Annotated in this window: 52 protein-coding genes, 2 tRNA genes and 2 pseudogenes (1 of these 56 only partly in view); 20 read left to right on the top strand and 36 right to left on the bottom strand. The window is 61.3% G+C overall.

Annotated features, from left to right (window positions below; genetic code table 11):
* Positions 1–269: 269 nt before the first annotated feature.
* From M5C01_RS07520 to M5C01_RS07505, 4 genes are all read right to left on the bottom strand, one after another.
* Positions 270–884 (bottom strand): Fic family protein, encoded by a 615-nt coding sequence (locus M5C01_RS07520; protein WP_152737815.1) that lies wholly within the window; start codon positions 882–884, stop codon positions 270–272.
* Entirely contained in the window at positions 881–1,048 is a 168-nt protein-coding gene (locus M5C01_RS07515; RefSeq protein ID WP_090234743.1) for a YhfG family protein, read from the bottom strand. Before M5C01_RS07515 ends, M5C01_RS07520 begins: the two co-directional genes overlap by 4 nt.
* 168 nt (positions 1,049–1,216) lie before the next feature.
* A tRNA-Thr gene (locus M5C01_RS07510) sits at positions 1,217–1,292 on the bottom strand.
* A 56-nt stretch (positions 1,293–1,348) separates the two neighbouring features.
* The gene (locus M5C01_RS07505) at positions 1,349–2,815 is read right to left on the bottom strand and encodes a PLP-dependent aminotransferase family protein (RefSeq protein ID WP_152737814.1); all 1,467 of its coding nucleotides are present in this window, start codon (positions 2,813–2,815) and stop codon (positions 1,349–1,351) included.
* 166 nt (positions 2,816–2,981) lie between these two features.
* On the opposite strand from M5C01_RS07505, the gene M5C01_RS07500 reads away from it, so the two are divergent.
* The 3 genes from M5C01_RS07500 to M5C01_RS07490 are packed head-to-tail and all read left to right on the top strand — an operon-like array spanning position 2,982 to position 4,553.
* Positions 2,982–3,458, top strand: coding sequence for a carboxymuconolactone decarboxylase family protein (locus tag M5C01_RS07500; protein WP_152737813.1), 477 nt, complete (start codon positions 2,982–2,984; stop codon positions 3,456–3,458).
* Positions 3,448–3,900, top strand: coding sequence for a GNAT family N-acetyltransferase (locus tag M5C01_RS07495; RefSeq protein WP_152737812.1), 453 nt, complete (start codon positions 3,448–3,450; stop codon positions 3,898–3,900). The genes M5C01_RS07500 and M5C01_RS07495 overlap by 11 nt, the downstream gene beginning before the upstream one ends.
* On the top strand, positions 3,897–4,553 hold the full coding sequence (locus M5C01_RS07490; RefSeq protein WP_152737811.1) for an NAD(P)H-dependent oxidoreductase: 657 nt from the start codon (positions 3,897–3,899) through the stop codon (positions 4,551–4,553). The genes M5C01_RS07495 and M5C01_RS07490 overlap by 4 nt, the downstream gene beginning before the upstream one ends.
* 302 nt (positions 4,554–4,855) lie before the next feature.
* Here M5C01_RS07490 and M5C01_RS07485 read toward each other — a convergent pair whose 3' ends face one another.
* The 5 genes from M5C01_RS07485 to M5C01_RS07465 form a co-directional block, all read right to left on the bottom strand.
* Positions 4,856–6,067, bottom strand: a complete 1,212-nt coding sequence (locus tag M5C01_RS07485; protein WP_152737810.1) for a methyltransferase — start codon at positions 6,065–6,067, stop codon at positions 4,856–4,858.
* Between the two features lie 279 nt (positions 6,068–6,346).
* Complete coding sequence (locus tag M5C01_RS07480) at positions 6,347–7,036, bottom strand: ABC transporter permease (RefSeq protein ID WP_103498929.1); 690 nt, start codon at positions 7,034–7,036, stop codon at positions 6,347–6,349.
* Entirely contained in the window at positions 7,036–7,728 is a 693-nt protein-coding gene (locus M5C01_RS07475; protein ID WP_152737809.1) for an ABC transporter permease subunit, read from the bottom strand. Before M5C01_RS07475 ends, M5C01_RS07480 begins: the two co-directional genes overlap by 1 nt.
* A gap of 66 nt (positions 7,729–7,794) precedes the next feature.
* Entirely contained in the window at positions 7,795–8,550 is a 756-nt protein-coding gene (locus M5C01_RS07470) for an ABC transporter substrate-binding protein (protein WP_103498927.1), read from the bottom strand.
* A 13-nt stretch (positions 8,551–8,563) separates the two neighbouring features.
* Positions 8,564–9,337, bottom strand: a complete 774-nt coding sequence (locus M5C01_RS07465) for an ABC transporter ATP-binding protein (protein ID WP_103498926.1) — start codon at positions 9,335–9,337, stop codon at positions 8,564–8,566.
* Between the two features lie 527 nt (positions 9,338–9,864).
* On the opposite strand from M5C01_RS07465, the gene gabP reads away from it, so the two are divergent.
* Positions 9,865–11,256, top strand: a complete 1,392-nt coding sequence (gene gabP / locus M5C01_RS07460) for a GABA permease (protein WP_152737808.1) — start codon at positions 9,865–9,867, stop codon at positions 11,254–11,256.
* Between the two features lie 13 nt (positions 11,257–11,269).
* Here gabP and M5C01_RS07455 read toward each other — a convergent pair whose 3' ends face one another.
* Both M5C01_RS07455 and M5C01_RS07450 read right to left on the bottom strand, forming a co-directional pair.
* Positions 11,270–11,677 carry a hypothetical protein gene (locus M5C01_RS07455; RefSeq protein WP_152737807.1) on the bottom strand — a complete coding sequence of 136 codons (408 nt, stop codon included), beginning with the start codon at positions 11,675–11,677 and terminating at the stop codon, positions 11,270–11,272.
* 36 nt (positions 11,678–11,713) lie between these two features.
* Complete coding sequence (locus M5C01_RS07450; protein ID WP_103498924.1) at positions 11,714–12,667, bottom strand: alpha/beta fold hydrolase; 954 nt, start codon at positions 12,665–12,667, stop codon at positions 11,714–11,716.
* Between the two features lie 157 nt (positions 12,668–12,824).
* On the opposite strand from M5C01_RS07450, the gene M5C01_RS07445 reads away from it, so the two are divergent.
* A complete protein-coding gene (locus M5C01_RS07445) occupies positions 12,825–14,246 on the top strand; it encodes a PLP-dependent aminotransferase family protein (protein ID WP_152737806.1) in 1,422 nt (473 codons plus the stop codon).
* A gap of 17 nt (positions 14,247–14,263) precedes the next feature.
* Here the strand turns inward: M5C01_RS07445 and M5C01_RS07440 are convergent, their stop codons facing one another.
* The 10 genes and pseudogenes from M5C01_RS07440 to M5C01_RS07395 all read right to left on the bottom strand — a co-directional run bounded on the left by M5C01_RS07440 (position 14,264) and on the right by M5C01_RS07395 (position 23,047).
* Complete coding sequence (locus M5C01_RS07440; protein WP_152737805.1) at positions 14,264–14,635, bottom strand: hypothetical protein; 372 nt, start codon at positions 14,633–14,635, stop codon at positions 14,264–14,266.
* A 13-nt stretch (positions 14,636–14,648) separates the two neighbouring features.
* Entirely contained in the window at positions 14,649–15,428 is a 780-nt protein-coding gene (locus M5C01_RS07435; protein WP_152737804.1) for a class I SAM-dependent methyltransferase, read from the bottom strand.
* Between the two features lie 50 nt (positions 15,429–15,478).
* Positions 15,479–16,378 (bottom strand): DMT family transporter, encoded by a 900-nt coding sequence (locus tag M5C01_RS07430; protein WP_152737803.1) that lies wholly within the window; start codon positions 16,376–16,378, stop codon positions 15,479–15,481.
* Positions 16,379–16,534: 156 nt separating this feature from the next.
* Positions 16,535–17,380 (bottom strand): annotated as a pseudogene (locus M5C01_RS07425) (AMP-binding protein); the annotation flags it as partial.
* Positions 17,381–17,653: 273 nt separating this feature from the next.
* Positions 17,654–18,445, bottom strand: a pseudogene (locus M5C01_RS07420) (PDDEXK nuclease domain-containing protein); the annotation flags it as partial.
* A gap of 393 nt (positions 18,446–18,838) precedes the next feature.
* Positions 18,839–18,914 (bottom strand) — tRNA-Phe (locus tag M5C01_RS07415).
* Between the two features lie 103 nt (positions 18,915–19,017).
* Positions 19,018–19,290, bottom strand: a complete 273-nt coding sequence (locus M5C01_RS07410) for an oxidative damage protection protein (protein WP_100940325.1) — start codon at positions 19,288–19,290, stop codon at positions 19,018–19,020.
* Positions 19,287–20,354 (bottom strand): A/G-specific adenine glycosylase, encoded by a 1,068-nt coding sequence (gene mutY, locus M5C01_RS07405; protein WP_152737801.1) that lies wholly within the window; start codon positions 20,352–20,354, stop codon positions 19,287–19,289. Before mutY ends, M5C01_RS07410 begins: the two co-directional genes overlap by 4 nt.
* Positions 20,351–22,564, bottom strand: a complete 2,214-nt coding sequence (locus M5C01_RS07400; RefSeq protein WP_152737800.1) for an AsmA family protein — start codon at positions 22,562–22,564, stop codon at positions 20,351–20,353. Before M5C01_RS07400 ends, mutY begins: the two co-directional genes overlap by 4 nt.
* An 84-nt stretch (positions 22,565–22,648) precedes the next feature.
* Positions 22,649–23,047 carry an acetyl-CoA sensor PanZ family protein gene (locus tag M5C01_RS07395; protein WP_152737799.1) on the bottom strand — a complete coding sequence of 133 codons (399 nt, stop codon included), beginning with the start codon at positions 23,045–23,047 and terminating at the stop codon, positions 22,649–22,651.
* Between the two features lie 341 nt (positions 23,048–23,388).
* Here M5C01_RS07395 and M5C01_RS07390 point away from each other — a divergent pair, with 341 nt between their 5' ends.
* From M5C01_RS07390 to M5C01_RS07360, 7 genes are all read left to right on the top strand, one after another.
* A complete protein-coding gene (locus tag M5C01_RS07390; protein WP_152737798.1) occupies positions 23,389–25,050 on the top strand; it encodes an OFA family MFS transporter in 1,662 nt (553 codons plus the stop codon).
* Positions 25,051–25,241: 191 nt separating this feature from the next.
* The gene (gene hisB / locus M5C01_RS07385; protein ID WP_100940330.1) at positions 25,242–25,835 is read left to right on the top strand and encodes an imidazoleglycerol-phosphate dehydratase HisB; all 594 of its coding nucleotides are present in this window, start codon (positions 25,242–25,244) and stop codon (positions 25,833–25,835) included.
* Positions 25,835–26,473, top strand: coding sequence for an imidazole glycerol phosphate synthase subunit HisH (gene hisH, locus M5C01_RS07380; RefSeq protein WP_103496799.1), 639 nt, complete (start codon positions 25,835–25,837; stop codon positions 26,471–26,473). Before hisB ends, hisH begins: the two co-directional genes overlap by 1 nt.
* Entirely contained in the window at positions 26,474–26,734 is a 261-nt protein-coding gene (locus M5C01_RS07375; RefSeq protein WP_100940332.1) for a DUF2164 domain-containing protein, read from the top strand.
* A gap of 41 nt (positions 26,735–26,775) precedes the next feature.
* Positions 26,776–27,513: a 1-(5-phosphoribosyl)-5-[(5-phosphoribosylamino)methylideneamino]imidazole-4-carboxamide isomerase gene (gene hisA, locus M5C01_RS07370; RefSeq protein ID WP_008041005.1), complete on the top strand. Its 738-nt coding sequence runs from the start codon at positions 26,776–26,778 to the stop codon at positions 27,511–27,513.
* A gap of 9 nt (positions 27,514–27,522) precedes the next feature.
* A complete protein-coding gene (gene hisF, locus M5C01_RS07365; RefSeq protein WP_100940334.1) occupies positions 27,523–28,293 on the top strand; it encodes an imidazole glycerol phosphate synthase subunit HisF in 771 nt (256 codons plus the stop codon).
* 73 nt (positions 28,294–28,366) lie between these two features.
* Entirely contained in the window at positions 28,367–29,122 is a 756-nt protein-coding gene (locus M5C01_RS07360) for an ABC transporter substrate-binding protein (RefSeq protein WP_103496801.1), read from the top strand.
* A gap of 13 nt (positions 29,123–29,135) precedes the next feature.
* Here M5C01_RS07360 and M5C01_RS07355 read toward each other — a convergent pair whose 3' ends face one another.
* From M5C01_RS07355 to gpmI, 4 genes are all read right to left on the bottom strand, one after another.
* On the bottom strand, positions 29,136–29,912 hold the full coding sequence (locus tag M5C01_RS07355; protein ID WP_103496802.1) for a divergent polysaccharide deacetylase family protein: 777 nt from the start codon (positions 29,910–29,912) through the stop codon (positions 29,136–29,138).
* A 1-nt stretch (position 29,913) separates the two neighbouring features.
* Positions 29,914–31,236 (bottom strand): S41 family peptidase, encoded by a 1,323-nt coding sequence (locus M5C01_RS07350; RefSeq protein ID WP_103496803.1) that lies wholly within the window; start codon positions 31,234–31,236, stop codon positions 29,914–29,916.
* 30 nt (positions 31,237–31,266) lie between these two features.
* Entirely contained in the window at positions 31,267–32,553 is a 1,287-nt protein-coding gene (locus M5C01_RS07345) for a murein hydrolase activator EnvC (RefSeq protein ID WP_152737797.1), read from the bottom strand.
* A 139-nt stretch (positions 32,554–32,692) separates the two neighbouring features.
* Positions 32,693–34,228 (bottom strand): 2,3-bisphosphoglycerate-independent phosphoglycerate mutase, encoded by a 1,536-nt coding sequence (gene gpmI, locus M5C01_RS07340; protein WP_152737796.1) that lies wholly within the window; start codon positions 34,226–34,228, stop codon positions 32,693–32,695.
* A 148-nt stretch (positions 34,229–34,376) separates the two neighbouring features.
* Here gpmI and M5C01_RS07335 point away from each other — a divergent pair, with 148 nt between their 5' ends.
* The 3 genes from M5C01_RS07335 to secB are packed head-to-tail and all read left to right on the top strand — an operon-like array spanning position 34,377 to position 35,576.
* A complete protein-coding gene (locus M5C01_RS07335; protein WP_100940340.1) occupies positions 34,377–34,790 on the top strand; it encodes a rhodanese-like domain-containing protein in 414 nt (137 codons plus the stop codon).
* Between the two features lies 1 nt (position 34,791).
* A complete protein-coding gene (grxC, locus tag M5C01_RS07330; RefSeq protein ID WP_103496806.1) occupies positions 34,792–35,046 on the top strand; it encodes a glutaredoxin 3 in 255 nt (84 codons plus the stop codon).
* 47 nt (positions 35,047–35,093) lie between these two features.
* Positions 35,094–35,576 (top strand): protein-export chaperone SecB, encoded by a 483-nt coding sequence (gene secB / locus M5C01_RS07325; RefSeq protein ID WP_103496807.1) that lies wholly within the window; start codon positions 35,094–35,096, stop codon positions 35,574–35,576.
* 48 nt (positions 35,577–35,624) lie between these two features.
* On the opposite strand, the gene M5C01_RS07320 is transcribed toward secB, so the two are convergent.
* Positions 35,625–36,080, bottom strand: a complete 456-nt coding sequence (locus M5C01_RS07320) for a tRNA (cytidine(34)-2'-O)-methyltransferase (RefSeq protein WP_100940343.1) — start codon at positions 36,078–36,080, stop codon at positions 35,625–35,627.
* Here M5C01_RS07320 and M5C01_RS07315 point away from each other — a divergent pair.
* The gene (locus M5C01_RS07315; protein ID WP_152737795.1) at positions 36,079–36,519 is read left to right on the top strand and encodes a hypothetical protein; all 441 of its coding nucleotides are present in this window, start codon (positions 36,079–36,081) and stop codon (positions 36,517–36,519) included. The two genes, M5C01_RS07320 and M5C01_RS07315, sit on opposite strands and share 2 nt — an antisense overlap.
* Before the next feature lie 820 nt (positions 36,520–37,339).
* On the opposite strand, the gene ntrC is transcribed toward M5C01_RS07315, so the two are convergent.
* The 7 genes from ntrC to glnA all read right to left on the bottom strand — a co-directional run bounded on the left by ntrC (position 37,340) and on the right by glnA (position 44,231).
* Positions 37,340–38,776, bottom strand: coding sequence for a nitrogen regulation protein NR(I) (gene ntrC / locus M5C01_RS07310; protein ID WP_100940345.1), 1,437 nt, complete (start codon positions 38,774–38,776; stop codon positions 37,340–37,342).
* On the bottom strand, positions 38,773–39,858 hold the full coding sequence (glnL, locus tag M5C01_RS07305; protein WP_040063506.1) for a nitrogen regulation protein NR(II): 1,086 nt from the start codon (positions 39,856–39,858) through the stop codon (positions 38,773–38,775). The genes ntrC and glnL overlap by 4 nt, the downstream gene beginning before the upstream one ends.
* A gap of 251 nt (positions 39,859–40,109) precedes the next feature.
* Positions 40,110–40,745: a DUF4124 domain-containing protein gene (locus tag M5C01_RS07300; protein WP_103499147.1), complete on the bottom strand. Its 636-nt coding sequence runs from the start codon at positions 40,743–40,745 to the stop codon at positions 40,110–40,112.
* Between the two features lie 7 nt (positions 40,746–40,752).
* On the bottom strand, positions 40,753–41,292 hold the full coding sequence (locus tag M5C01_RS07295; RefSeq protein WP_152737794.1) for a DUF4124 domain-containing protein: 540 nt from the start codon (positions 41,290–41,292) through the stop codon (positions 40,753–40,755).
* Between the two features lie 83 nt (positions 41,293–41,375).
* A complete protein-coding gene (locus M5C01_RS07290; RefSeq protein ID WP_103499149.1) occupies positions 41,376–41,945 on the bottom strand; it encodes a chorismate mutase in 570 nt (189 codons plus the stop codon).
* 287 nt (positions 41,946–42,232) lie between these two features.
* Positions 42,233–42,619 (bottom strand): cupin domain-containing protein, encoded by a 387-nt coding sequence (locus M5C01_RS07285; protein ID WP_152737793.1) that lies wholly within the window; start codon positions 42,617–42,619, stop codon positions 42,233–42,235.
* Positions 42,620–42,824: 205 nt separating this feature from the next.
* Positions 42,825–44,231, bottom strand: coding sequence for a type I glutamate--ammonia ligase (gene glnA, locus M5C01_RS07280; protein WP_100940351.1), 1,407 nt, complete (start codon positions 44,229–44,231; stop codon positions 42,825–42,827).
* A gap of 331 nt (positions 44,232–44,562) precedes the next feature.
* Between glnA and thiI the strand changes: the two genes are divergently transcribed.
* Entirely contained in the window at positions 44,563–46,017 is a 1,455-nt protein-coding gene (thiI, locus tag M5C01_RS07275) for a tRNA uracil 4-sulfurtransferase ThiI (RefSeq protein ID WP_103495504.1), read from the top strand.
* A 139-nt stretch (positions 46,018–46,156) separates the two neighbouring features.
* Entirely contained in the window at positions 46,157–47,977 is a 1,821-nt protein-coding gene (gene typA, locus M5C01_RS07270) for a translational GTPase TypA (protein WP_103495503.1), read from the top strand.
* Positions 47,978–48,051: 74 nt separating this feature from the next.
* Here the strand turns inward: typA and M5C01_RS07265 are convergent, their stop codons facing one another.
* The 3 genes from M5C01_RS07265 to M5C01_RS07255 all read right to left on the bottom strand — a co-directional run bounded on the left by M5C01_RS07265 (position 48,052) and on the right by M5C01_RS07255 (position 50,207).
* Complete coding sequence (locus tag M5C01_RS07265) at positions 48,052–49,380, bottom strand: type II toxin-antitoxin system HipA family toxin (protein ID WP_152737791.1); 1,329 nt, start codon at positions 49,378–49,380, stop codon at positions 48,052–48,054.
* A complete protein-coding gene (locus M5C01_RS07260) occupies positions 49,377–49,631 on the bottom strand; it encodes a helix-turn-helix transcriptional regulator (protein WP_152737790.1) in 255 nt (84 codons plus the stop codon). The genes M5C01_RS07265 and M5C01_RS07260 overlap by 4 nt, the downstream gene beginning before the upstream one ends.
* A gap of 141 nt (positions 49,632–49,772) precedes the next feature.
* On the bottom strand, positions 49,773–50,207 hold the full coding sequence (locus tag M5C01_RS07255; RefSeq protein WP_152737789.1) for a YkgJ family cysteine cluster protein: 435 nt from the start codon (positions 50,205–50,207) through the stop codon (positions 49,773–49,775).
* 265 nt (positions 50,208–50,472) lie between these two features.
* On the opposite strand from M5C01_RS07255, the gene M5C01_RS07250 reads away from it, so the two are divergent.
* Together M5C01_RS07250 and M5C01_RS07245 are read left to right on the top strand one after the other, a co-directional pair.
* Positions 50,473–52,923, top strand: coding sequence for a glycogen/starch/alpha-glucan phosphorylase (locus M5C01_RS07250; RefSeq protein WP_152737788.1), 2,451 nt, complete (start codon positions 50,473–50,475; stop codon positions 52,921–52,923).
* A 96-nt stretch (positions 52,924–53,019) separates the two neighbouring features.
* Positions 53,020–55,404, top strand: partial view of a DUF2339 domain-containing protein gene (locus tag M5C01_RS07245; protein WP_152737787.1) — the 5' portion only. Its footprint extends 1,257 nt past the window's final position; the window shows 2,385 of its 3,642 coding nt (coding positions 1–2,385); it begins with the start codon at positions 53,020–53,022; the stop codon falls past the right edge of the window.

Here is a 55,404-nt window from a genome sequence, read left to right as displayed (position 1 = left end):
CTTTTTGAGCAGCTTTTTAAGGTGCTTGCCGAGAGAGTACGGCGAGCAATTTTGAAACGTAGGTCAGTGCGTCCTGAGCGTGGACACCTGGCTGGATGGCAAAAATCGTAGGTCTGAACGGGTCATCGTAATCGATGGTTTTAGAGAGGGTTAGACCGAGGGTATCGAGCAGGCGGGCCGCATCCGGTCGCGTGGATTTCACAGGAGCGTTGGAAGCGGGAGGTGGGGAGGCCGGCCAGATGATTCTCAGATTTATTTTTTCGGTGTGTTTAGGAGTACGTGTCTTCCATGATCGGCAGACCAATACAGCGGTCAAATATCTGGATCAGTTGGTCATCATCACCATGAAATGACTGATGATTCGCTTCAATCCATTCTTGTTTGTCGACTTCCCACCAATTGATCTCGTAGCCCGCGTTGACGATGATCCATTCGAACAGCATTCGCTGGGCTCGCCCGTTACCTTCTCGGAAAGGGTGTGCGACGTTCAACGTACCGTAGGACTCGGCGACGGCTGTGACCAGCAAGTCGCGTGAATAGCCTTCAAACCAGCCGTTGGACTCGATTTTTCGGAATTCTCTGGCGGCTTCCGGCTCTATGCGATCAGGGACGCAGAACTGATTTCCACCTTTGCTGATCTTCACCGTCCGGATCTCGCCGGCCCAACTATAGATAGATGAGAATAGGGTGCGATGAATTTGTTTCAGAGTATCCAGGCTGTAGGGTGGCTCTATGAACTCAAGCCGCTCTGCGGCAGTTTCAGTGAGATAGCGTTCGGCCTCGTTGAGGTCGTCCTCTTCATGCAAATCAAGTAGATTTTTGAGGATGCCTGTTCCCGGGTAACAGTAGGGGTCCTGATCGACCCCGTATTTGTCGTTACTCAAGCTTTGATTTGCCGAACGGCCATGAGCGCAGCTTCGCGAGTGGGAAGCTTGTGATCGTCATTCGGGGAGGTCGTAAACCCCTCGAGGCGCAAGCTGGCCGCGAAGTTGGATTTACGGTGTTTGGCGAAGTAGGCTTTTTTGGCTTGAAAACTCAGCTTTTCCACGTCTGCTCTCCACGGATGGGTGCCCGAGAGTATAGCTTATTCAACTACCTGTTTGGCTCCGCATCAGCGGCACTCGTCGCCTTGGGAGGCGTGCCCCCCGAAAGCCAAGCTGGCAGGACATTTCGTCAGGCAAAAAAAAGCCTCGCATCGCTGCGAGGCTTTTTAATATGGTGCCGGCACCAGGAGTCGAACCCGGGACCTACTGATTACAAGTCAGTTGCTCTACCAACTGAGCTATACCGGCGTGTTAGGGCGACGATTATAGCGATTGGCGAGGTTCTGTAAACCCCTGATATCTGACTATTTTTGCGAAGGTGGCGTTCTTGTGATCCGCCCATGCCGGCAACCCTGGGCTTTGTCCTGATCCGCCGACCGCGCCGCCTCGATCGCCATCAGCAACCGGTCGGCTATTTCAACCGCCTGCTCGGCCGATGCCACGTTGGTAAAGGTCATCAACAACCCGCCTTCCTGCCCAGAAACCACCTGCCAGCGCGATAGAGGCTCAATCGATAATCCCGCCGCCCGCGCCTGCTTGGCTATGCGGACATCCGGCACATCAATCAACACCCGCACCAGCAGATTAATGCCCCCAGCCTGCGGGTCGACCTTCAATATCCCGCTGCCCACCTCTTCCAACGCCTTGACCAGCAATGCCCGACGCATGCTGTACAGCTGGCGCATCTTCTTCAGGTGCCGGGTGAAGTGACCCTGACTCAGAAAGTCGCTGACCGTCGCCTGCAACAGTTCCGGGCAGCGATTGCGCCACAGCCGGGCGACCTGTTCAAAACGCCCGACCTGTTCCCTCGGAACCACCAGATACGCCAACCGCAACCCCGGAAACAGCATCTTGCTGAAGGTCCCGGCGTATAACACGCGATCATGCACATCCTGGCTCTTCAGCGCGGGAAGCGGGCGGCCTCGATAGCGAAACTCGCTGTCATAGTCGTCTTCCAGTACCCAGCTCGACTGCACCTGCGCCCAATCCAGCAGCGCCTTGCGCCGCTCCGGACTCAACGCCACGCCCAACGGGCTCTGATGGGCCGGGGTGACCACTGCCAGTCGCGCCGTCGGATTCAGGCGGATACCGTGCTCCACCCGCAGACCGTCGGCATCCACCGGCACCGGCACCAGTTGCACACCGCGATTGAGCAACATCTGCCGCGCATGCACATAACCAGGTTCCTCAAACCAGCAACCCTGGCCCGCCATCTCCAGGCTTTCGCAAACCAGTTCGAGCACGGCGTTGTAACCGGTGCAGATAAACACCTGGTCCGGCGTGCACTGCACGCCTCGATACAACCCCAGGTACGTGGCAATGGCCGAGCGCAGCGGCGCGTAGCCTCTCGGGTCGCTGAAGCCCAGACCGGCAATATCGGTTTGCCGGGCACGCTGGGTGATCAGTCGGCTCCAGAGTTTTCGCGGAAAAGCATCCAGTGCCGGAAGCCCCATTTGCAGGGGCAGCGGTTGATCCTGTTCGGGCGATTCGACGGTTTCCGTTGCTGGGCTCGGGACCGCTGTCACCGGCAGATCGAGGGCAATGACCGTCCCGGCCTGACCACGCGCCGTCAGGTAACCCTCGCTGATCAGCAGCTCATAAGCCGCCTCGACGGTGCCCCGCGCCAGATTGAGTTCTGCCGCCAGGCCGCGCACCGAAGGCACGCGATCACCGGGCCGCAATTGACCTTCATCGATAGCGCTACGAATGCGTCGATAGACCACCAGGTATTTGGGCAACCCCGGTTCAGTGGCGGCTTTGGAAATGGGCATGGGGTTTCCGTGGTCATGCAGAACGGACGCAGTTTAACCCCATGGCTGGCCCGATTCAGTAGCGCTCATGTCCCAAACGGCTTGCGCGATCTTGGCCCTGTCGGCCGGTTTCAACGCACCGCAGACTGCAACCCATGATTTCACCCATCTCAAACGGGAGCCAACCATGACTCAACGTCTCAATTACCTCGACGCCGCACCCCTGGGCTACAAAGCGCTGTTCGGCGTTAAAAGCTATCTGCAAAGCTGCGGGCTTGAACCGCACCTGATTGACCTGGTGTACCTGCGGGTTTCGCAGATCAATGGCTGCGCCTTCTGCATCAGCCAGCATTCCCGGGATCTGATCAAGCTGGGCGTGAGCCTCGACAAGGTATTGCTGGTGCCGGTCTGGCGCGAAGGCGGTGCGTTGTTCGACCGCCGTGAATGCGCCGCCCTGGCCTGGGCCGAAAGTGTGACCCGGGTGCACGCAACCGACGTGCCGGACGAAGACTTCCAGGCCGTTTCCGCTGTGTTCGGCGAAAAGGAAGTGGCCGACCTGACCCTGGCAATCGCCCTGATGAACGCCCTTAACCGCGTCGGCGTCAGTTTTCGCTTGGTGCCGGCCAGCGTGCGCCAGCATGGGGAAACGTCCCATGGGCAATGATCTCGAATACGCGCTGGTCGAAAACAAATCCCAGTGCCGCGAATGTTTTGCGGTGATGCAGGAGCTGCGGCCGCATCTGACCGATGCGGATTCCTTTGTTGAGCAGGTTTTCCGTCAGGGCGAGCAGGGCTTTCGCCTGTTGGCGCTGCGCGAGCACGGGCAGGTGATCGGCCTGGCCGGCTTTCGGGTGGCGGAGAACACCCTGTATGGGCGCTTCGTCTATGTCGATGATCTGGTGGTGACGGCTTCGCAACAGCGTCGCGAGCTGGGCGCCGGGCTGCTGGAGGAGGTGCGTCGTCACACGCGGGCCTTGGGTTATCGCTATCTGGTGCTCGACACGGGGATGCATATGCCGTTGGCGCAACGTTTCTATTTTCGTCAGGGGTTGTTGGCTAAAGGTATGCACTTTTCCCAGGATCTCAGTACGGGGAGAGCGGTATGAGCCGCGCCCTGTTGTTGAATTTCAGCCCCCATGGCAAGGCGGCTCGGGTTTATCGTTTGGCCGCTGACGTGCTGGGCGACTGGCCGGGCATCAGCACGCTCATGGATCGCCAACTGGGCGCTGACCCCCTGCCCGCCTTGACCAGCGACTACGCGACGGCCGTGACCTCGGTAGCTGGCATGGACAACGTGGCCATCCATGCGTCCGAGCGGCAGATCGTCGAGCTCGAGACCAGCGATCTGCTGGTGCTGTGCACACCGCTCCACAACTTCACGCTGCCCGCCGCGATGAAGCTGTGGATTGATCATGTGGTACGTATTCAACGCAGTTTCGGGGTGAACGGTGCGGGGGAGAAGTTTGGTCTGCTCAAGGATCGCCCGACCTTTGTGCTGGTCAGTTCCGGGGGCTTGATTCAGGGCGAACAGGCTCGTCAGCCGGACTTTCTCACGCCTTATTTAAAGGCGATCCTCAATTCCATCGGCATTCATCAGCTGACGTTTATCTATCTGGAGGGCACTGTCCGTGGTGGTGAGGCGGTTGAGCAAGCTGTGTTGGCCGCTCGGGAGGCATTGCTGAGGGGGCTTCAGGCTAATACGAGAACCTGTTGGAGCCCGCTTGCTGGCGATGAGGCCAGTGAGTCTTGCATCACCTGAGCCGACGCTATCGCCGGCAAGCCAGCTCCTACAGGGGGTTGTGGCGTTTTCAGAATGTGGAAAAAAGCGCGTTATATCTGTTGACTAAAACGCTTATGCACAAGTGACTGGTGGTTGGCGCGCTGAGAATGCAATTTTGTGGACGCGTTCTCATCACGCTGCAACTATCTGTTTTTCCGTTGCTTTATTTTGTGAACAAAAAATGATCAGTCAGCTTTTTGCTCTGTAGACGGCGTTTTCAGGGCGTCTTCGGGAAAAGCATCAACAGACTTATCCACAGGCTGCGTCGTGCGCCAGGGCGGTCAATGGCGCTCTGCCAGTAGCATAAGATTGCGCGGCGTCAACGGGCTTTCGCAAAATAAGCCCAGGCGTACCGCATAGCCTTGCTCTTCGAGGAACAGTGCGCGGTCCAGCACCAGCCAGAGTTCCAGCGGGCGGCGGAACAGTCCGCGTAGCAGTTCCAGGTTGCGCACTTGCGCCAGTCGTTGCCAGCCTGCCGTTTCCAATTCCGCCCAATTCTGCTCGCCGACTGTGGATAACTCCTTGAGCGCGGCCAGGTCGTGGCAGTAATCGGCGAAGGGTTTATCGAGCCAGGCGCTGGGTAGCGAGGGTGTCGGCAGGTAGTCGTCGGTTTGTCGCAGACGGCGTTGCAGCAGGTCGAAGGCCAGGCGCCGGGCCATGGAGGTGTCGCGCTGGCGGCGGACCCGGGCACCGGCGGTGACGGTTTCGCTCAGGGGCAGGGCGAGGTCGTCCAGGGATAGATGCAGGGTCGAGGCTTGGGCGGCAGTGGACAGAGGTTGGTAGTTCGCGGCGCTGATGCGGTTGTAGCAGCAAGGGGCGATCGCCAGTTGGCGGCAGCCGGCGTGGCTGGCGAGTTGCATCAGGCGTACGTGGAGGTCACCGCAGGCGTGGAGGGCGACCGGGGTGTGCTCGGCGTTCAGGCGGGCGGCGGCATCAGGCGCTAGGACGTCTTGTTGCAGGTGTTGGGCCGGCAGGTGGTGGTGCTGGCTGAGCTGCTGGCCGCTGGCGATCAGGGCCGGGTCGTATTCCAGGCAGGTCAGGTGTTGGCCGGGTTGTAGTAGACGGCGGCCCAGGTGGCCTTTGCCGGAGCACCAATCTAGCCAGTGGGTGGGCGATTGGGCGAAGTCCAGGCGGCTGGCGAAGGCTTCTATCTGTTGCCATTTGCGCCCGGGGACGTCGACGTTCAGGCGATGATTGGCAGGGGGCAGGGCGCTGTCGGGGAGTGTTCCGACAGTAGCCAGTGCCTGGGATTCGGCAGCCAACGCGGGAAACGGCGCGGGGGCGGCGAGGTGTTCCGGGTGGTTGTGGCTGGCTTCGGCATCGTCGAGGCTGCGTTGGCGTAGCCAGGTGGCGAGCTCCGGGTGTTGGGTTTCCCACGGCAGATGCAGGTGGGTGAAGGGGCGTGGGCGCCAGAGGTGTCGGTGTGCCGTGAGGAATGCGTCCAAGGCCTTGAAACGGGTTTGCAGGGCGGGGCCTTTTAGGATGATGGGCATGCTGCGGGTTCCGGGGTGGCTAGGCTGGCGTCTTCGCGGGCAAGCTCCGCTCCCACAGGTTTTTCAGTTGTGCTCAAGACTCAGGTACGACGCGAATACTGTGGGAGCAGAGCTTGCTCGCAAAAGCGCCGCTCCCACAGGTTTTTCAGTTGTGCTCAAGACTCAGGTACGACGCGAATACATTGTGGGAGCGGAGCTTGCCCGCGAAGAGGCCCTTGAAGCCACCAAAAACCTTAGGGGCTGGGCACAGGGGATTTTAAGTCCCTCGCGCCCTTCAAGTCACCGCCCCTGGCAGGCATCCACCCGCATCCAGCGCTCCACCTGCTTGAACGCCTGCACCAGCAGGAACGAGATCACCAGGTAGAACACCCCCGCGGTGAAGAACATATCCACCGTCAGGTAGTTGCGCGCAATGATGGTCCGGGTCATGCCGGTCAGTTCCAGCAGCGTCACGGTGCTCGCCAGCGAGCTGGCCTTGAGCATCAGGATCACTTCGTTGCTATAAGCCGGCAAGCCGATCCGCGCCGCGCGCGGCAGGATGATGTAGACCATCGCCTTGGCCCGCGACATCCCCAGCGCCCGCGCCGCTTCGATCTCCCCCGGCGGAATAGCCTGGATCGCACCGCGCAGGATCTCAGCGATATACGCGGTGGTGTGCAGCGTCATGGTCGCCGTCGCACACCAGAACGGGTTGCGCAGGTAAGGCCACATAAAGCTCTCGCGAATCGCGTCGAACTGCGCCAGGCCGTAATACACCAGGAACAGTTGCACCAGCAGCGGCGTCCCGCGGAAAAAGAAGATATAGGCGTAGGGCAGGGATCGCACATACCAGAGCTTCGACGCCCGGGCGATACCCAGCGGCACCGCCAGGATCAACCCCAGCACCACGGCGATGCCCACCAGTTCCAGGGTCAGTACCGCGCCCTGGAAGAACTTCGGCAGCCATTTGAAGATGACTTCCCATTCCATTATGTGGTCCTCACAAAACCGCGAGCGGCACGTTTTTCCAGGAAATGCATGCCGGTCATGGCCAGGACGGTCAGCCCCAGGTACATAAAGGCCGCCACCAGGTAGAAGGTGAACGGCAACTTGCTGAACAGCACCGCGTTCTGCGCCTGGCGCATGATTTCTTCCAGGCTGATCACCGACACCAGCGCGGTGTCCTTCATCAGGATCATGAACAGGTTGCCCAGGCCCGGCAGGGCGATGCGCCACATCTGCGGCATGATCAGCCGGGTGAAGATCCGCACCTTGGACAGGCCCAGGGCAACCCCCGCTTCCCGATGCCCCTTGGGAATCGCCAAAATCGCGCCACGAAACACTTCCGTGGCGTAGGCGCCAAAGCACAGGCCCAGGGCGATCACCCCGGCGGCGAACGGGTTCAAGGCCAGTTCGGGATTACCGAACACCTCGCCCAATGCGCTCATCAATGTGACGGTGCCGTAGTACATCAGCAGCACCCAGAGCAGTTCCGGTATGCCGCGAACCAGGGTCGAATAGGCGCCCCCCAGCCATTGCAGCGGTTTGTACGGTGAAGTCTTGGCCAAGGCGCCGAGCAGCCCGAGCACCAGTCCCAGGCACAGGGCACAGAGCGCAAGCTTGACGGTCATCAGCGCGCCGGCGGCGAGCGCCGGGCCGAATCCATAGAGGTCGATATTCATGGGCAGAGGCAGGCTTTACCAGGGACAGCCGACACCTTGCGTTGAGGTGCCGGCCATCGGGGCAGGTCAGAGGATGCTGAACGGGAAGTACTTGTCGTTGATCTTCTTGTAAGTACCGTCGGCGATGATTTCTTTCAGCGCGGCGTTCAGCTTCTCACGCAGTTCGTCGTCCTTCTTGCGCACGGCGATGCCGATCTTGTCGCTTTCTTCCACCGGGTTGCCCTTGAACTCGTAAGGCTTGCCGGCTTCGCTTTTCAGCCATTCATAGTTGACGTATTTGTCCGCCAGGATGGCATCCAGGCGCCCGGCCTGCAGGTCGAGGTAGGCGTTTTCCTGGGTGTCGTAGAGCTTGATGGTGACGTCGTCGCCCAGGTGGTCATCCAGCCAGCTGCCGGCCAGGGTCGCGCGCTGGGCGCCGATGATCTTGCCCTTGAGCGAGTCTTTGTCGGTCTTGAAATCGGCGTCTTTCTTGGCCGCGATGAATTGCAGCTTGTTGGAGTAGTAGGGGTCGGTGAAGTCGACCGCCTGCTTGCGTTCTTCGGTGATCGACATCGAGGAGATCAGGAAGTCGAACTTCTTGGTCTGCAGGGCCGGAATGATCCCGTCCCAGTCGGAGGTCACGACCGTGCACTCGACCTTCATCTTGGCGCACAGGGCGTCGCCGATGTCCTTGTCGAAGCCCACGACCTGGCCGCTGGCATCCTTGTTGTTGAACGGCGGGTAGGCGGCCTCGATACCCATTTTCAGGGTTTCGGCAAAGGCACTGGCGCTGAAGGCCATGGAGACGGCAGCGGCCAGGAGGAATTTTTTGTAGGTCTGCATACGTGTTGCTCCGTTAGCGGTTGCTGGACATGAATTGTTTGCAGCGCGCCGACAGCGGGTTGTCGAAAACCTGCTGCGGGGTTCCTTGTTCTTCCACCAGGCCCTGGTGCAGGAACACCACTTCACTGGACACCTGGCGGGCAAAGCCCATTTCGTGGGTGACCAGCAGCATGGTGCGGCCTTCTTCGGCCAGGGCACGGATTACAGCGAGGACTTCCTGGACCATTTCCGGGTCGAGGGCCGAGGTCGGCTCGTCGAACAGGATGACCTTGGGCTGCATGGCCAGGGTGCGGGCGATGGCCGCGCGCTGTTGCTGGCCGCCGGACAGTTGCGAGGGGTAGGCGTGGCGCTTGTCGGCGATGCCGACCTTGGCCAGCAGCGCTTCGGCCACGTCGATGGCCTCGGCCTTGCTCTGGCCGAGCACCCGGCGCGGGGCTTCGATGATGTTGTCGAGGATGCTCATGTGCGGCCAGAGGTTGAAGTTCTGGAACACAAAGCCGATTTCGCTGCGCAGGCGGTTGATCTGCTTGCCGTCGGCGGCCACCAGCTCGCCGTTTTTCGCGGCCTTGAGCTTGAGCTCCTCGCCATTGACCAGGATCTGGCCCTGGTGCGGGTTCTCCAGCAGGTTGATGCAGCGCAGGAAGGTCGACTTGCCGGAACCGGAGGAACCCAGGATCGAGATCACATCACCGTCGCGGGCGGTCAGCGAGATACCTTTGAGTACCTCCAGCTCACCGTAGCGTTTGTGCAAGTTGCGGATTTCAAGCGCGGGCGTGGCCTCAGCCATGTGCGGTCCTCATTGTGTTCTGTCGTGCTCCTGCTATTGGCGGCCTTCCTGGCGAGCGCCAAGCTAGCATAGGGAAAAGCCGGTGCAGGACGGATGGGTGACAGGTTGTCGCATCGGCACAGCAGTCTGTCGCCACGGCAACAACCAAAGAGCCTTTGATCCGTCTTCCTGACTCGGCAGTCGCTTAAAAAAGGGCGCGATGGTGCCAGCTTTGGCCAAGGGTGGGAAGGGTAAACCCGCTGAGTGGGCATAGGCTCGCCCTGAAATGGGGCGTTACGCTATTTTTTGAGTGTTTCTGGTGCGACCGGCAGGTCTGAATTTGGGTGCCTCGGTAACGTCTTGGCAAATAGCCATTAATCTCAACAGGTTACGAATATCCTTCGGTCGGGCGTGCAGGCCACGGAAACCGGAGTCCTGTAACATTTTGGCGCAAATCTTGCGTAAAAAATAAAATACGCCCCCGTTGGATTCCTTCAACAAGGTCTTCCGATGTGTAGGGCGAGCTCTTCATTGCAAAGGTAGCCTCAATGAGCAGTACGCATAATTCCAATAACCTGGAGCAAGGGCTCAAGTCGCGGCATGTGACCATGCTGTCGATTGCCGGGGTGATCGGGGCCGGTCTGTTTGTCGGTTCCGGGCACGCGATCGCCGAAGCCGGTCCTGCCGTACTGATGGCTTACGCCGCGGCCGGGACCCTGGTGGTGCTGGTGATGCGCATGCTCGCCGAAATGGCCGTGGCCTCGCCGGATACCGGTTCCTTTTCGACCTACGCCGACCGTGCCATCGGGCACTGGGCCGGTTTCACCATCGGCTGGTTGTACTGGTGGTTCTGGGTGTTGGTGATCCCGCTGGAGGCCAACGCCGCCGCGACCATCCTCCATGCCTGGTTCCCCAATGTGGCGATCTGGGCCTTTACCCTGATCATTACCTTGTTGCTGACCGCGACCAACCTGTTCAGCGTGAAGAACTACGGTGAGTTCGAGTTCTGGTTCGCGCTGATCAAGGTGATTGCGATCATCGCGTTCATCGTGCTGGGCGTGCTGGCGATCTTTGGCCTGCTGCCGACCAGCCAGGTCAGTGGCGTGTCGCATCTGGTGGATACCGTGGGCTTTATGCCCAATGGCCTGGGCGCGGTATTGGCGGCCATGCTGACCACCATGTTCTCGTTCATGGGCACGGAAATCGTCACCATTGCCGCGGCTGAATCGAAAGACCCGGGCAAGCAGATCTCCAAGGCCACCAACTCGGTGATCTGGCGGATCGGCCTGTTCTATCTGGTGTCGATCTTTATCGTGGTCGCGCTGGTGCCGTGGAATGACCCGAGCCTGGCGGCGGTCGGTTCCTATCAGGTGGTGCTGGATCGCATGGGCATCCCGAATGCCAAGCTGATCGTTGACCTGGTGGTGCTGGTGGCGGTGACCAGTTGCCTGAACTCGGCGCTGTATACCGCGTCGCGGATGCTCTTTTCCCTTGGCAAGCGCGGTGATGCGCCGGCCGTGTCCAAGCGCACCAATGCCAGCGGCACGCCTTATTGGGCGGTGATGCTGTCGACGGCGGCGGCCTTCCTGGCGGTGTTCGCCAACTATGTCGCGCCGGCAGCGGTGTTCGAGTTCCTGTTGGCCAGTTCCGGCGCCATTGCGTTGCTGGTGTACCTGGTGATTGCGGTGTCGCAGCTGCGCATGCGCCGTCAGCGCATGGCCAAGGGCGAGAAGATCGACTTCAAGATGTGGCTGTTCCCGGGGCTGACCTGGGCGGTGATTGTGTTCATCGTGGCGGTATTGGCGGTGATGTTGTGCCAGGAAGCCCATCGCGTCGAGATTCTCGCCACGGGCTTGCTCAGTGTGCTGGTGGTGGCCGCCGGGCTGCTGGTGGCGCGCCGTCGTCGGCATGAGAAAGCCGGGCGGGTGGTGTTGAGCTGAGGCGTTGTAGCGGTTAGCCGGCGGCTTTCTGCAGCGCCTGCGAAGCCGCCACATAGTCGGCCTGGAAGGCCGGGCTTTCGATCCAGGCCAGGGCCGCTTCCTCGGTGGCCTCGGTGGACCACTGGCGGTATTCGATCAGTGCCGAAAGGATAAAGTCCGTCGCTTCTTCCTCACCTTCCTGCTCCAATACCAGCTCCAGTAGCGGGTCCTCCAGGAGCACGCTGCACATGGCCAACTGGCTGCCGTGCTCGGCGTCACGCATTCTCTTGAACAGATCCGTCAGGTCGACGGAAGCGAAGTCGATCCGGTCGTCATCCACCGGCAGCGTCTCGACCGGTTCGCTGGCGCGGCGGGTGCGGTTCTGCTTGGCCTTGGCTTTCGCCCGTTGCGCGCGTTTGTCTTGCTTGTTCTGGGATGCCATGGACTCGGGTGCTTTCACAAAGAGGTAAGCAGGCAATTATCCTCCGTGAGCCGCCGCAATTCCAATCTTCCCCGGCGCTCCCGCCTGCAACTCCCCCTTCTCCAGCCAGTTCAACGCAATCGGCCAGAGCTTTTCCTGGTACTGGCTGCGGAAAAAAGCGAAATGCCCCACCTCTGATTCATCGATATCTTCCGGCGCAATGCGCAGGTGAGTACGGCTGCTGGCGCTGAAATACGCCAGCAGCCGTTCGATGGCGGCGACGGTGCCGAACGGGTCGTCGGTCAGGCTGATCGCGAGGATCTGCGCCTTGACCCGGGCAAAGGGCAGCGCCGCCAGCTTGCGTCCGCTGGGGCGCTTTTCGTAGCGGGCGGTCGGCGTACTCCAGTCCCGCACCACCCCGGCCGGGGTATCTTCCAGCCAGCCGAGGCGCTTGCCGGGGAAGTAGCCGTAGAGGCCGGTCAGGAGCGGCATGACCAGGTGCCATTTGCCGAACATCTTCCAGCGGGTGGCGGGCGCATAGTCGCGCCAATAGGCGAATTGCGCGCCGACGGTGACCACCCGGCGAATCAACTGGCCCGAGGCTGCCAGCCCGACCGCGCAGCCGCCGAAGCTGTGGGCGACCACATCGATGGGCTGGCCGGGATATTCGCGCGCCGCCCGTTGCAGCATGGCTTCGAAATCCAGCGCGCCCCAGTCGGTCCAGGAAGCCTTGAGCCCGCGCAGGGTCGCCGGCCGCGATTCGCCGATGCCGCGATAGTCGTAGGTGATGACATCCATGCCGTTGGCAAACAGGTAGTCGGCAAAGCGCGAGTAATGGCGGCAGCGCACTGAGGTCGCGGCATTGATGATCACCACGGGACGGACGAGAGCGCTGTCACCGTGACGCCAGGCGAATCCGCCCAATGCGAAGCCGTCGGCGGCCCGCTCAATAAAGGGCTCGGCGCACAAGGCGTCGGGCGAGAGACAGGGTTGGCAGTTGATCGAAGTCATTGAACGGCTTCCAGGCATGGAATGTGTCTGTTCTTGAACGCTATTGGTGCCCCAATACAGTGCTTGCAGCTGGGCAAATTGATGGCTGATACTGCGGCTTCTATCGGTGCACGAGGCGCTGGCCTGCTGGCTGCGGCTGTTTCAACAAGGGAATGCCATGTTCCAGATAGACCGTAACAGCAAGACGCTGTTGGTGGACCAGATCAGAAACGCGATCATTGCCCGTATCGAATCCTTCCAGTGGGTCCAGGGCGGGCGACTCCCGTCTGTGCGTGCGCTGGCCAAGCAATTGGGCGTCAGCATCTTCACGGTGAGCAGCGCCTACGAAGACCTGGTGGCGCAGCACATCATCGAGTCGCGTCCGGGGGCGGGCTATTTCATCCTGGCCTGCCATTCGGTCGGTCCGCTCAAGGACGTTGACACGCTGGTGCCACCTTCCAGTGAGCACTCGAGTTTTCTCTTTCGTGCACTGGATCCGACGCAATACGATATTCCCGTCAGCTCAGGCTACCTGCCACCGGCCTGGCTGGCCGACGCGGTCCCGGCTTCCGTGACCGGACGGCTGATTCGTAACACACTTTCCTGCAGCACTCCAGCGCCCGCGGCCGGCAGCCAGGACCTGCGGGCAGTGATTGCGCGCAAATTGCGCGAGGTCCATATCAACGCCTCCAGCAGCCAGATCGTGGTCACCATGGGCGCCACCCATGCGTTTTCCCTGCTGCGCAGTATTCTCCTGAAACCCGGGGATTACCTGCTGGTGGAAGACCCCAGCTACCTGCTGCTGCAACTCAAACTGATCAAGGATCGCGACTTCAAGATCATCACAGTGCCGCGCCTGGATGACGGGCCTGACCTGGCGGCGATGGAAGCGATGCTGATCAAGTATCGGCCGAAGCTGTTCCTGACCCAGACCCTGGTGCACAACCCCACCGGCGGCAGTACGTCTCCGGAGAAAGGGTTCAAGCTGCTGTCGCTGGCCCGCCAGTATGATTTCCATATCATCGAGGACGATATTTTCGGTGTACTGTCGTCCCGACAGACGCTTCGGCTCGCCAGCCTGGATGGCTGCGAAAGGACTTTCTATATCAGTGGTTTCAGCAAGATGCTGAGCCCGGCGCTACGCCTGGGGTATGTGGCGGCGCCACCGGCTTTTGTCGAGCGGCTGGTCGAGCAGAAAATGTACAATCTGCTCTGCGGCTCGGCTATCGACGAAACCATCGTCACCTACACCCTGGAGTCCGGTCGCTATCAGCATCATCTGGATGCGCTGGGTCAGCGGGTCATGCAGGAGCGCTCAAGGGCGCGGGAGTGGTTGGGGGCTTGTGGGGTGGTGTTTGACGAGCACGGCGCCGATGGCCTGTTTCTCTGGGGGCGTCTGCCGGGGTATGTGAATATCTCGAACCTGGTCGAACAGGCCCATCACGCCGGCATCCTGCTGGCGCCAGGTTCCTTGTTCAGCAATACCGGCGATTATGATCAGTACATCCGCTTCAATGTCAGCCACTGCAATCATCCTGGATTCAAGCGTTTTCTCCAGGCGCATATCACGTCGGTGCTGTCCATCGAACACGGTGCCTGAGAACGTCGCACGCGAGCTCAGGCGTTGGTCGTGCTGCGTAGTATCTGTCCGCCTGCCGCTTCGATTATCGAGCTGAGCTTTTCATATTGGGCTTGGGGGATGAAGGCGCCGAGGAAGACCGAGCCGAGGCTGCGCTGCCAGAGTTTGAAGTAGCGCTCCAGGCTCATGACTTCGCTCAGGTTCTGATAGGAGAAGATGGTACCTTCAAGGATGATGACCTCATCGCTGTCCTGCAGATTCTGAATGCACAGCTCGTCATCCACTTCCGAGTTGTTGATGGTCAGTCTGATGTTCTCTATCCAGTGCAGTGGCCTGCCGTCATGGCTCAGCCACACGGCGGGCTCGGCATAAAAGGATTTCAGTGCAGCCCCAGTGGTTTTCGTCGACATGGATAGCTCCTGTTCACTTTTTCTCGGCCTTGAACCGCAGGCATGTGCAGTCCAGTGTCCATTGGCCATTGCTGTCCAGAAAATCGTCAGTCAACTCTTCGGTCACTTCATTCAAAAACGCATCTTGCGATTCGACGGGCAGCAGGGCCAGGTAGTGGGCTCCGAACCTTTGCAGCCATTGGGCAATCGAGCAATCCAGGGGCACCGGGCGTTCGAACCAATGAATGGAATTGACATGGAATCCCGCGTTTTCCAGCACCCGCTGATAAGCCCCGGCGGTAGGCAGATAAAGCTGATCGGCGACTTCGAAGTCAAGGGATCTGCGCGCCAGTGAGTCGCGTAGCGCGCGCCGCAGAATTTTCTGGTGTCCGGCCCCGGCGAATTCGCCGACAAAACGTCCCCCTGGTTTCAGGGCTTCATAGATCCCGATGGCCACCTGGTCCGAGCGCTGCATCCAGTGCAGTGCGTCATAGCTCAGGACCGCGTCGAACTCCTGGTAGAAGTACAACTGTTCGGCATTGCCATGACGTACCTCCAGCCCTCTGGACCGGGCTGCCGAGACCAGTCCTGGGTCGTTGTCGAACCCCACCACCTGATGCCCGTCGCGTTGGAGTTGTTCGCTCAGGTAGCCGTCGCCGCAGCCGATATCGAGGAGCAGTTCGCCGGGCTTGGGTGCCAGCAGTTCAAGGATTGCCCTGGCAGTATGGTCTGTAAAATGGATGTCACGTTCATCCCGCGCTGCCCCCCTTTGCTGCGATTCACCGCTCTGACAAAAAGATGTCGAAGAAGTCATGCTCAAGATTCCATTCTAGGGCGAGGGCGGCGCGGCCACCGGGCGAGGAGTCAGGTACGTTTGGACACCCAGACCAAGATGATGACAATAGCGCAGACTAATGGTGTCAGCCAGTTCCAGGTTTCGCCCATCAACCAGATCGAGAAGCCGAAGGTGAAGAACGGTTGCAGCAACTGCAACTGGCTGATCCGCTGGATACCACCGAGTGCGAGGGCACGGTTCCAGGAAAAGAAGCCCAGCAGCGAGTTGACCAGCGCCAGGAACAGCAGGGCGGCGACGCCGGTGCCCGGCAGGTGGGCGATGGTGTTGCTGTCGAAGAGCCACAGGCTGGCCGGCAGCAGCACCGGCAGGCTGATGACCAGGGTCCAGCACATCACCTGCCAGCCCGGCAGTTCCTTGGACAGCGCGCCGCCCTGGGCATAGCCGAAGCCCGCCAGGGCAACGGCGCCGAGCAAGGCGAGGTCACCGATGTAGATGTCGGAAACATTCGACTTCATCACCGTGTACGACATGACCACCAGGAAGCCCAGGCTGGAGACTGCCCAGAACGCCTTGGACGGCCGGGTGCCGGTGATCAGGGTGCCGAAGATCGCGGTCGACAACGGCAACGCGGCCAGGACCACGCCGCCGTGGCTGACGGGCACAGACTGCATGCCCAGTGCCGTGAGGATCGGGAAGCCGTAGACGATCCCGGTGGAGGTCAGCAGCATGCGCTTGATCTGCGAGCGGTTCGGAAGCCTGGCGCGACCAATGAGCAAAAAGGGAATCGCGGCGAGGGCCGCGATCACCGAGCGAAAGATCCCGACCTGGACGGCGCTCAGATCGCCCGCGAGCATCTTGGCCGCGGGCAGGGTCATGGCAAAGGCTGCTACTGAGATCAGACCCAGGAAGTAGGCTTGCAGGTCTTGACTCTTGGTCTCTGGAAAACTGGCTGCGTTGGCTTGCGTCATGCTGACGGCTCCTTTTGGTGGTGGGAGGGATCCGGGGCGGCCGGGTCTCCGTGAACATATTCTTCAGGGCGTGGAGGGGTCATTTGCACTGGCCTTCAACCACAGGCGCAGCTCCGTCTTGAGGAGTTCGCCGTAGTTGTTCCTGAGCACTACGTTGCGCAGGTCTGTCGGGTAGATGGGCGCGTCGCCGTAGATGATGGTCCTGATGCCGTTGCCGTCGTAGCCTTGGAGGCGAGCCTGCTCGACCATATACGTGAACATGGTGGGGGCCATGAATAGCGAGATATTGCCGAACCCGCTCGCCAGTTCGAACAGTTCATCGGCCTTGAAGTCGCGGGACTGCGGGACGACATGGCGAGCGGCCCGACGCACATGGATCAGGCTGTAGAGCCCGGCGCAGTGAGACATCGGTGCGGCATAGACCACGACCTCATCGGCGTCGATCGGATCGAGATCGGGCGAACAGTCCTGCGACATGGCCGTCAAGTTGCCGTGGCTGAGCATCACCGCCTGTGCGTCGCCTGTGCTGCTGGGGGTGTAGAACAGCCAGGCCAGGTCGTCGGCATGCCGCGGATAAGGTGTATCCGGCGGCGAAGTGATCGAGGTGAGTGCGCCCATGTCCTCTCGATCCAGTTCGTGGCACCCCAGGGGGAGTCTCTCGGGGGCGAATACCTGGCCGCCGTCGGTGAAAATCAGCCGGGCGTCGGCGTTGCCGACGATCCAGCCGGCCTCGACGGGGTGCAGCTTGCAGTTGATCGGCACTGCCACGGCACCGGCCCACCAGATGGCGTAGAGCAGTTCGAGGTATTCGCAACAGTTCTTCATGAACAGCACGACCCGATCGCCGGGGGCGATGCCGTGCTCGTCGATCAGATAAGCGGCCCGGTGTCGGACCAGGGCGACAAAGGCTCCGTAGTTGGCGACTAGCTGCTGCCCTTCGAACAAGGCCGGACGCTTCGGGTATCGAAGGCCGGCTTCATCCAGCCAGTTGGCGATATTCATGCTCGGCTCCTGCGTGCCTGAAGGACAGGTGCACACTAGTCAGCCAGGCGGGCCCAGTACCGGTACGGTTGGGAGTGAGCGCAACGAACTGTATTGTTTGCCGACCATGACAGTTGTCGTTGGCGTCTGTCAGCCGATAGCGCGTGGCTATACGGATGGCGGTATCCGGAGAGGCAAGCGGCGTATTTTTCGCAGGGGCCAATCACGCTATTGCCGCTTCTGGCGCAGCAGCTTTTGCGTGGCCACTGCACGTTCGCGATTTAGCTCCGCTCTCAGTTCTCCCCGTTTCAAATCAAAGATCACGAAGCATTTGAGCAAGTAGTTATAGAACACCAGGTCGATGTAGAAGTCCTTGCTGTCCGTGCTCAGGCGTTGTTGGCGCGCCACGAAGGCAAAGCCTTTGCCCAGTTCCAGAAAGAAGTCCTGCAATTGATCGATCAGCGCTTGTTCCAGGTCGCTCTCCAGCAGAATGCCGCCGTTCGGCAAGCCAAGAAATTCAAGTAGCACCGGATCCCGGACAAACTCTCTCGGGTTGGTTTCGTGAGTGTCGATATGGGCAGTTGCTTCGTCCTGCACGGCATCACGGTCGCGACTGGCCAAAAGGCGCTCGTAATACAGAGTACCTATCTGCCGTTCCAGGGAGCGCGTTGTCCAGTTCTGGTTGGCGGTTTCATGCATGTACCAATGGCGGGCAATTTCGCTTTCTACGCGCAGCAGGGTGCGGTAGTGGGTCCAACTCAATTCGGTACGCACTGCGTTCCAAATTGGAAAGTACTGATAAAAGCCTCGCATGTGGCGCAGATTGCGCTCATCGAATCCCCTGCCGAACTCACGAGTCAGCGTTTTGGCCAGGGCTGGCAGTAATCGCTTTCCGTAGGCGGCCCTTATCGCTCCTGCCTGTTCAAACTCGACGATATGTCGGCCAATTTGCCAGCAGGTTTGTACCTGAATCGTGTCCACGGCCCGCAGAGCCCGCTGTCGGGCCTGGCGAATCAGTTCACCAAGATTGTCGAGCAAGGGCGCAAGCTGTGTGTCGTGGTCGATGGAAGCAATGGTTTTGCTCATGAGATGTCCTCTTCGTTGGGAGTGGGTGAAGAGGGTGGCAGCAATCGAGCTGTCTGGCGGTTGCTATGAAAAGGCCATGCTTTCCTTGTTCTGTAGGGAGTTTCTATTTCGGTTGACGTGTGTTTTCAGTGCGCGACCGTCCGCCCTAGTGTTTCCGCGACCAGTTTTCTTTTCCTTAGCCGCTTGAGCGTAATCGGCTAAAGCCTTTCCTGATGCTGGCTATGAATTAATGCGAAATACCCTACCTCGGTTTCGGCGAGCTCTTTAGGGGGGGACTTGCAGGAGGAGGAGACGTTAGCTGTGTGCCGAGATTTTTCAGGCAACAAAAAACCCGCACTAGGCGGGTTTCTTGTGGGCTTTCAGATGATGTTGACACCACCTGAAACTAATTAGTGGTGCCCAGAGACGGAATCGAACCGCCGACACGGGGATTTTCAATCCCCTGCTCTACCGACTGAGCTATCTGGGCAACGGGGCGCATTAAACTGGTTTTTCGAGGGGTCGTCAAGCGCGATTTCAAAAAATATTTAATTATTACCGTCGCTTACGACCCAAAGCTGTTCCAGCCCTGATTATTCGGCCGGCGGAACGTAGCCTTCGGCCTGGGCGTACTCCTCGCCGGAAAAGAACTTGTCCATCTCGCCCTGGATGTATTTGCGGTCTTCGCCGTTCATCATGTTCAGGCGTTTTTCGTTGATCAGCAGGGTCTGGTGCTTCAACCAGTCGCCCCAGGCTTTCTGCGAAATATGTTCGAAAATATCCTGGCCCTTGGCGCCCGGGTACGGAGGGCGCTCAAGGCCGGGCAGTTCTTCGTGGTACTTGCGGCACATTACGGTGCGGGTCATGACGACTCTCCTGCATTCAAAACGTCGGCTGCCCGTTTGAGCAGCTTTTTCACCGGGGCGGCAAGGCCCAGGCGCGGCGGGGTGGCGAGGTTATACCAGAGCCAGTCGGCCTCGGCCACGTGATGGGCGCGCTCCTCGACCTGCACCAGCCACGGCTCGATGGCCAACTGGAAGTGGCTGAAGGTGTGGGTCAGGTTCGGCAACGCCTGTTGCGCGCCCAGTTCCAGCGAGTGCTGCGCCGCCAGGTGCTGCAGGTCGTCGAGGTCGTCCAGCTCCGGCAAGCTCCACAAACCGCCCCAGAGGCCGCTGGAAGGGCGCCGGTAAAGCAGAATGGCGCCCTCGCGGTTGGCGAGCATTGGCATCAGCGTGCGCTTCTGCGGCACGCTCTTGCGCGGCTTGGGAATCGGGTAGCGGGTCTCCAGGCCGAGCATGTGGGCTTCACAGCCGACTTTCAGCGGGCAGAGCAGGCAGCTGGGCTTGCTGCGGGTGCACAAGGTCGCGCCCAGGTCCATCATCGCCTGGGTGTAGTGGTTCACCCGGGTGTCGGGGGTAAAGCGCTCGGCGTTGGCCCAGAGCTGCTTGGCCACCTTGGGTTCGCCCGGGTAACCCTCCTGGGCGGTGTAGCGCGCCAGCACGCGCTTGACGTTGCCGTCGAGGATCGCCGCGCGCAGGCCCATGCTGATGCTGGCGATGGCGCCGGCGGTGGACAGGCCGATGCCCGGCAGCTCGGTGAGTTTCTCGACGTCGCGGGGAAACTCCCCGCCATGCTCGGCAACCACGATCTTCGCGGTCTTCTGCAGGTTGCGCGCCCGGGTGTAGTAGCCCAGGCCCGTCCACAGGTGCAGCACTTCATCTTCCGGCGCGGCGGCCAGGGCCTCGACCGTCGGCAGCGAGGCCATGAAGCGGTCGAAGTAGTTCAGCACGGTGCTGACCTGGGTCTGCTGCAACATGATCTCCGACACCCACACCCGATAGGGCGTGATGCCCTGTTGCCAGGGCAGGTCGTGGCGGCCGTGACGGTCATACCAGTCCAGCACGGCGCTGGAAAACTGCTCGGCTCTCATCGCTTGAACAGCCCCTTGAGTGCGTCCTTGAGTTCGGGACTGACCTTGTCGCCGAGCTTTTCTTCAACTTTCTCGCTCAGTTTGTTGCCGGCCAGCCGCGCGGCGACCTGGCCGAGGCCGTCCTTGTCGATGCGGCAGGCCTTGGCACCCAGCTCCAGCGGGCCACGGCAACGCAGCGGCCATTCGATCCCGGCGAAACGTTCGCTGACCTGGCAGGCCGGGTCCGGCATATCGCTCTTGTCGCCTTCGACGATGATGCCGATGCGGTAGTCCATGCCCAGCACGCGCAAGTCGATATCGCCGTTGCCATTGACGCTCAGGCCCGGGATGTTGACTTTCAGGTCCGGGTTGCTGGCCACGCCGTTGTGCAGGTTCAGGCTGCCCTTGAGGTCCTGGAACGGTGTGTCCTTGCCCCGCGGTTCGCCGCTCAGGGTCTTGCGGTTGAGGGTGGCGATGCCGGTGCACAGTTGCTGTTCGAGGTTGGCGTTGAGCAGCAGGCCGTCGTTGAGGACAAAGCTGGCGGTGCCGTTGAGGCTGTCGATCAGGGCTTTCTGGCTGTTGCCGCTGGCAGTGAAGTCGCTGTTGAGGGTCAGGGCGCCCTTGACCGGCGGTTTCTGCCCCTGGGCTTGCAGGATACGTTCGACCGGCACCCGGTTCAGCCGAGTTTGCAGGCTCAGGCGCGGCACGTCAGGGCGCACGTCGAGGCTGCCCTTGGCGCTGAAGCTGCCGCTGTAGAGCTCGCCGCGCAGGTCGCCGAGGGTCAGCACGCCACCCAGGCCAGTGGCCTTGAGGGCGGCGTTGCCGATCGGCAGCTTCTTCAGGGTCAGTTGGTCGAAACTCAGGTCGGCGTCCACATCAGCGCTGCGCAGGCGTTCGATGGGCAGCAACTTGTCGCTGCTCCAGGCGCCCTTGGTCGGGGATTCCGGCAATGGCGAGCTACTGGCGATGGCGTTGGCTTCGCTGTTCAGTACATCGGCCTGGCGGACCTTCGAGGCGCTGTTGGCGTCGGCCGATTTCGGCGGCAGGTAGCGATCGGCGTCGAATTTGTCGCCCTTGAGCTGTACGCGCAGGGATTGCTTGGCGAAATCCTCGATGGCGATGCGACCGGTGAAGTTGCTGTCATCGAGTTTCAGGTTGAGGCCATCCAGCACCAGGCTGGTGGGCGTGCCGGTGAGGTGGGTGACCAGCTCGACCTTGCTCAGGCTGCCGTCGGCGACGGTCGGCAGGGGCTGGCCGATACTGTCGAGAAACTTCATCAGGTCCAGTTGGGCAATCGACAGCGTGCCGTTGAGTTGCGGGGTCTTGTTCAGGTCGTTGGCCTTCAGCTCGCCGAGGGCGCGCAGTTGGTTGGCCGACAATTTCAGGCTGGTCCATTCGGCGACGTTCGCCTGCATATCCACCAGCAATTGGCCCTGGGCCGAGAACGTCAGCGGCTTGCCTTGCAGCGGATCGCCCGTCAGTTCGCCGCCGAGGCGCATGTCTTCGAACTGGTAGCGCTTGAGCACGCGGTCGAAACGCAGGTTGCCGCTGAGTTCGGTACGGGCCCGCAGGACCGGTTGGTTGGTACCGAAGAAGGCGGTCAACTTGACCGGGATTTCCTTGCCGTCATGCACCGCGCCGGTGCTCAGCTGGATGCTTTCCGAGGTGATCTGGCGGCCGGTCTTTTCATCGTTGAATTCGATCCGGGCGTTGTTCACGGTCAGGCTGTCGATATCCAGGCGGATCGGCTGCGAGGGTTTTTCTTCCGCCTCGGCGCCGGCCGGTTCGGCGACCTTGTCGGCCTGCGCGGTGATGCTGGCGCCGGGGGCCGGGCGGCCGATGTCCTGCCAGTTGCCGTGGCCGTCCTTGTCGCGATTGAGCCGCAGGTTCAGGCCTTCGACGCGGACATCGCTCATCTGCACTTCACGACGCAGCAGCGGCAGGACGCGCACCGACAGGCCGAGCATCTGCAGGTCGGCAAACGGCTGGGTCGGGGTGACCAGGGTCGCCACGCTGGCATCGTGCAGCTCCAGGCCCAGCCAGGGGAAAAGGCTCCAACCGATGTCGCCATTGAGGGTCAGCTCAATGTGGGCCTTGTCGCGGGCAATCTGGCGAATCTCGTTTTTATAGTCGTTGGGATTGAACAGGTGGGTCAGGGCAAAGCCTGCCGCCACGATGATCAGCAACAACCCGAGAAGCCCCAGACCCAGGATTTTGCCGAACGCTTTCATGGGCGAGTCCTTGTAGTCAGTGGAATTTGAAATTCAGCCCGCGAGTATAGCGTCACGGGGCTGGCGACAGGGCAGGGATGATCCCTAGAGCGGATCCAGGGGAATCCGCAGCTTGGCCGCCAGCGCCTGGGCTTCGAGATGCCCGGCGGGGGCCAGGAGCCGCAGTTCCGCGCCGGCCAGCCTGGCCATCCGTGCGGCTTCCGCCACCAGTCGTTCGGCTACCCCACGGCGCCTGGTGATTTTTCTGACGCAAAGTTGGGATAAAAGCCAGAGATCCGCCCGCCGTTCCAGGCGCGCCGCGCCGAGCAGGCGGTCATTGAAGCGCCCGGCGATCAGGCTGCCGTCGGCCAGGGCGGTCTCGATCAGTTGCTGGCCGTCGGCTTGCGGTGCGAAAAGCCAGGCGGGGGCGTCCAGATAGATCTTCTGCAGGTCCTGCTGGTCCTGGTAGGTGGCTTCGGTGAGGGACTCGACAACGATGGGCATAGATTCCTCGAACGTCCGGGGTTGGCGTTTCGTAGGAGCAGGCTTGCTCGCGATAGCGATCTTTCGGGCGCCATCTGCATTCGCGGCTGATGGCCGCCTGCGGCGGATCGCGAGCAAGCTTGCTCCTACAGGAAAGCAGAGCAGTTGCATTACATAAAGAGCGTATCAGTCTGGTTGTGCTGTCATGCGTAAATGGTAACCTCTCGCACTTCGTCAGTCTTTCTGCGACCTATTGTCGCGTAACAAACATCACTCGATAACACGGCCATGCCTGCGTGCACCAAGGTCGGGAGTGATGTGTGGCCGGCGATTCATCATTTCAATTGGGGGAAACACTTCAAATGAGCACCAGCATTACGGCGGACATTCAAGCCGCCGAGCCTGCGTTCCTGTCAAAAGAGCGCATTATCGCCAAGCCCGGTTTCAACCGCTGGCTGGTTCCACCGGCCGCCCTGGCCATCCACCTGTGCATCGGCATGGCCTACGGCTTCTCGGTGTTCTGGTTGCCACTGTCCAAGGCCTTGGGCATCACCGCACCGGTCGCTTGCGCGCCGGACATGAGCTTTATCTCACAAGTGTTCTCGTCACAGTGTGATTGGCCGATTTCCATGCTCGGCTGGATCTACACCCTGTTCTTCATTTTCCTCGGCTGCTCGGCCGCGATCTGGGGCGGCTGGCTGGAACGTGCCGGTCCGCGCAAGGCCGGTGTGGTGTCCGCACTGTGCTGGTGTGGTGGCTTGCTGATTTCCGCGTTGGGGGTCTATACCCACCAGATCTGGCTGATGTGGATCGGTTCCGGGGTGATCGGCGGTATCGGTCTGGGGCTGGGCTATATCTCGCCGGTCTCGACCCTGATCAAGTGGTTCCCGGACAAGCGCGGCATGGCCACCGGCATGGCAATCATGGGCTTCGGCGGCGGCGCGATGGTCGGTGCACCGCTGGCGGCGGCCTTGATGGGCCACTTCGCTTCGCCTACCAGTGTCGGCGTGTGGCAGAGCTTCGCGGTGATGGCGGCGATCTACTTCGTCTTCATGATCGGCGGCGCACTGTCGTACCGCGTGCCGCCTACCGGCTGGAAGCCCGAGGGCTGGACCGCACCGGTGAAGAAGAGCAGCAACGCGATGATCACCCACCGTCACGTGCATGTGAGCGTGGCCTGGAAGACCCCGCAGTTCCGTCTGGTGTGGCTGGTGCTGTGCCTGAACGTATCCGCCGGTATCGGCATCCTCGGCATGGCTTCGCCATTGTTGCAGGAAGTCTTCGCCGGCAAACTGCTCGGCAACGGCCTGACCTTCGGCCAGCTGGACGCCGCGCAACTGGGCCAGATCGCCGCCATCGCCGCCGGCTTCACCGGTTTGCTCAGCCTGTTCAACATCGGCGGCCGGTTCTTCTGGGCGTCGTTCTCGGACTATATCGGCCGCAAGGCGACCTACTTCGTGTTCTTCGCCCTGGGTTTCGCGCTCTATGCGTCGGTGCCGAGCCTTGGTCATCTGGGCAGCGTTGCGCTGTTCGTGGCGGCGTTCTGCGTGATCCTGTCGATGTACGGCGGTGGTTTCGCCACGGTGCCGGCTTACCTGGCGGACCTGTTCGGCACCCAGATGGTCGGTGCGATCCACGGTCGCCTGCTGACCGCCTGGGCGGCAGCCGGGGTGCTGGGGCCGGTGCTGGTGAACTACCTGCGTGAGTATCAGTTGAGCATCGGCGTCGAGCGCGCCGCGGCCTACGACATCACCTTGTACATCCTCGCCGGCCTGCTGGTGCTGGGGTTCATCTGCAACCTGCTGGTGCGTCCGGTGGCCGACAAGTACTTCATGACCGACGCGCAGCTCGCCGCCGAGCAGGCGCTGGGTCATGACAAGGGCGCCGACAGCACTACCGTGCTGGAGTGGAAAGCCGCTGCGGGCAGCAAGCCGATGGCGGTTGCCGCCTGGCTGGTGGTGGGCATTCCGTTGGCGTGGGGCGTGTGGGTCACCCTGCAGAAGACGGCGGTGCTGTTCCACTAAGTTGTACATCGTGATCATTCCCGCGTAGCGCGTGGGAGTGATCACACCCTCCTTTCGTAGTTGTCCTGACAGGTATATCCCCGACACGCCTGGATTCAGCCCGTCCGGGAGTTCACCTTGCGTGTTTCTGTTTGCCGCCCGCGCCCCTATAATGGTTGCCTTTTTCGCCCAATGATTTTGCGGAGCTGGTGATGGCCGAACGTAAGGCGTCCGTCGAGCGCGACACTCTGGAAACCCAGATCAAAGCCTCGATCAACCTGGATGGCACCGGAAAGGCCCGATTTGATATCGGTGTGCCTTTTCTTGAACACATGCTCGACCAGATCGCCCGTCACGGGCTGATCGACCTGGATATCGAGTGCAAGGGCGACCTTCATATCGACGACCACCACACCGTGGAAGACGTCGGTATCACCCTGGGCCAGGCCTTTGCCAAAGCCATCGGCGACAAAAAAGGCATCCGTCGCTACGGTCACGCCTATGTGCCGCTGGACGAAGCGCTGTCGCGAGTGGTCATCGACTTCTCCGGCCGTCCCGGCCTGCAGATGCACGTGCCCTACACCCGCGCCACCGTGGGCGGCTTCGACGTCGATCTGTTCCAGGAATTCTTCCAGGGCTTCGTCAACCACGCCCTGGTCAGCCTGCACATCGACAACCTGCGTGGCACCAACACCCACCACCAGATCGAAACCGTGTTCAAGGCCTTCGGTCGCGCCCTGCGCATGGCCGTCGAACTCGACGACCGCATGGCCGGGCAAATGCCTTCGACCAAGGGCGTCCTGTAATGCAGACGGTCGCGGTTATCGATTACGGCATGGGTAACCTGCACTCGGTGGCCAAGGCCCTCGAGCATGTGGGTGCCGGCAAGGTGCTGATCACCAGCGATGCGGCTGTGATTCGCGAAGCCGACCGGGTGGTTTTCCCCGGCGTCGGCGCGATTCGCGACTGCATGGCCGAGATCCGTCGCCTGGGTTTCGACGCCCTGGTGCGTGAAGTCAGCCAGGATCGTCCGTTCCTTGGCATCTGTGTCGGCATGCAGGCCTTGCTCGACCATAGCGAAGAGAACGCCGGCGTCGATTGCATCGGCCTGTTTCCTGGCCAGGTGAAGCTGTTCGCCAAGGACCAGCACGAGGACGGCGAGCATCTGAAAGTGCCGCATATGGGCTGGAACGAGGTGACGCAGGTAGTGGATCACCCCCTGTGGCACAACATCCCGGACCTGGCGCGCTTCTACTTCGTGCACAGCTACTACATCGCCGCTGGTAACCCGCGGCAGGTGGTGGGCCGCGGGCACTACGGCGTCGACTTCGCTGCGGCGCTGGCCGAGGGCTCGCGTTTCGCCGTGCAGTTCCACCCGGAGAAAAGCCATACCCATGGCCTGCAATTGCTGCAGAACTTCGCCGCCTGGGATGGGCGCTGGTAAATGGCCGCGAAGAAGACCAAGCCGCCTATCCTGACCCTCACTCCGGAACAGGAGAACGAGGCCAATCAGAAGATCAAGCGCTTCATGGAAGAGCGCTTCGAACTGGACCTGGGTTCGTTCGAAGCGGCTGAAATCCTCGACCTGTTTACCCGTGAAATTGCTCCGCACTATTACAACAGGGCGATTTTCGATGTGCAGACGCACCTTAAAGAAAGGTTCGAAAGCATCGAAAGCGACCTGTGGGCACTCGAGAAAAACTGATTTCCGAGTAAAGCTGAAAAAACGACTCTAAGGTTTGCCAGATGCTGATTATCCCCGCTATCGATCTCAAAGACGGTGCCTGCGTTCGTCTGCGCCAGGGCCGCATGGAAGATTCCACGGTGTTCTCCGATGACCCGGTGAGCATGGCTGCCAAGTGGGTGGAGGGCGGCTGCCGCCGTCTGCATCTGGTCGACCTGAACGGCGCGTTCGAAGGCCAGCCGGTCAATGGCGAGGTGGTCACCGCCATCGCCAAGCGTTACCCGAACCTGCCGATCCAGATCGGCGGCGGTATCCGTTCCCTGGAAACCATCGAGCACTACGTCAAGGCCGGCGTGAGCTACGTGATCATCGGCACCAAGGCGGTGAAAGACCCTGCGTTCGTTGCCGAAGCCTGCCGCGCGTTCCCGGGCAAGGTCATCGTCGGCCTGGATGCCAAGGACGGTTTTGTCGCCACCGACGGCTGGGCTGAAATCAGCACCGTGCAGGTCATCGACCTGGCCAAACAGTTCGAAGCCGACGGCGTCTCCGCCATCGTCTACACCGATATCGCCAAAGACGGCATGATGCAGGGCTGCAACGTGCCCTTCACCGCAGCCCTGGCTGCGGCCACGAAAATTCCGGTGATCGCTTCCGGCGGTATCCACAACCTGGGCGATATCAAGAGCCTGCTGGACGCCAAGGCACCGGGCATCATCGGCGCGATTACCGGCCGGGCGATCTACGAAGGCACCCTCGACGTCGCCGAGGCGCAAGCCTTCTGCGATTCGTACAAAGGCTGAGGACTCACCATGGCGCTGGCCAAACGCATCATCCCTTGCCTGGACGTCGACAACGGTCGCGTGGTCAAGGGCGTCAAGTTCGAGAACATCCGTGATGCCGGTGACCCGGTGGAAATCGCCCGGCGTTACGACGAGCAGGGCGCGGATGAGATCACCTTTCTCGACATCACCGCCAGCGTCGACGGCCGTGACACCACGCTGCATACCGTCGAGCGCATGGCCAGCCAGGTGTTTATCCCGCTGACGGTCGGCGGCGGCGTGCGCACCGTGCAGGACATCCGCAACCTGCTCAATGCCGGGGCCGACAAGGTCTCGATCAACACAGCGGCGGTGTTCAACCCCGAGTTCGTCGGCGAAGCGGCGCAGCATTTCGGCTCGCAGTGCATTGTCGTCGCCATCGATGCGAAGAAGGTCTCGTTGCCGGGCGAAACCCCGCGCTGGGAAATCTTCACCCACGGTGGGCGCAAGCCCACCGGGCTCGATGCGGTGGAGTGGGCTTCGAGGATGGAAGGCCTCGGTGCCGGTGAGATCCTGCTGACCAGCATGGACCAGGACGGCATGAAAAGCGGTTTCGACCTCGGCGTGACCCGGGCCATCAGCGATGCCCTGGGTATCCCGGTGATCGCTTCGGGCGGTGTCGGCAACCTGCAGCACTTGGCCGACGGGATTCTGGAAGGCCACGCCAGTGCGGTGCTGGCGGCGAGCATCTTCCACTTCGGCGAGTACACGGTGCCGGAAGCCAAGGCCTATATGGCCGCGCGCGGTATCGTGGTGCGCTGAGGGCAACAGTCCACTGGACAGTATGGCGGGCTCAAGTCACTCTTGAGCCCGCCACGGATTCCGGTTGCCTACTATGTCTAAACGCTTTTTCCTCGCGCTGTTTTGCCTGATCGGACTGTTGTCGGGCACGGTGGCTGCGGCGGACGCTACCGATGACGGCATTGTCCTGCTGACGGAGAACTTCCCGCCCTACAACATGGCGAAAAATGGCAAGAACTTCGCCAAGGACGAGAATATCGAAGGCATTGCCGCCGATATCGTGCGGGAAACCTTCAAGCGCGCCGGTATTTCCTACAGCCTGACCCTGCGTTTCCCCTGGGAACGTATCTACAAGCTCGCCCTGGAAAACCCCGGCTACGGGGTGTTTGTCATGGCCAGGCTGCCGGAGCGCGAGAGACTGTTCAAATGGGTCGGGCCGATCGGTCCTGACGATTGGGTGCTGCTGGGCAAGACGGACAGCCCGATTGCCTTGTCGGGCCTGGAGCAGGCCCATCGCTACCGGATCGGCGCCTACAAGGGCGACGCTATCGCCCAATACCTGGCGCAGCACGGATTCAACCCGGTGCTGGCCCTGCGCGACCAGGATAATGCGCGCAAGCTGGTCGACGGTCAGATCGACCTGTGGGCCTCGGGCGATCCCGCCGGACGCTATCTGGCGCGGCAGGAGGGCATTGCCGGGCTCAAGACGGTCTTGCGCTTCAACAGTGCGTCCCTTTACCTGGCCCTCAACAAAGAGGTGCCCGATACCGTCGTTGCCAAGCTGCAGTCGGCACTCGATCAGCTACGCCGTGAAGGTGTGGTGGATCAGGCCTTCGGGCGTTACCTGTAAGGGTGTCGTCCACTCAGTGATAGACGCCCTGCTTGCCGTGAGCCTCGGTCGCCTGGTTGCCGCGTAGGGCGATCATCGATTTGATATCGATCCAGTCGATGCCCTGCTCCTTGAGTTTAGGCAGTTCGCGTTCGAGGACCGCCAGGGTCTGCGGGTAGGGGTGGCCGATCACCACCGCCGAGCCGTGCTTGCGCGCCAGCCTGATCGCTTCTTCCAGTTGTGCGGTGATGGCCGGTTCGGTGCGTTCGTTGTCGAGGAAGACATCCCGCGACACGCTGGGCAGGCCGATCTTCTGCGCTTGGGCCGCGGCGACGGTCTTGGCGCTGGTGCGGCTGTCGACGAAGAACTTGTTGCGCCGCTGCAATTCGCCCATCAGCCAGGCCATGGCCACCGGTTCGGCGGTCATGCGGCTGCCTTCATGGTTGTTGATCCCGCTGGTAAAGGGCACGGCCTTGAAGGCGGCGGCCAGGCGCGTTTGCAATTCATCGAGGGACAGGTCGGGATGCCAGGCGAAAGGCCCGGTGGCCGGGTCCATGGGCATGTGCAGCATGACGATCTTGCCGGCGGCATGGGCCTCGCGGGCGAATTCGGCGGCGTGCAGGGTGTCGGGCATGATCGATGGAGTGACCGGCCCGGGCAGGGCCAGCACCCGACGATCCCGGGGCAGGTTCTGCCCCAGGTCATCGATAATCAGGGTGAGGTAGGCCTTGGTCGGTGCCGGCGGCTCGACCGGCGCCGCCTGGGCAACGCCGATCAAACAGCCGATAAGGAGCAGCAGCCAGCGGCGCATCTCAGTTGCCGCGTGTCACGCTCAGGCCTTTGAGCAGGCTCAGGGCCTGACCCAGTTGGTAGTCGTCGTCCTGCAGGCGTGGCTTGGCCTTGGGCGCCTTGACGCTTGGCTTGTCCGCGCCGCCGTTGCCGTTGCCCAGGTGACCCTGGAGATCGGCTTCCTTGAAGGTGTCGTCGTCCTGGGCACCGGTGACCTTGGCCTGGCGGACTTCAACATCGGGGATGATGCCCTGGGCCTGGATCGAGCGACCGTTAGGCGTGAAGTACAACGCGGTGGTGATCTTCAGCGCGCGGTCATTGCTCAGCGGCAGCACGGTTTGTACCGAGCCCTTGCCGAAGCTGGTGGTACCCATCAACACGGCGCGTTTCTGGTCTTGCAGGGCACCGGCAACGATTTCCGAAGCCGAGGCGCTGCCGCCGTTGATCAGCACCACCATCGGCACCGCTTCGCTTTCGTCGTGGCCGGTGGCCGAGAAGCGCAGTTCGGAGTTGGCGATGCGACCTTTGGTGTAGACGATCAGGCCCTTGGTGATGAAGTGGTCGACCACTTCCACCGCCGCCTGCAACACGCCGCCCGGGTTGTTGCGCAGGTCGAGGACGATGCCGTTGAGCTTCTTGCCGTTTTCCTTGTGCAGGGCCGCGAGGGCCTTGGAGACCTCTTCGCCGGTCTTGACCTGGAACTGGGTGATGCGGATATAGCCGTAGCCGTTTTCCAGCAACTGGCTGCGCACGCTCTTGGTGCGGATGATCGCCCGGGTCAGGGTCACGTCGAACGGCGCGCCGCCGCCGCGCACCAGGGTCAGGGTGATCTTCTGGCCGACCTTGCCGCGCATCTTGTCGACGGCTTCGGTCATGGTCTGGCCGCGGGTCGGCTGGCCGTTGATCTTGACGATCAGGTCGCCGGCCTGCACGCCGGCCTTGGACGCCGGGGTGTCGTCGATCGGCGAGACCACCTTGACGAAGTTGTCTTCCATGCCGACTTCGATGCCCAGGCCGCCGAATTCGCCGCTGGTGTCTTCCTGCAGCTGGGCGAAGTCGTCCGGCCCGAGGTAGGCGGAATGCGGGTCAAGGTTGCTGAGCATGCCCTTGATGGCATTCTCCAGCAGGGTCTTGTCGTCCACCGGTTCGACATAGGCGGCCTTGATCCGGTCCATGACCTCGGCAAAGGTGCGCAGCTCGTCGAGCGGCAGCGGGGCCTTGGCGGTGACGGCCGGAGCAGCGGCAGCCGGCGCGGGCTGGGCAGGTTGCGCAGCGAACGCGTGGGGCGCACCGATCACCAGGGCGATCGTCAGGGCCAGCGAGGTGAGGCGGGACAAATGCAACATGTCGAACGAACTCCTGATTAAGATGCGGGCCTATCCTTGGGCGCGGCACCATTGGGCCGGATCACTCGGGTGACCCTGCTGACGTATAGCGAAATACAACGCGGGTGCGTCCTGACCGCCACTGTTGCCTACAGTAGAGATCGACTCACCGGCTTTTACCACATCGCCTGCGGACTTGAGCAGCGTCTGGTTGTGCCCGTAGAGGCTCAGGTAACCGTTGCCGTGGTCCAGAATGACCAGCAAACCGGCGCCCCGCAACCAATCGGCGAACACCACGCGGCCACCGTGCACGGCGTGCACCTGGCTACCGGCGGCGGCGCTGATCATTACCCCGTCCCACTTGGTCCGGGCGTCATCGCCACGGGTTTCACCAAAGCGCGCAAGCAATCGACCATCAACTGGCCATGGAAGTTTGCCGCGCGCTGAAGCAAAAGGGCCGCCGAAGGATTCTCCCGCGCTCGATACCAGGGCTCCAGGCGTGGTTTTACGCGGTGGCCGTGGGCTGTCGTCATTGGCGACCGCAGCCTCACGCTGGCGCTTTTTTTCGGCTTCCTGCTGGGCGAGCAGCGCTTTCTGACGCGCTTCTTCCGCCTCGCGGGCCTGGCGAGCCAGGGTTTCTTCGATGGTCTTGAGGACTTTCGACAGGTCGGCCTGGTCCTGTTCGCGAGCGGCGAGCTTCTGGTCGCGGGCTTTCACGTCGTCACTGAGCTTGGCCAGGGCCGCCTGGCGTTCCTTGCGGACCTTGTCCAGTTCGTCGCGCTGGCTGTCCAGGCTGCTTTTCTGCACCAGCAACTGGGCTTGCTGCAGATTGATGTCGTTTTCGACATTGGCCAGTTGGCGCAGGGTTTCGTTGAAGTTCTTCAACTGCTCCATGCGCGCCTGGCTCAGGTAATCGTAATAGGTCAGGGTACGGGCGAATTTTTCCGGGTTTTGCTGGTTGAGCAACAGCTTGAGGTATTCCTGGCGGCCACCCTGGTAGGCGGCGCGGGCCTGGATGGCGATCAGTCGCTGCTGTTCAATGCGCGCGCTCTGGAGTTTTTTTTTCTCTGCGTCGAGCCGCTGCAGTTCGCTTTCGCTCTTTTTCAGCTCTTTCTGCAGGGCATCGACCTGCTTCTCCAGCTTGCCCATTTCGGTTTCGGTGCCGCGCAGTTCTTTCTGCACCCCGGATTTTTCTTCCTGCAGCTTGCCCAGGAGCTTTTTCAGCTCAGCGATATCCTGACGCGTGGCGTCCAACTGCTGCTGGGTTTGTGCGCGCTCGTCGGCAAAGGCCGGTTGGAGCAGGCAGATCAGGGCTAGGGCGATAAGGGCGCGAAGCATGGGGCGGGCGACACCTGGGAACGAGACGCCCTAGTATGCCCGCCGCGGGCTGCAAAAAAAACGCCCAAAAGCGGTTGCTTTCAGGCGTTTCCGATAAAGAGGTAGGCCGCAGGCCTGCAGCCTACCTGATTTGTGGCGTTTAGAGGTCAGTCAGGATCGACGTACCGGTCATCTCTTTCGGCTGTTCCAGGCCCAGAAGCTTGAGCATCGTCGGTGCGACATCTGCCAACACGCCGCCTTCACGGACCTTCAGCGGACGCTTGCCGACATAGATGAAGGGTACCGGCTCGGTGGTGTGGGCGGTGTGGGCCTGGCCGGTGGATTCGTCTTCCATTTGTTCGACGTTGCCGTGGTCGGCGGTGATCAGCGCTTCGCCGCCGACCTTGTCCAGGGCCTCGACGATACGTCCTACACACAAATCCAGACATTCCACTGCTTTAACGGCCGCATCGAACACGCCGCTGTGGCCGACCATGTCGCCGTTGGCGTAGTTGACCACGATCACGTCGTAACGCTGGTGTTCGATGGCATCGACGATGCGGTCGGTGACTTCCGGCGCGCTCATTTCCGGTTGCAGGTCGTAGGTGGCGACTTTCGGCGACGGGATCAGGATACGTTCCTCACCCGGGAAAGGTTCTTCGCGCCCGCCGGAAAAGAAAAAGGTGACGTGGGCGTACTTCTCGGTTTCGGCGATCCGCAACTGGGTCTTGCCGTTTTTCGCCAGGTAGTCGCCCAGCACGTTTTCCAGGCTGCCCGGGGCGAAGGCCGACGGCGTGTGAATGCTGGCGGCGTATTGGGTCAGCATGATGAAGCCGGAGGTTTTCGGCTGGCGGGCGCGCTCGAAGTCCTTGAAGTCGTCTTCGACGAACACCCGGGTCAGTTCACGGGCACGGTCGGCGCGGAAGTTCATGAATACCACCGCATCGCCGTCTTCGACGGTGACTTTCTCGCCAATGCGGGTGGCCTTGACGAATTCGTCGCTCTCGCCGCGCTCATAGGCGGCTTGCAGGCCTTCCTGGGCATTGGCGGCGTGGAACTCGGCCTGGCCGTCGACAATCAGGTTGTAGGCCTGGGCCACACGGTCCCAGCGGTTGTCGCGGTCCATGGCGAAATAGCGCCCGATCAGGCTGGCGATACGGCCCTTGCCCAGGGTACGGAAGGTTTCGTCGAGCAACTCGATGGATGACTGGGCGCTTTTCGGCGGGGTGTCGCGGCCATCGAGGAAGGCGTGCAGGTAGATTTTCTCGGCGCCGCGCTTGAACGCCAGCTCGGCCATGGCCACCAGGTGGTCCTGATGGCTGTGCACGCCACCTTCGGACAGCAGGCCGAGGATGTGCACCGCCTTGCCCGCGCCCACGGCCTTGTCCACCGCCGCGCAGATGGTCGGGTTCTCGAAGAACTCGCCGTCGCGGATCGACTTGGTCACGCGGGTGAAGTCCTGGTACACCACCCGGCCGGCGCCGAGGTTCATGTGGCCGACTTCGGAGTTGCCCATCTGCCCGTCCGGCAGGCCGACATCCATGCCGGAGCCGGAGATCAGGCCGTTGGGCTGGGTCGCGACCAGGCGGTCGAGCACCGGTTTTTTCGCCGAATAGACGGCGTTGTAGTCATGGCTCTCACTGTGACCGAAGCCATCCAGGATGATCAGGACCAAAGGTTTAGGCGTGGTAGTCATGGACGGCACTCGCGGCTGGATTGAAAGGTCATGGAAAAAAGAGTCGCAGTTTAAAGCCAAGTTCAAATGCAGTCACCGCCGGGCGGGGTTTGGCCGACCTTGACGGCTGTGTATACTGGCCCACATTTTAACGCCCTGGAACCTCCTGATGGTCGATCACCTGATTGCATTTGCCACTAGCCACTACCTGTTAGCCGGCGCCTTCGTGCTCCTGCTGGCCTTGCTGATTGCCCATGAAATGAGCCGCGGTGGCGCCAGCCTCAGTACTGGCCAGTTGACCGCACTGGTCAACCAGGACCAGGGCGTGGTCATCGACCTGCGCCCGAGCAAGGACTTTGCCGCCGGTCATATCGTCGGCGCGCTGAACATTCCCCAGGACAAACTGATGGCTCGCATCGGTGAACTGGAGAAGCACAAGGCCAAGACCCTGATTCTGGTCGACGCCCAGGGCCAGCACTCCGGGACTCACGCCCGCGAGCTGCTCAAGTCCGGTTTCACTGCCGCCAAGCTGTCCGGTGGTATTTCCAGCTGGAAAGCCGACAATCTGCCGCTGGTGAAGTGATATGAGCCAGGTCGTTGTCTACTCCAGTGATTACTGCCCTTACTGCATGCGCGCCAAGTCGTTGCTCGGCAGCAAGAACGTTGCTTTCGACGAGATCAAGGTCGATGGTAAACCGCAGTTGCGGGCCGAGATGTCCCAGAAGGCCGGGCGCACGTCCGTGCCGCAAATCTGGATCGGCGACCGGCACATCGGTGGTTGCGACGACCTGTTCGCCCTCGAGCGCGCCGGTAAGCTGGACGCGTTGCTGGAAGCTTGATTCCCCCAACCCTTTAAAGACCTGAAGATCAAGAAGGATCTGCTGCGATGACTGACCAACAGAACACTGCTGCCACTGAAGAAGATAGCCAACCGCAATTCTCCTTGCAGCGTATCTACGTGCGCGACCTGTCCTTCGAAGCCCCGAAAAGCCCGGCGATCTTCCGCCAGCAGTGGGAGCCGAGCGTCGGCCTGGACCTCAATACCCGTCAGAAAGCCCTGGAAGGCGACTTCCACGAGGTGGTGCTGACCCTGTCGGTGACCGTGAAGAACGGTGAAGAAGTGGCTTTCATCGCTGAAGTGCAGCAGGCCGGTATCTTCCTGATCAAGAACCTCGATGCGGCTTCCATGAGCCACACCCTGGGCGCATTCTGCCCGAACATCCTGTTCCCGTACGCCCGTGAAACCCTGGACAGCCTGGTCACCCGTGGTTCGTTCCCGGCGTTGATGCTGGCCCCGGTGAACTTCGATGCCCTGTACGCGCAAGAGCTGCAGCGTCTGCAGGAAGACGGCGCGCAAACCGTTCAATAAACGGATTGCCTGCCCACAAAAAAGCGCCTTTTCCGGCGCTTTTTTTGTTCAGGCAAAGCCCAGCTGGCGCCAGCCTTCGTAGACCGCCACCGCCACGGTGTTGGACAGGTTCAGGCTGCGGCAGCCTTCGCGCATCGGCAGGCGCAGGCGTTGTTCGCCGGGCAGGGCGTCGAGCACCTCGGCCGGCAGGCCACGGCTTTCCGGGCCGAAGAGAAACGCATCACCCTCGGCGAAGCGCGCCTCGTGGAACACTCGCGAACCCTTGGTGGTGAAGGCGAACAGGCGCGGGTGGCCGAGGCTTTCCAGGCAACTGGCGAGGTCGGCGTGGGTCTTGAGCGTGGCGTACTCGTGATAGTCGAGGCCGGCGCGGCGCAAGCGCTTGTCGTCCATTTCAAAACCGATGGGCTCGATCAAATGCAGGTGGCAGCCGCTGTTGGCGCATAGCCTGATAATGTTGCCGGTGTTCGGCGGAATTTCTGGTTGAAAAAGGATGACGTGAAACATGCACGGCTCCGAAGATGAAGATGGGCTGCATTCTACCCCCGAAGAGGACCCGCGATCGAAGCTATTGCCGCGGGTGTTGGGATCGCTGGCGATTGTCGGCTTGATGGTCGGGATGATGATCGGTCGCCTGACCGCGCCCGAGCCCCTGGTTTTGCAACAGGTCGAGGTGGTGCCCGAGGGGGTGGTGGTCTGGTTCAGTGCCGAGCCCAAGGTGCATGGCGAGCAGGTCGACGGCACGGTGGCGTTGCTGTTCGACGCCGAGGGCAAGGCGCAGAACGGTCACTTGCAGGTGGCCGGCAAGGACGCCAACTGGCGTGTGCGCTTGAGTGACAAGGGGTTGTTGCTGACGCTGTTGGCGGCGCGTCCGTTGCACGGCGAATGGGCCGGGGCGAAGGTGGACGGACGCTGGAGATTGGCGATCAATCTGCGGGAGGAATAAAAGAGGGAATCTCCGGCCTGCCTGTACCGGAGCTCCCAGAACGGCTATCGGGCTCGTCGCGGTGAGCGGCGTGAGTCCGGGTGTTAAAGAGGGAATTCCTGACCTGCCTGTATCAGGGTTCCCAAAAGCGTTTGGACTCGTCGCGGTGAGCGGTGTGAGTCCCGGTGTAAAGAGGGGGAGTCCCGGCCTGCCTGTACCAGGGTCCCCGAAAACGTCTGGACTCATCGCTGTGTGCGGTATGAGTCCCGGTGTAAAGAAGGGAATTCCTGACCTGCCTGTATCAGGGTTCCCAAAAGCGTTTTGGGACTCGTCGCTGTGAGCGGTGTGAGTCCCGGTGTAAAGAAGGGGAGTCTTGACCTGCCTGTATCAAGGTCCCCGAAAGCATCTGGACTCGTCGCTGTGAGCGGTATGAGTCCTGGTGTAAAGAAGGGAAGTCCCGGCCTGCCTGTACCAGGGTTCCCAAAAGCGTCTTGGGACTCGTCGCTGTGAGCGGTGTGAGCCCCGGTGTAAAGAAGGGGAGTCCCTGACCTGCCTGTATCAGGGTCCCCAAAACTGGGTTGTACTGGGGTTATTGCAGGGCGCGTGCCAGCTTTTGAAAAAACGCCAATGATTGCCCTGATAATTTTCAAAATGTGTCTGAAGGCCCCGGAATACGGGGCCTTTCTGCTCGAGCGTAAAAACGGCGATGGCGCCTGCGCGGCCTGATTCTCTGCTCGATCGCGGTTCAAGGCGCATTGCCGTGGTGCACGCCGCCCCATTTGCAGGGCAATAAAAAACCCTCTACAGCCAGGCTGTAGAGGGTTTGGCTTGAAGCGACGGATCAACCCTCGTCGCTGTCGTCCTCATCGCCGCCATCGACCTTCATGCCCAGTTCCTTGATCTTGCGGGTCAAGGTGTTGCGGCCCCAGCCCAGCAGCACGGCGGCGTCGCGACGGCGGCCGGCGGTGTGCTTGAGGGCGGTCTCGATCATGATCCGTTCGAAACTCGGTACGGCGCTGTCCAGCAGGCTCGATTGGCCGCGTGCCAGCGCCTGGTCGGCCCACTGGCGCAGTGCCTGCTCCCAGTTGGTCACCGGTGCCGAATCCTGCGGCAGGTTCAGCAGCTCCGGCGGCAGGTCGCTGATATGCACCTCGCGCCCGGAAGCCATCACTGTGATCCAGCGGCAGGTATTCTCCAGCTGGCGCACGTTGCCCGGCCATGGCAGGTTCTTCAGGTATTCCTCGGTTTCCGACTTCAGCAGCTTCGGCTCCACCGACAGTTCCTGGGCGGCGCGGGCGAGGAAGTGCTTGGCCAGGGTCGGGATGTCTTCGCGACGGTCCGACATCCGTGGAATATGGATGCGGATCACGTTCAGGCGATGGAACAGGTCCTCACGGAATTTGCCCGCGTGAACCAGGGTTTCCAGGTTCTGGTGGGTCGCGGCGATGATGCGCACGTCGACCTTGACCGGCGTATGCCCGCCGACCCGGTAGAACTCGCCGTCCGCCAGTACCCGCAGCAGACGGGTCTGGGTGTCGGCCGGCATGTCGCCGATTTCGTCGAGGAACAGGGTGCCGCCGTCGGCCTGTTCGAAACGCCCGCGCCGCAGGTTGGCCGCGCCGGTAAAGGCGCCTTTTTCATGGCCGAACAGCTCGGATTCCATCAGGTCCTTGGGAATCGCCGCCATGTTCAAGGCGATGAACGGTTGCGCCGCCCGTGGGCTGTGGCGGTGCAGGGCGTGGGCCACCAGCTCTTTGCCGGTGCCGGACTCGCCATTGATCAATACGGTGATGTTGGAGTGGCTGAGGCGACCGATGGCGCGAAACACTTCCTGCATCGCCGGCGCTTCGCCGATGATTTCCGGGGTCCGGGTCAGGGTCGGCGCCACGGCCATGCCTTGTTGTTCCTGGGCATGCTGGTTGGCGCGCTTGACCAGCGACACCGCTTCATCGACGTCAAACGGCTTGGGCAGGTATTCGAACGCGCCGCCCTGGTAGGAGGCCACCGCGCTGTCGAGGTCGGAATGGGCGGTCATGATGATCACCGGCAGGCGCGGGTGCTGCTCGCGAATCCGCGCGAGCAGGTCCAGGCCACTGGCGCCGGGCATGCGGATGTCGGAGATGATCACATCCGGCTGCTGACGGACCAGGCGGCTCATTACGCCATCGGCACTGTCGAAGCTCTGGGTGGTCATCCCTTCCTGTTGCAGGGCTTTTTCCAGGACCCATCGGATAGAACGGTCGTCATCGACGATCCACACGGTTTCACTACGGCTCATGTCGATGTGGCTCCTTGTTCCAGTGGCAGAAAGATCGAGAATGTGGTGTGGCCGGGGTGGCTCTCACATTCGATCAGGCCCTGGTGCTGGCTGATGATGTTCTGGGTAATGGCCAGGCCGAGCCCGGTACCGTCCGGGCGGCCGCTGACCATGGGATAGAAGATGGTTTCCTGCAGCTCGGCGGGAATCCCCGGGCCGTTGTCGATGATCTCGATCTTGGTCACCAGGCGATGGCGCACGTGGCCGATGGTGAACTGGCGGATCGCCCGGGTGCGCAGGCTGATGCGACCCAGGCGCAGCTCGTTCTGGCTGCTGATGGCCTGCATGGCGTTGCGCACGATATTGAGCACGGCCTGGATCATCTGTTCACGGTCGATCAGTACATCGGGAATACTGGGGTCATAGTCGCGCACCAGATTGATGCAGCCCTGGCTCTCGGCTTCCACCAGGCTGCTGACGTGTTCCAGGACTTCATGGACATTGGTCAGCGCCAGGGACGGCAGCTTGTTCGAGCCGAGCATGCGGTCCACCAGGTTGCGCAGGCGGTCGGCCTCTTCGATGATGACGTTGGTGTAGTCCTTGAGGCTTTCTTCCGGCAGCTCGCGGGCCAGCAACTGCGCGGCGCCGCGAATCCCGCCCAGGGGATTCTTGATTTCGTGGGCCAGGCCGCGCACCAGCATCTTGGTGGTTTCCTGCTTGGACAGCTGGGCCTCTTCCTTGGTGATCCGCAACAGGCGGTCGCGGGGATGGACTTCCAGCAGCAGGAGGGTTTCGCCCTGGCTGAGAATCGGCGTCACGGCGTAGTCGACGGTCAGGGTCTGGCCGGTCAGCGCCGTGAGCATGGCTTCGCGCTTGGTGAACGGGTGCGCCTGTTCCACGGCCTGGCGCAGGGAGTTCAAGGCCTCGACCGACTCGGTGAACAGTTCGCTGATGAACTGGCCATGGCTGCGCTGGCCGCTGATGGCCAGGAGCATTTCCGCCGCCGGGTTCATGTACTCCAGGCGCAATTCGGCGTTGAGCAGGATGGTCGCGGTGGTCAGGTTGTCGAGTAACAGTCTGTGCAGGGCGTCACTGATGGTCATGGGGACCTCTTTTGGAGCATGGCAAACGGGGCCGGTCCCGATTTGCGCGCGCGAACAAGGCGTCGATACAAGGAAAATGCAAAAACCAAACCAAGGCTCCGAAAAGAAGCGCGAATTGCCTGAAATGGGCGTTTCAGGCTCGATTGAGTGGCGTTCTGCCAGAAACGACGGGTACTTTCGAACCAAAATGGGATTTGGTTCGGGTAGGTGTGCAGTTTAGTGCACCAATCTGGTGCCATGCTTGGCGTGGGTCAGAGAAACGGCAAAATGCTGCTGCTTTCTTCCTCGGGCTTGTCTGCCAGCGGGCATTCCGGCCGTTGTCCGTAATCAGCCAGTTGGCAGGGGTTGGCCTGGCGTTTCTGCGCCAGCGAGATACGCACCATATGGAAGGGTTGGTTGGCCGTGCGTTCGGCGATCCGCCCCTGTTCGTCGAGGATCTCCACCGCGAGCTGGTGGCTGCCGCGGTCGATATTGTTCAAGGCGAACACCGGGCTGGGGCCGGGCGCGGCGGTGGGTTTGCCATCCAGCAGCAATTGGTAGGTGTGCCCGGGCATCAGGCCGGGTTCACTGGTGACGCTGACGATCAGGTTGCCTTCGGTGCTACGGATGGTGGCATCGGGGTCCGGCACCAGGATGCGTAGCATCTGGTAATGGACAATCGGCTGGACCTTGGGTTTTTGCGCGGTGGCCGGCGTGGGCAGGGGCGCCGTCGGGGTCAGCGACAGGCGATTGACCGGCGGCAACGGCACCGCCTTGGCACCGGCCCGGTGTTGATCGGTGAAGACCCGGTTGCCCTGGCTGTCGATGTAGGTGTAGATCTCGGCCAGTGCCGAGCCGGCGCAAAGCGTCAGGAGCAGCGGCAGCAGGCGGACGAAAACGCGAATCATAAGTGGCTCAAGGCTTGTGTACCCGTTGGACGGTAAAGGGTACGAGGGCGCTTTGCTGCACCACCTGTTCGCCGGCCAGCACCTGGACGCCGAGGGTATGGTCACCACGGTCGATATTCACCAGTTGCAGGCGTGGCACATTGCTCGGCTGGCCGTAGGGCGCGCCGTCGAGCACCAGGCGCAGCAGGTGCTGGCGTTGCAGGCGCGGCTCCATTTTCACGCCGACGGTGAAGGTGCCGTTGTTGGCGCGCAGGGCTTCCTGGGTCGGGATGTCCGTCAGTTCCAGGGTGCTGTAGGCCGCGCCGGCATTGGTGGGTGTCGCCGCCGAAGTCGCCGGTGCGGGTGTCGCCGGTGTGGGCAGCGGCAGCGTGTACGACTGCTGCAGGCCCACGCTGTTGAGCGGCGGCAGCTCCACGGTCTGTGCGGCGGTTCCGTCGGGCGGCTGGTTGCTGTAGGCCGTGTTGCCGTTGGCATCGGTGTACTTGTAGATCTGTGCGGCGGCTGGCAAGGCGACCGCCATTAGCAGCAAAAGAAGGCTTCGACCCATGGGCGCTCCCGATAGTGGTCCTGGCGCTGACATCCCGCCCAGGTGCTTCAGGGTGTCAGCATAGAGCACAACCTTCAACGGCTTCAGCGCCCGCTGAGGCACAACTCGCCCACGGCGCGAATCAGCGCCAGGTCATGGATCTCGTCGGTGCTCAGGACCTGACGCTCCTGGGCCAGCCAGGTCGGGCATTGCGGGTCCTGCCGGGAGGCGGCGAAGGCGGCGTAATGCTGCAGAAGGCGCACTTGCAGTTGATCAAGGGCTGGGCGGATCTGCTTGACCAGGTCGGGACGGGCGATGGTCGGGGCCTTGCCCGCGGCGTGCCACTTGGCCAGCAGGGCGTATTGCACCAGCTTGTTGGCTTCGATCTGGGCGGCGAGGAATTGGCTGACGTCTTCAGGCTTGAGCTGGTAGGTGGCGGCTTCCTGCGCGGCATTGGCGATGACTTGCTGCTCGCGCGGGCTGTCCTGGATCGGCTTGCCGCTGTCCCATTTGGTCAACGCGACCTGATCGGCGATCTCCAGGCGTTCGCTCACGGCCTGGAGCAAGGGTGCCAGGGACGCTGGGGCGGGTGTGGGCTTCGGGGTTTCGGCGAAGGCACCGGTGCTGAGGAGAATAAGCAGCAGCGGGCTGGCAAGGCGTTTTGTCAGGTACATGGAGCGGGCTTCGTCCAGAGGGTGGGCACAGGGCCCTGAGTAAACGTCACAAGCGCGGCCAGGCGCCAGTTTCTTTTCATGAAAAAGATGTCGGTGTGTCCCGGGAGGCCATTCGTGGCGTGGGATCTTGAAAACACCACAATACCTGTAGGAGCAGGGCTTGCCCGCGAAGCTTTTAGCGATCTTGAGGCCCCCTTCGCGGCGGTGCGGCGTCCCGACAAGCCTTGCTCCTACAGTTCAGTGTTTAATGCACATTTTGTGTTCGGCAAAAATCTGTAGGAGCTATGTCAGAGGTCCGATACCGAGAGCGGCACGCCCTCGGTGCCGGCGTAGAACACCAACAGGTCCACCGGAACCGCGCCGGTCTTGGCGCGGTGCTGGATGTTGACCAGGGCGGCTATTGTGTCGCCCTGTTTCAGGTGGGTGTTGTGGCCCCCTTCCCGGGTCTCGACCCACACTTCGCCCGAGAGGATGTAGGCGGCGCTGGGAATCGGGTGGAGGTGCCAGCCCAACTCGGTATCGGCCGGAATATTGACCTGCAACAAGGTCAGTTCCGGTGGTCCCTTGGGATAGCGTTCGTAGGGCGTGCCATCCCAGGAGCTGGTGCTGCGCAGCAGCACTTGGGCGCTGGGTTGGGGTGGGGTTTGTGCATTGGATGTGGAGATCGGGGTCATGTGCTGGCTTCCAGGTTAACGTCCTTGTACCGCGCGCCACGCGCGGTGCCTGTGGTTCCCGTCACAAGGTCGGGAGTCCCTAGTTAACGCCGCTCCACAGCGTCCTGCCAGTCTGGAAACGTTTCAAGAAATCTCGATTTCTGCCCATGAAAAAGGCCACCCGAAGGTGGCCTTTCGTTACGCTGCTTGCGCGAGCGCTACCGGATCAGCAGCTGTAGTACAGCTCGTATTCCAGTGGGTGTACGAAGGTGCGTACTTTGATTTCTTCTTCGCTTTTCAGCTCGATGTAGGCATCGATGAAGTCGTCGCTGAAAACGCCGCCTTTGGTCAGGAACGCACGACCTTTGTCCAGCTCTTCCAGGGCTTCTTTCAGGCTACCGCACACCTGTGGAATCTCTTTGGCCTCTTCAGGCGGCAGGTCATACAGGTTTTTGTCAGCAGCGTCGCCAGGGTGGATCTTGTTCTGGATACCGTCCAGGCCGGCCATCATCAGTGCGGCGAAGGCCAGGTAAGGGTTGGCAGCCGGATCCGGGAAGCGTGCTTCGATACGACGAGCCTTGGGGCTGTTGACGTAAGGAATACGGATCGAGGCGGAACGGTTGCGTGCCGAGTAGGCCAGCATTACCGGCGCTTCGAAGCCTGGGACCAGACGCTTGTAGGAGTTGGTCGACGGGTTGGTGAAGCCGTTCAGGGCCTTACCGTGCTTGATGATGCCGCCGATGAAGTACAGGGCTGTGTCGGACAGGCCGGCATAACCTTCGCCAGCGAAGGTGTTCTTGCCATCTTTGGAGATGGACATGTGAACGTGCATACCCGAGCCGTTATCGCCGTACAGCGGTTTTGGCATGAAGGTCGCGGTACGGCCGTAGGCATCCGCCACGTTGTGTACGCAGTACTTCAGGGTCTGGACTTCGTCAGCCTTGTTGACCAGGGTGTTGAACTTCACACCGATTTCGTTCTGGCCGGCAGTCGCCACTTCGTGGTGGTGAACTTCGACGGTCTGGCCCATCTCTTCCAGTGCGTTGCACATGGAGGTACGGATTTCGTGGTCGTGGTCGAACGGTGGAACCGGGAAATAGCCGCCTTTGATACCTGGACGGTGGCCTTTGTTACCGCCTTCCACGTCCTGGTCGGACATCCACGAACCTTGTTCGGAGAAGATCTTGAACATGGAGCCGGAGATGTCGGACTTGAACTTGACCGAATCGAAGATGAAGAACTCAGGCTCAGGACCGAAGAAAGCGGTGTCGCCGATACCGGTCGACTTCAGGTATTCCTCGGCGCGACGGGCGATCGCACGTGGGTCGCGGTCGTAGCCCTGCATGGTCGAAGGCTCGATCACGTCGCAGACCAGGATCAGGGTCGGCTCTTCGGTGAACGGGTCGAGTACGGCGGTGCTGTCGTCCGGCATCAGGATCATGTCGGAGGCTTCGATGCCTTTCCACCCGGAGATGGAGGAGCCGTCGAACATTTTGCCGATTTCGAAGAATTCGTCATCCAGTGCATCACGGGCCGGCATGGTCACGTGGTGCTGAGTGCCTTTGGTGTCAGTGAAGCGCAGATCAATCCATTTAACGTCATGATCTTTGATGAGTTGAACCGACTTCGACATGGTGTCCTCCGGGTGGCTTCGGGCTGGGTAGTGGAGTTAGCCCTGAAAGAGTGGTGATGCCGGCGCGAATATCGGCCAAGGCAACCTGCCTCACAAGAGAGCAAATTGCATGCCAGTGCCCCGTGATGGGTTTTTTGCCCCAATCTCACGCGTTGCAGCGAGCATAGGAGAATTTTCGGGCGTTTGCCGCACCATTATGGGTCTAAAATATTCGATGACGACCTGTTTTGGTGCGCACAAAACCATCTGCACAATAACTGGTTAAACCTTGAGCAATTTCCGCTATAATCCGCGCCCCCCTTTTTCGGCCGGCCCTTCGCGCGCTGTTTTCATGAAACTTATCGTAAAAGTCTTCCCCGAAATCACCATTAAAAGCCGCCCTGTCCGGATGAAATTCATCCGCCAGCTGGCCAAGAACATCCGTACCGTGCTCCGTGACCTGGACCCGAACGTGGTGGTGAACGGCGTGTGGGACAATCTCGAGCTGGAAACCGCGCTGAGCGAGCCCAAGGCCCTGCAGGAACTGACCGAGCGCCTGTGCTGCATGCCGGGTATCGCGCATTTCCTGCAGGTCGACGAATACCCGCTGGGTGACTTCGACGAGATCACCGCCCAGTGCAAACAGCACTTCGGCGAGGCCCTGCCCGGGAAGATTTTTTCGGTGCGTTGCAAGCGCGCCGGCAAGCACAGTTTCAGCTCCATGGATGTGGAGAAATACGTCGGCAGCCAGTTGCGCCGACAGTGCAATGCCGCCGGGATTTCCCTCAAAGAGCCGGAAATCGAAGTGCGGATGGAAATTCGCGACCAACGGTTGTTTGTTATCCATAGTCAGCACAATGGCCTGGGCGGCTACCCGCTGGGTTCCATCGAACAGACCCTGGTGCTGATGTCCGGCGGTTTCGACTCCACCGTGGCCGCCTACCAGATGATGCGCCGCGGCCTGATGAGCCATTTCTGCTTCTTCAATCTCGGTGGCCGCGCCCACGAGCTGGGGGTGATGGAAGTCGCTCACTTCCTCTGGAAGAAGTACGGCAGCTCCCAGCGGGTGCTGTTTGTCAGCGTGCCGTTCGAGGAAGTGCTGGGAGAAATTCTCGGCAAAGTCGATAACAGTCATATGGGCGTAGTATTGAAGCGTATGATGTTGCGCGCTGCTACCGTCATGGCCGATCGCCTGGAGATCGGCGCGCTGGTGACCGGCGAGGCGATCTCCCAGGTATCCAGCCAGACGCTGCCGAACCTGTCGGTGATCGACTGTGTGACCGAGAAGCTGGTGATTCGCCCGCTGATCGCCAGCCACAAGCAGGACATCATCGACCTGGCGACCGAGATCGGCACGGCGGATTTCGCCAAGCACATGCCGGAATATTGCGGGGTCATTTCGGTGAACCCCAAGACCCACGCCAAGCGCAATCGCGTGGAGTACGAAGAACAACAGTTCGACATGGCGATTCTCGAGCGGGCGCTCGAGCGGGCCAAACTGGTGCCGATCGATCGGGTGATCGACGAATTGGGCCAGGATTTGCAGATTGAAGAAGTCAGCGAGGCGCTGGCCGGTCATATCGTGATCGACATCCGTCACCCGGATGCTCAGGAAGATGACCCGCTGGCGATCGCTGGCATCGAGGTACAAGCGATGCCGTTTTATGCTTTGAACGCTCGTTTCAAGGAACTGGACCCTACTCGCCAGTACCTGTTGTATTGCGACAAAGGCGTGATGAGTCGCCTGCATGCCCACCATTTGCTCAGTGAGGGGCATGCCAATGTGCGCGTTTATCGACCGAGCTAAGAGCCCGGGGCTGTTTGCCTGTGGCCTGCGTCACCGGCCCCCCGACTCTGCCGTCAAGCTGTAACGGCTAGGCCTGACTCTACTGTTAATCGCTGCCACGACCTGTCAGCACACCGAATCCTCTGATCGAGATACACAAGTGATCGAAAATCTACGCAACATCGCCATCATTGCTCACGTTGACCATGGTAAGACCACCCTGGTAGACAAACTCTTGCGTCAATCCGGCACCCTGGAGCGCAACGAGCTCAACGACGAGCGCGTGATGGACTCCAACGACCAGGAGAAAGAGCGCGGTATTACCATTCTGGCGAAAAACACCGCCATCAACTGGAACGGCTACCACATCAACATCGTGGACACCCCGGGCCACGCCGACTTCGGCGGCGAAGTTGAACGTGTAATGTCGATGGTCGACTCCGTTCTGCTGCTGGTTGACGCTCAAGACGGCCCTATGCCGCAAACCCGTTTCGTGACCAAGAAGGCGTTCGAAGCCGGCCTGCGTCCAATCGTGGTGATCAACAAGGTCGACCGTCCAGGCGCGCGTCCGGACTGGGTTCTGGACCAGATCTTCGACCTGTTCGACAACCTCGGTGCCACCGAAGAACAGCTGGACTTCAAAGTCGTCTACGCCTCGGCCCTGAACGGTATTGCCGGTCTGGACCACACTGCCATGGCTGAAGACATGACCCCGCTGTACCAGTCGATCGTCGACGACGTACCGGCGCCGAAAGTCGACCGTGACGGTCCGTTCCAGATGCAAATCTCGGCACTGGACTACAACAGCTTCCTGGGTGTTATCGGCGTAGGTCGTATCGCTCGTGGCCGCATCAAGCCGAACACCCCGGTTGTCGCTATCGACGCCGACGGCAAGAAGCGTACCGGTCGTATCCTGAAGCTGATGGGTCACCACGGCCTGCACCGTATCGACGTTGAAGAAGCAGCTGCCGGCGACATCGTCTGCATCAGCGGCTTCGAGCAGCTGTTCATCTCCGACACTCTGTGCGACCCACTGAACGTCGAAGCGATGAAGCCGCTGACCGTTGACGAACCTACCGTTTCGATGACCTTCCAGGTCAACGACTCGCCGTTCTGCGGTCGTGAAGGCAAGTTCGTCACCAGCCGTAACATCAAGGAACGTCTGGACAAAGAGCTGCTGTACAACGTTGCTCTGCGCGTTGAAGAAGGCGACTCGGCTGACAAGTTCAAGGTCTCCGGCCGTGGTGAGTTGCACCTCTCGGTACTGATCGAAACCATGCGTCGCGAAGGCTTCGAAATGGGTGTAGGTCGTCCGGAAGTGATCATCCGTATGGTTGACGGCGTGAAGCACGAACCGTACGAAAACGTGACCATCGACCTGCCGGAAGAATCCCAGGGCGCGATCATGGAGCAAATGGGCCTGCGTAAGGGCGACCTGACCAACATGGTTCCGGATGGCAAGGGCCGTGTGCGCCTTGAGTACAACATCCCGGCTCGTGGCCTGATCGGTTTCCGTAACGAGTTCCTGACCCTGACCTCCGGTGGCGGCATCCTGACCTCGATCTTCGACCGTTACGACGTGATGAAGTCCGGCGACATGTCCGGCCGTCAGAACGGCGTGCTGGTTTCGGTCGCTACCGGTAAGGCGCTGACCTACTCGCTGGAAACCCTGCAGGCGCGTGGCAAACTGTTCGTTGAACACGGCCAGGACATCTACGAAGGTCAAATCGTTGGCTTGAACAGCCGCGACAACGACCTGGGTGTGAACCCAACCAAAGGCAAGAAGCTCGACAACATGCGTGCTTCGGGCAAAGACGAAACCATCGCCCTGGTTCCGCCGGTCAAGTTCACCCTGGAGCAGGCTCTGGAGTTCGTACAAGAAGACGAACTGTGTGAAGTCACGCCTAAGTCCATCCGTCTTCGCAAGAAGATCCTGGGCGAAAGCGAGCGTACCCGCGCTGCCAAGAAGTCCGGTAACTAAGTCATTTAGTTAGCTGGCAAAAAAACGCCCCCGACCGCAAGGTCGGGGGCGTTTTTGTTTGTGCGAGATAGTCTTCAGCGCTTGCCGAGTAATTCGGATCGCCCGATGACCTCTTTTGGGGTTGAGCGTTTGGCGGGGGCCGAGAGACCTGCGAAGGCTTCTCCGGCAGTCCAGTCGCTGACACTGAAGACTTTCTTGTCATGCAGTCCCATGACGCCTTCATTCCAGGCCAGCAGCATTCGCTTCCCTATCTCGGCGAACTGCGGGTGGCTGGACATGGCCTCGCGGACAGCGCTGGCGGTGTCCGAAATGGCATCACTGATCTGTTCGACCATCAGGCCCTGCTGGCGAGCGGGGATTCCCAATGAAGTGGCGATGAACTTCTGCAGGTTCTTCCCGGGGGCCCAGGTCTTTTTCCCCGCAAAGCTGATGGCCGGTGGATTGCGCTCATATCCGGCATAGACGCTTGTCGTCAGCCAGTCGTAGGCCGGGGCCAGGTGGGCATCTTCGCGTGTTGTATAGCGCAGGGCGAGGTTCTTGGCGTGGCAGTCGGCATTGCGCAGGGCGTAGGTGAGCAAGAGGCTTGCCGCCAATTGCTGGAATGTCTCGAGACGTGCAGGGCCCGGGACATGATCCCTGACAGCCTTGGCGATCCGCTCCCAGGTGGTGTCGTATTTTGCCGCCGGTCGTAAGCCCAGCAGGCAACAGAAATCCTCCATGCCCCAATAGGGATGGCCGTTTTCATCGACATCAAAGCGGTGAACGACCAATGCTTTCCCATCGAGAGAAATTTCGGTTTTTGCCGTGGGAATGACTTTGGCGGCGACCTGCATGCACAGATGTTCATTCATTGCCGCGTAAGGCAACTGGCTGGATGAGCCCTTGATAAGGTGACGCCGAGTCAGCAGGGTGCCTTTCTTGTGCGGTCCCAGTTCGGACTTCTCGACCTCGCTGTCGAGGAACTTGGGAACAACGCCGGAAACGCCACTGGTTGCATGCCGGCGGACCAGTTCGGCAAAGGCTTCTTCAGAGTTGTCACCTTGTAGCAGTTGGCTGACTTCGATGGGCTGTGCCGGCTCATTCAGTGTCGCCCCGGGGGCTGCCACTTGCAGGCGCCCGACCATGTTTCGGCCAATGACGGAGAGCAGGGCTGTCGGATTGGCGCCGATATGCGGGCCGAACTGTTCTTGCAGCACTTGCAGCAAATAGCCTTCCGGCAGGTTCATCTGAAAGATCGGATGAAGCGGGTCTTCCCACAGATAGGACTCTGTGCGCACAGGCATGGTCAGGGAGACGAAGTCGTGTTTCGCGACGTCAGTGTGGTAGCTGAGAACGCTTTTGAAGTCGCCGATTTGTTCGAGCGTGGCGACTTCACGGCCCAGCACATGGACGGAAAGTTTCATGATCCCCCGCGCTCCTTGCGCAGCTCGTCCAGGGAGCCGGCACTGCCTTCCTCGATAAATTGCAGTTCCATGCCGAGTACCGCCAGCAGTGCCAGCAGCTTGCGTGAGCCAAACTCGGTGGTACGCCCTCTTTCCAGGCGGGAAAGGGTTTCTTGGGAGATGCCGGATTGTTCGGCGACGGTACCTTGCTTCAGGCCAAGGGCTTGTCTGCGTTGAGCGAGGGCTTCGCCGAGTTCTTGCAAGGTTTGCATTTTGAGATATTCATCAAATTTGATTAGGTAATGCCTAATATTTGACGTAAAAATCAAAAAAATCAAGAGCGGGTACTGTGGAAGCCAACTTGTTATGGGGGCTTCTACAGGGTGTCGAGGGTTCCTGTGAGAGGGCTCTGATCAGAAATTGTACAGCATCTTGTCCGGCACCGGGCGTTCCGGGGTCTTGGGCTTGTAGGCGCAGTAACCCGGGCGTGGCCCGATTTTTGGATGGTTACGGCAGGTGTCCGGACGTTTTTCGTAGATGGTGCACAGCCGTGACTTGCGATCCAGGTACAGGCAATCGTTGTTGCTCATGCGCTGCAAGGTGAAGATCTCGGACTTCTGGTTGTAGCGCTCGACGATCCCCTCCTTCTGCAGGCGCTTGGCGATGTTCTTCGGCGGGTCGCCACGCTCGAATTCGTCGACGATGCCGATGCGGATCAGGTCCTTGATCTTCACTTCCACCGGCAAGGTGCAGCAACTGGAGATGCAGCCCCCGCACATATGGCTGGCGTATTTCTGCCAGGTTTCGAGGCGGTCGAGTTCCGCGGCGGCGATCAGGGTAGGTTTCATCCGGCTGTTGTCCAGGGTGTATCGGGGCGCGCGATGATACCGGGGCTGGTGGATTTGTGAACAACCTTTTGACGGTTTTTCGTGCAAACGCGCCGTTGCAGGGAGATTTCCACATGAGTGCATGCTTTTGGGGCAATCCCGGCTCGTCGGGTTTTCCCGAGGCGATCTGCAAAAAACGCCGAACCTGCAGCGTCACCCTGTGTCGAACCGTCTAGGCTCAGAAAACTCGTCTTTCAAATCGTCCATCTCGCTAGAGGTTGTACCGATGTCTCAGGAACCGCTTGTCCGTGAAGCCGAGGTCGCTGCCTTTCGCGACGCTGTCCTCGCCAAACTTACATACGCGGTGGGCAAGGACCCCGACCACGCGTTTGATCATGACTGGTTTGAAGCCATTGCCCTGGCCGCCCGCGACCATATGGTCGAGCACTGGATGGACCACACGCGGCATATCTATCGCAAGGGCCAGAAACGGGTGTATTACCTGTCCCTGGAATTCCTGATCGGGCGGCTGCTGTACGACAGCCTGAGCAACCTTGGCCTCCTGGAGATCGTTCGTGAGGCGATGGTGGAGCTCGGGGTGGACCTGGAGCGCATTCGCCTGCTGGAGCCCGATGCGGCCCTCGGCAACGGTGGCCTGGGGCGCCTGGCGGCCTGCTTCATGGAAAGCATGTCGACCCTCGGCATCGCCGGCCACGGTTATGGCATTCGCTACGAGCACGGTCTGTTCCGCCAGGCCATCGTCGACGGCTGGCAGCAGGAGCAGACCGAGAACTGGCTGGACTTCGGCAACCCCTGGGAGTTCGAGCGCGCCGAAGTGATCTATCCCGTGGGCTTCGGCGGCCAGGTGCAAACCATCACCGACGAAAATGGCGCGACCCACCAGGTCTGGACGGCATCGGAAACCGTGCGCGCGGTGGCTTATGACACGCCGGTGGTGGGTTGGCGCGGCGCCAGTGTGAACACCCTGCGGCTGTGGCGCGCACGGGCGACCGAAGAGCTGCACCTGGAACGTTTCAACGCCGGCGACCACCTCGGCGCGGTAGCCGAAGTGGCCCGGGCCGAGAGCATTTCCCGGGTCCTGTACCCGGCCGACAGCACCGAGGCCGGCCAGGAGCTGCGGCTGCGCCAGGAATACTTCTTTGTCTCCGCTTCCTTGCAGGACCTGCTGCGCCGGCACAAGAACATGCACGACTCGGTGCTCAGCCTCGGCGAGCACGCGGCGATCCAGCTCAATGACACGCACCCCTCGATTGCCGTGGCCGAGTTGATGCGCCAACTGGTCGACCTGCACGATATCGCCTGGGATGCGGCCTGGCAGGTCACCGTGGAAACCCTTTCCTACACCAACCACACCTTGCTCCCCGAAGCCCTGGAAACCTGGCCGGTGGGCCTGATGGAGCGCATGCTGCCGCGGCATATGCAGATCATCTACCTGATCAACGCCCAGCACATCGATTCGCTGCGGGCCCAGGGCATCCACGATTTCGACGTGCTGCGCGCGGTGTCGCTGATCGAGGAGGACAACGGCCGGCGGGTGCGCATGGGCAACCTGGCGTTCCTCGGCTCCCACAGCGTCAACGGCGTTTCCGGCTTGCACACGCAACTGATGCGCAGCACGGTGTTCTCCGAACTGCACAAGCTCTATCCGGAGCGGATCAACAACAAGACCAACGGCATCACCTTCCGCCGCTGGCTCTACCAGGCCAACCCGAAGCTCACGGCGATGATGGTCGACGCCGTGGGGCCGGAGCTGCTCGACAATCCCGAGCAGTTGCTGCTGGGCCTGGAGCCTTTTGCCGAGAAGGCCGGTTTTCGCAAACAGTTCGCCGAACAGCGCCTGCACAGCAAGCGTGCCCTGGCGGCCTTGATCCATGAGCGCCTGGGGATCGCGATCAACCCGGCGGCGATGTTCGACGTGCAGGTCAAGCGCATCCACGAATACAAGCGCCAGTTGCTCAACCTGCTGCACACCGTGGCGTTGTACCAGGCGATCCGTGCCGAGCCGGAAACCGACTGGGTACCACGGGTGAAGATCTTCGCCGGCAAGGCGGCGGCCAGTTATCACCAGGCCAAGCTGATCATCAAGCTGGCCAACGACATCGCCCGCACGGTGAACAACGACCCGACCGTACGCGGTCTGCTCAAGGTGGTGTTCCTGCCCAACTACAACGTCAGCCTGGCGGAAAGCATCATTCCGGCGGCGGACCTGTCGGAGCAGATTTCCACCGCCGGCTTCGAGGCCTCGGGCACCAGCAACATGAAGTTCGGCCTCAACGGCGCGCTGACCATCGGCACCATGGATGGCGCCAACGTCGAGATGTGCGAGCGGATCGGCGAAGAGCACATGTTCATCTTCGGCCTCAGTGCCCAGCAGGTGGAGTCGCGCAAACAAAACGGCGAGTTCAGCGCGGCGGCCGACGTGGCCGCCTCCCATCGGCTCAACGATGTGCTGCAAGCCATTCGTGGCGGGGTGTTTTCACCGGATGATCCGTCCCGCTATGTCGGGCTGGTGGATTCGCTGATCGACTACGACCGCTTCCTGGTCTGCGCCGATTTCGACTCCTACTGGAGTGCCCAGGCCCGGGTCGAAGCCCATTGGCACGACTCCAAGGAATGGTGGCGTTCTGCCGTACTCAACAGTGCGCGAATGGGCTGGTTTTCCTCGGACCGGACCATTCGGGAATACGCCACGGAAATCTGGAAAGCACTGGATTAACTTTTTGCGGCAAGTTGTGCGGCCGGCCCCACTTTCCGGGGGCCGGATCGATATACTACGCGGCATCTTTTCGGACGCCGCATAGGGATATCGTGCATGCAATGGATTCTGATGCTGGTGGGCCTGGCACTGGGCTGGCTGGTGGACTCGGTGTTCACCGACGCCCTGATCGGTGCCTTGTTGGGCCTGGGCATCGGCCAGAGTTTCCGGCTGATGAGCCTGGGCCGGCGAGCCGCCGAGCAGGTGGTCGAACTGGAACAGGCGCGAAAAGCCCTGGCGACCATCGAACTGCGCGTACGCCAACTCGAAATCACCTCGGGCAGGGCGCCCGAACCGTCAGTTGCCCCGCAGGTCACTGAAACGACGCCCGAAGTTGCCGGGCACGTGCCGCAAGTTGTTGCCGAACAAGCTCCAGCGGAACAACCCCTCGCACCCATTCCTGAAGCCCTGCGCGCCACTCCCGAGCTGGTCTGGGAACTGCCGGACGAACTCCAGCAACCCCAGCATGCAGCCCCGCAACCCGAAAGCCCGCACCCCGAGGTCGATGCCTGGGCGCCGGAACCGGTCATGGCCGAATCCCGCGAGCCACAAGCGCCGCGTGCCCCACGCGAACCCAATCTGATCGAACGTGCCCTGGCCGGCGCGCGCAACTGGCTGTTCGGCGGCAACACGGTGTTGCGCGTCGGTGTGCTCCTGCTGTTTCTCGGCCTGGCCTTCCTGCTGCGCTATGCCACCGAAGGCATGGTGGTGCCGATCGAGGCGCGTTATGCCGGGGTCGCCGCCTGCGCCATCGGCCTGCTCGGACTCGGTTGGTGGCTGCGCCTACGCAACAGCAACTACGCGTTGATGCTGCAAGGCACCGGGATCGCGGTGCTGTACCTGACGGTGTTTGCGGCGATGCGCCTGCATCCGCTGCTCGATCCCTCGGCCGCCCTTGGCCTGCTGGTGGCGGTCACGGTGTTTTCGGCGATTCTCGCCATCACCCAGGATGCCCTCGGCCTGGCTGCCGCCGCGGCCCTGGGTGGCTTCGCCGCGCCGATCCTGACCTCCACCGGCAGCGGCAACCATGTGGCGCTGTTCAGCTATTTCGCCTTGCTCAACGCCGGCATCCTGGCGATTGCCTGGTTCAAGACCTGGCGCCTGCTCAACCTGATCGGCTTTGTCGGCACCTTTGGCATCGGCTTCGCCTGGGGCCTGCGTTCGTATAAACCGGAATTGCTCTGGAGCACTGAACCCTTCCTGGTGCTGTTCTTCCTGATGTACCTGGCGATCGGCCTGCTGTTCACCCGGCGTAAATTACGCGAGATGGCCGTCGGTCCCGAGGACGACAGCCGTGAAGCCTTGCTGCGCTGGTCGGCCCGCCAGGGCGACTATGTCGATGGCGCCATGCTGTTCGGTCCGCCACTGGTGGGCTTCGGCCTGCAATTCGCGGTGGTCCAGCACCTGGAGTTCGCCGCGGCCTTCAGTGCCCTGGGCCTGGGCATTATCTATATGGGCCTGGCGCGGATACTCGCCGGCGGGCGCGCCTTGCTGCTGGGGGAAACCTGCCTGGCCCTGGGCGTGATCTTCGCCAGCCTGGCGATCCCGCTGGGCCTGGATGCCCGTTGGACATCGGCGGCCTGGGCGGTGGAGGGCGCCGGGATCTTCTGGCTCGGCTTGCGCCAGCAACGGCCGTTCGCCCGGGCGTTTGCCCTGTTGCTGCAGATCGGTTCGGCGCTGGCGTTTCTCGGCAAGCTGCAGCTCGGTGAAACCAGTCTGCTGGATGGCGCGCCGCTGGGCGCCTTGCTGCTGGGCGGGTCCTTGCTGTTCAGCTTCCAGCAAGTGCGCAAGGCGCTGCCTGAACAGCTCTCCTCCTGGGAGCGCAGCCTGGCGCCGGTGCTGGCCTGCAGCGGCCTGACTTTCCTCTATCTGCTGGCGCCGTTGTTCTTCTTCACCCAGGGCACGGCCATCAGCTGGGCGCTGGCCGGGTTGGCGACCTTGTTTATCGGCCTGCGCCTGCAATCGCGGAGTTTCCTGTTCTGCGCCTTTGCCGTGCAACTGCTCGGCGGCGCGCTGTTCCTGCTGCGCCTGCAAGGTGCCCAGGGCGATTCGACGGCGGTCTTCAACGCCGGCTGGAGCGGTTTGATGAGCGCTTCGCTGATCGGTCTGTCACTGATCGCCGGGATGCTGCTGGCGGCCCGGGACGAGATGGTGCGCAACGATGTGCGTCTGCTCCGTGGCTTGTCGGTGGTGTTGCTGGCAGGTCTGGTGCTGATCAACCTCGCCGTGCTGTTCGTTCTGCCGTGGGAAACCGCCAGTGGGGTCTGGGCCGCCAGCGGTTTGTTGATCATCTGGCTGAGCCTGTATTTGCAGCAACGGGTGAGTTTCGTCTTCGGCCTGCTGTTGCAGGTGATCGGCGGCGCGGCATTCCTGATGGCCGAGCCGGAACTGTTCCGCGCGTTGTCCGCCGAAGGCTTGCGACCATTGGCCCACAGCGGTTTC

The organism is Pseudomonas sp. MWU12-2319, assembly GCF_023242525.1.
GTDB classification, from domain to species: domain Bacteria; phylum Pseudomonadota; class Gammaproteobacteria; order Pseudomonadales; family Pseudomonadaceae; genus Aquipseudomonas; species Aquipseudomonas gingeri_D.
This window is presented reverse-complemented; position numbering and strand designations above follow the sequence as displayed.

Bases quoted from the DNA above. Each gene is read 5' to 3' on its own strand.
- M5C01_RS07295 (WP_152737794.1), bottom strand. From the start codon at position 41,292: ATGGGTCGAAGCCTTCTTTTGCTGCTAATGGCGGTCGCCTTGCCAGCC.
- M5C01_RS07360 (WP_103496801.1), top strand. From the start codon at position 28,367: ATGTCTAAACGCTTTTTCCTCGCGCTGTTTTGCCTGATCGGACTGTTG.
- M5C01_RS07265 (WP_152737791.1), bottom strand. From the start codon at position 49,380: ATGAAACTTTCCGTCCATGTGCTGGGCCGTGAAGTCGCCACGCTCGAA.
- M5C01_RS07335 (WP_100940340.1), top strand. From the start codon at position 34,377: ATGGTCGATCACCTGATTGCATTTGCCACTAGCCACTACCTGTTAGCC.
- M5C01_RS07390 (WP_152737798.1), top strand. From the start codon at position 23,389: ATGAGCACCAGCATTACGGCGGACATTCAAGCCGCCGAGCCTGCGTTC.
- thiI (WP_103495504.1), top strand. From the start codon at position 44,563: ATGAAACTTATCGTAAAAGTCTTCCCCGAAATCACCATTAAAAGCCGC.
- M5C01_RS07470 (WP_103498927.1), bottom strand. From the start codon at position 8,550: ATGCAGACCTACAAAAAATTCCTCCTGGCCGCTGCCGTCTCCATGGCC.
- M5C01_RS07445 (WP_152737806.1), top strand. From the start codon at position 12,825: ATGTTCCAGATAGACCGTAACAGCAAGACGCTGTTGGTGGACCAGATC.
- M5C01_RS07450 (WP_103498924.1), bottom strand. From the start codon at position 12,667: ATGACTTCGATCAACTGCCAACCCTGTCTCTCGCCCGACGCCTTGTGC.
- hisF (WP_100940334.1), top strand. From the start codon at position 27,523: ATGGCGCTGGCCAAACGCATCATCCCTTGCCTGGACGTCGACAACGGT.
- hisB (WP_100940330.1), top strand. From the start codon at position 25,242: ATGGCCGAACGTAAGGCGTCCGTCGAGCGCGACACTCTGGAAACCCAG.
- M5C01_RS07440 (WP_152737805.1), bottom strand. From the start codon at position 14,635: ATGTCGACGAAAACCACTGGGGCTGCACTGAAATCCTTTTATGCCGAG.
- M5C01_RS07430 (WP_152737803.1), bottom strand. From the start codon at position 16,378: ATGACGCAAGCCAACGCAGCCAGTTTTCCAGAGACCAAGAGTCAAGAC.
- M5C01_RS07315 (WP_152737795.1), top strand. From the start codon at position 36,079: ATGCACGGCTCCGAAGATGAAGATGGGCTGCATTCTACCCCCGAAGAG.
- M5C01_RS07350 (WP_103496803.1), bottom strand. From the start codon at position 31,236: ATGTTGCATTTGTCCCGCCTCACCTCGCTGGCCCTGACGATCGCCCTG.
- M5C01_RS07505 (WP_152737814.1), bottom strand. From the start codon at position 2,815: ATGCCCATTTCCAAAGCCGCCACTGAACCGGGGTTGCCCAAATACCTG.
- M5C01_RS07320 (WP_100940343.1), bottom strand. From the start codon at position 36,080: ATGTTTCACGTCATCCTTTTTCAACCAGAAATTCCGCCGAACACCGGC.
- M5C01_RS07260 (WP_152737790.1), bottom strand. From the start codon at position 49,631: ATGCAAACCTTGCAAGAACTCGGCGAAGCCCTCGCTCAACGCAGACAA.
- M5C01_RS07495 (WP_152737812.1), top strand. From the start codon at position 3,448: ATGGGCAATGATCTCGAATACGCGCTGGTCGAAAACAAATCCCAGTGC.
- M5C01_RS07410 (WP_100940325.1), bottom strand. From the start codon at position 19,290: ATGACCCGCACCGTAATGTGCCGCAAGTACCACGAAGAACTGCCCGGC.
- M5C01_RS07465 (WP_103498926.1), bottom strand. From the start codon at position 9,337: ATGGCTGAGGCCACGCCCGCGCTTGAAATCCGCAACTTGCACAAACGC.
- M5C01_RS07375 (WP_100940332.1), top strand. From the start codon at position 26,474: ATGGCCGCGAAGAAGACCAAGCCGCCTATCCTGACCCTCACTCCGGAA.
- mutY (WP_152737801.1), bottom strand. From the start codon at position 20,354: ATGAGAGCCGAGCAGTTTTCCAGCGCCGTGCTGGACTGGTATGACCGT.
- M5C01_RS07300 (WP_103499147.1), bottom strand. From the start codon at position 40,745: ATGATTCGCGTTTTCGTCCGCCTGCTGCCGCTGCTCCTGACGCTTTGC.
- M5C01_RS07455 (WP_152737807.1), bottom strand. From the start codon at position 11,677: ATGGCATCCCAGAACAAGCAAGACAAACGCGCGCAACGGGCGAAAGCC.
- M5C01_RS07345 (WP_152737797.1), bottom strand. From the start codon at position 32,553: ATGCTTCGCGCCCTTATCGCCCTAGCCCTGATCTGCCTGCTCCAACCG.
- M5C01_RS07480 (WP_103498929.1), bottom strand. From the start codon at position 7,036: ATGGAATGGGAAGTCATCTTCAAATGGCTGCCGAAGTTCTTCCAGGGC.
- gpmI (WP_152737796.1), bottom strand. From the start codon at position 34,228: ATGACTACCACGCCTAAACCTTTGGTCCTGATCATCCTGGATGGCTTC.
- M5C01_RS07395 (WP_152737799.1), bottom strand. From the start codon at position 23,047: ATGCCCATCGTTGTCGAGTCCCTCACCGAAGCCACCTACCAGGACCAG.
- M5C01_RS07355 (WP_103496802.1), bottom strand. From the start codon at position 29,912: ATGCGCCGCTGGCTGCTGCTCCTTATCGGCTGTTTGATCGGCGTTGCC.
- M5C01_RS07255 (WP_152737789.1), bottom strand. From the start codon at position 50,207: ATGAAACCTACCCTGATCGCCGCCGCGGAACTCGACCGCCTCGAAACC.
- M5C01_RS07475 (WP_152737809.1), bottom strand. From the start codon at position 7,728: ATGAATATCGACCTCTATGGATTCGGCCCGGCGCTCGCCGCCGGCGCG.
- hisH (WP_103496799.1), top strand. From the start codon at position 25,835: ATGCAGACGGTCGCGGTTATCGATTACGGCATGGGTAACCTGCACTCG.
- ntrC (WP_100940345.1), bottom strand. From the start codon at position 38,776: ATGAGCCGTAGTGAAACCGTGTGGATCGTCGATGACGACCGTTCTATC.
- M5C01_RS07400 (WP_152737800.1), bottom strand. From the start codon at position 22,564: ATGAAAGCGTTCGGCAAAATCCTGGGTCTGGGGCTTCTCGGGTTGTTG.
- M5C01_RS07290 (WP_103499149.1), bottom strand. From the start codon at position 41,945: ATGTACCTGACAAAACGCCTTGCCAGCCCGCTGCTGCTTATTCTCCTC.
- glnL (WP_040063506.1), bottom strand. From the start codon at position 39,858: ATGACCATCAGTGACGCCCTGCACAGACTGTTACTCGACAACCTGACC.
- grxC (WP_103496806.1), top strand. From the start codon at position 34,792: ATGAGCCAGGTCGTTGTCTACTCCAGTGATTACTGCCCTTACTGCATG.
- gabP (WP_152737808.1), top strand. From the start codon at position 9,865: ATGAGCAGTACGCATAATTCCAATAACCTGGAGCAAGGGCTCAAGTCG.
- M5C01_RS07490 (WP_152737811.1), top strand. From the start codon at position 3,897: ATGAGCCGCGCCCTGTTGTTGAATTTCAGCCCCCATGGCAAGGCGGCT.
- M5C01_RS07435 (WP_152737804.1), bottom strand. From the start codon at position 15,428: ATGACTTCTTCGACATCTTTTTGTCAGAGCGGTGAATCGCAGCAAAGG.
- M5C01_RS07250 (WP_152737788.1), top strand. From the start codon at position 50,473: ATGTCTCAGGAACCGCTTGTCCGTGAAGCCGAGGTCGCTGCCTTTCGC.
- M5C01_RS07485 (WP_152737810.1), bottom strand. From the start codon at position 6,067: ATGCCCATCATCCTAAAAGGCCCCGCCCTGCAAACCCGTTTCAAGGCC.
- M5C01_RS07285 (WP_152737793.1), bottom strand. From the start codon at position 42,619: ATGACCCCGATCTCCACATCCAATGCACAAACCCCACCCCAACCCAGC.
- hisA (WP_008041005.1), top strand. From the start codon at position 26,776: ATGCTGATTATCCCCGCTATCGATCTCAAAGACGGTGCCTGCGTTCGT.
- secB (WP_103496807.1), top strand. From the start codon at position 35,094: ATGACTGACCAACAGAACACTGCTGCCACTGAAGAAGATAGCCAACCG.
- glnA (WP_100940351.1), bottom strand. From the start codon at position 44,231: ATGTCGAAGTCGGTTCAACTCATCAAAGATCATGACGTTAAATGGATT.
- M5C01_RS07500 (WP_152737813.1), top strand. From the start codon at position 2,982: ATGACTCAACGTCTCAATTACCTCGACGCCGCACCCCTGGGCTACAAA.